Source organism: Paraeggerthella sp. (assembly GCF_048427265.1).
Classification (GTDB): Bacteria; Actinomycetota; Coriobacteriia; order Coriobacteriales; family Eggerthellaceae; genus Paraeggerthella; species Paraeggerthella hominis.
Map to the genome: position 1 here is coordinate 1 of NZ_DBFOSR010000005.1, position 57,671 is coordinate 57,671.

The 57,671-nt window shown below is 63.9% G+C and carries 52 protein-coding genes (1 of these 52 running past the window's edge); 14 read left to right on the forward strand and 38 right to left on the reverse strand.

The genetic code is table 11. The features are described from left to right. From ACMNI9_RS00355 to ACMNI9_RS00375, 5 genes are all read right to left on the reverse strand, one after another. On the reverse strand, positions 1-1,038 hold a 1,038-nt coding region (locus ACMNI9_RS00355; protein WP_418830207.1), incomplete at its 3' end, for a nicotinate phosphoribosyltransferase. A gap of 15 nt (positions 1,039-1,053) precedes the next feature. Next, positions 1,054-2,607: a PSP1 domain-containing protein gene (locus ACMNI9_RS00360; RefSeq protein ID WP_418830210.1), complete on the reverse strand. Its 1,554-nt coding sequence runs from the start codon at positions 2,605-2,607 to the stop codon at positions 1,054-1,056. A gap of 11 nt (positions 2,608-2,618) precedes the next feature. Further along, positions 2,619-3,794: a DNA polymerase III subunit delta' gene (gene holB, locus ACMNI9_RS00365; RefSeq protein WP_418830212.1), complete on the reverse strand. Its 1,176-nt coding sequence runs from the start codon at positions 3,792-3,794 to the stop codon at positions 2,619-2,621. Positions 3,795-3,797: 3 nt separating this feature from the next. Further along, on the reverse strand, positions 3,798-4,571 hold the full coding sequence (gene tmk / locus ACMNI9_RS00370; RefSeq protein ID WP_114567938.1) for a dTMP kinase: 774 nt from the start codon (positions 4,569-4,571) through the stop codon (positions 3,798-3,800). Between the two features lie 4 nt (positions 4,572-4,575). After that, positions 4,576-5,730, reverse strand: a complete 1,155-nt coding sequence (locus ACMNI9_RS00375; RefSeq protein ID WP_418830214.1) for an NAD(P)-dependent malic enzyme — start codon at positions 5,728-5,730, stop codon at positions 4,576-4,578. 273 nt (positions 5,731-6,003) lie between these two features. Here ACMNI9_RS00375 and ACMNI9_RS00380 point away from each other — a divergent pair, with 273 nt between their 5' ends. Further along, positions 6,004-6,885, forward strand: a complete 882-nt coding sequence (locus ACMNI9_RS00380; protein WP_418830216.1) for a fumarate hydratase — start codon at positions 6,004-6,006, stop codon at positions 6,883-6,885. Next, positions 6,882-7,481 carry a FumA C-terminus/TtdB family hydratase beta subunit gene (locus tag ACMNI9_RS00385; protein WP_216529809.1) on the forward strand — a complete coding sequence of 200 codons (600 nt, stop codon included), beginning with the start codon at positions 6,882-6,884 and terminating at the stop codon, positions 7,479-7,481. Before ACMNI9_RS00380 ends, ACMNI9_RS00385 begins: the two co-directional genes overlap by 4 nt. A 124-nt stretch (positions 7,482-7,605) precedes the next feature. On the opposite strand, the gene ACMNI9_RS00390 is transcribed toward ACMNI9_RS00385, so the two are convergent. Then, a complete protein-coding gene (locus ACMNI9_RS00390; protein ID WP_418830219.1) occupies positions 7,606-10,125 on the reverse strand; it encodes a DNA topoisomerase I in 2,520 nt (839 codons plus the stop codon). Between the two features lie 463 nt (positions 10,126-10,588). Here ACMNI9_RS00390 and ACMNI9_RS00395 point away from each other — a divergent pair, with 463 nt between their 5' ends. Next, positions 10,589-11,068 carry a hypothetical protein gene (locus ACMNI9_RS00395; RefSeq protein ID WP_418830222.1) on the forward strand — a complete coding sequence of 160 codons (480 nt, stop codon included), beginning with the start codon at positions 10,589-10,591 and terminating at the stop codon, positions 11,066-11,068. A gap of 88 nt (positions 11,069-11,156) precedes the next feature. Here the strand turns inward: ACMNI9_RS00395 and ACMNI9_RS00400 are convergent, their stop codons facing one another. From ACMNI9_RS00400 to ACMNI9_RS00415, 4 genes are read right to left on the reverse strand one after another with little or no spacing between them, the layout of a single operon-like run. Then, positions 11,157-11,819: an amino acid ABC transporter permease gene (locus ACMNI9_RS00400; RefSeq protein WP_418830225.1), complete on the reverse strand. Its 663-nt coding sequence runs from the start codon at positions 11,817-11,819 to the stop codon at positions 11,157-11,159. Further along, positions 11,816-12,964, reverse strand: coding sequence for an amino acid ABC transporter permease (locus tag ACMNI9_RS00405; protein ID WP_418830227.1), 1,149 nt, complete (start codon positions 12,962-12,964; stop codon positions 11,816-11,818). The genes ACMNI9_RS00400 and ACMNI9_RS00405 overlap by 4 nt, the downstream gene beginning before the upstream one ends. After that, positions 12,957-13,790 (reverse strand): transporter substrate-binding domain-containing protein, encoded by an 834-nt coding sequence (locus ACMNI9_RS00410; RefSeq protein WP_418830229.1) that lies wholly within the window; start codon positions 13,788-13,790, stop codon positions 12,957-12,959. Before ACMNI9_RS00410 ends, ACMNI9_RS00405 begins: the two co-directional genes overlap by 8 nt. 8 nt (positions 13,791-13,798) lie before the next feature. Beyond that, on the reverse strand, positions 13,799-14,530 hold the full coding sequence (locus tag ACMNI9_RS00415; protein WP_114567931.1) for an amino acid ABC transporter ATP-binding protein: 732 nt from the start codon (positions 14,528-14,530) through the stop codon (positions 13,799-13,801). Between the two features lie 321 nt (positions 14,531-14,851). Here ACMNI9_RS00415 and ACMNI9_RS00420 point away from each other — a divergent pair, with 321 nt between their 5' ends. Next, complete coding sequence (locus ACMNI9_RS00420) at positions 14,852-16,999, forward strand: diguanylate cyclase domain-containing protein (protein WP_418830231.1); 2,148 nt, start codon at positions 14,852-14,854, stop codon at positions 16,997-16,999. Positions 17,000-17,114: 115 nt separating this feature from the next. On the opposite strand, the gene ACMNI9_RS00425 is transcribed toward ACMNI9_RS00420, so the two are convergent. From ACMNI9_RS00425 to thyX, 4 genes are read right to left on the reverse strand one after another with little or no spacing between them, the layout of a single operon-like run. Continuing rightward, positions 17,115-18,290, reverse strand: coding sequence for an ABC transporter permease (locus tag ACMNI9_RS00425; RefSeq protein WP_418830233.1), 1,176 nt, complete (start codon positions 18,288-18,290; stop codon positions 17,115-17,117). Beyond that, positions 18,287-19,063 (reverse strand): ABC transporter ATP-binding protein, encoded by a 777-nt coding sequence (locus ACMNI9_RS00430; protein ID WP_114567928.1) that lies wholly within the window; start codon positions 19,061-19,063, stop codon positions 18,287-18,289. Before ACMNI9_RS00430 ends, ACMNI9_RS00425 begins: the two co-directional genes overlap by 4 nt. Before the next feature lie 42 nt (positions 19,064-19,105). Further along, complete coding sequence (locus tag ACMNI9_RS00435) at positions 19,106-20,509, reverse strand: DUF1385 domain-containing protein (protein ID WP_418830236.1); 1,404 nt, start codon at positions 20,507-20,509, stop codon at positions 19,106-19,108. A 1-nt stretch (position 20,510) separates the two neighbouring features. Beyond that, entirely contained in the window at positions 20,511-21,191 is a 681-nt protein-coding gene (thyX, locus tag ACMNI9_RS00440; RefSeq protein ID WP_216529800.1) for an FAD-dependent thymidylate synthase, read from the reverse strand. A 142-nt stretch (positions 21,192-21,333) separates the two neighbouring features. Here thyX and ACMNI9_RS00445 point away from each other — a divergent pair, with 142 nt between their 5' ends. Further along, on the forward strand, positions 21,334-22,224 hold the full coding sequence (locus ACMNI9_RS00445) for a class I SAM-dependent methyltransferase (RefSeq protein WP_216529799.1): 891 nt from the start codon (positions 21,334-21,336) through the stop codon (positions 22,222-22,224). A 70-nt stretch (positions 22,225-22,294) separates the two neighbouring features. Here the strand turns inward: ACMNI9_RS00445 and ACMNI9_RS00450 are convergent, their stop codons facing one another. Next, positions 22,295-23,647, reverse strand: a complete 1,353-nt coding sequence (locus ACMNI9_RS00450) for a Fic family protein (protein ID WP_418830240.1) — start codon at positions 23,645-23,647, stop codon at positions 22,295-22,297. A 315-nt stretch (positions 23,648-23,962) separates the two neighbouring features. Between ACMNI9_RS00450 and ACMNI9_RS00455 the strand changes: the two genes are divergently transcribed. The 3 genes from ACMNI9_RS00455 (at position 23,963) to ACMNI9_RS00465 (ending at position 28,083) form a co-directional block, all read left to right on the forward strand. Then, positions 23,963-26,665 (forward strand): molybdopterin-dependent oxidoreductase, encoded by a 2,703-nt coding sequence (locus ACMNI9_RS00455; RefSeq protein ID WP_418830243.1) that lies wholly within the window; start codon positions 23,963-23,965, stop codon positions 26,663-26,665. Positions 26,666-26,667: 2 nt separating this feature from the next. Next, complete coding sequence (locus tag ACMNI9_RS00460; protein WP_418830246.1) at positions 26,668-27,288, forward strand: 4Fe-4S dicluster domain-containing protein; 621 nt, start codon at positions 26,668-26,670, stop codon at positions 27,286-27,288. Positions 27,289-27,354: 66 nt separating this feature from the next. Next, positions 27,355-28,083, forward strand: coding sequence for a TorD/DmsD family molecular chaperone (locus ACMNI9_RS00465; protein ID WP_418830248.1), 729 nt, complete (start codon positions 27,355-27,357; stop codon positions 28,081-28,083). A 64-nt stretch (positions 28,084-28,147) separates the two neighbouring features. On the opposite strand, the gene ACMNI9_RS00470 is transcribed toward ACMNI9_RS00465, so the two are convergent. After that, positions 28,148-28,813, reverse strand: coding sequence for a flavin reductase (locus tag ACMNI9_RS00470; RefSeq protein ID WP_114567920.1), 666 nt, complete (start codon positions 28,811-28,813; stop codon positions 28,148-28,150). A gap of 91 nt (positions 28,814-28,904) precedes the next feature. Beyond that, complete coding sequence (locus ACMNI9_RS00475; protein ID WP_418830252.1) at positions 28,905-29,537, reverse strand: hypothetical protein; 633 nt, start codon at positions 29,535-29,537, stop codon at positions 28,905-28,907. Positions 29,538-29,657: 120 nt separating this feature from the next. Between ACMNI9_RS00475 and ACMNI9_RS00480 the strand changes: the two genes are divergently transcribed. The 5 genes from ACMNI9_RS00480 to ACMNI9_RS00500 all read left to right on the forward strand — a co-directional run bounded on the left by ACMNI9_RS00480 (position 29,658) and on the right by ACMNI9_RS00500 (position 35,592). Continuing rightward, on the forward strand, positions 29,658-30,518 hold the full coding sequence (locus ACMNI9_RS00480) for a Rossmann-like domain-containing protein (RefSeq protein ID WP_418830255.1): 861 nt from the start codon (positions 29,658-29,660) through the stop codon (positions 30,516-30,518). A 683-nt stretch (positions 30,519-31,201) separates the two neighbouring features. Continuing rightward, on the forward strand, positions 31,202-32,332 hold the full coding sequence (locus tag ACMNI9_RS00485; RefSeq protein ID WP_418830258.1) for a FecCD family ABC transporter permease: 1,131 nt from the start codon (positions 31,202-31,204) through the stop codon (positions 32,330-32,332). Beyond that, complete coding sequence (locus ACMNI9_RS00490; RefSeq protein ID WP_216529794.1) at positions 32,329-33,111, forward strand: ABC transporter ATP-binding protein; 783 nt, start codon at positions 32,329-32,331, stop codon at positions 33,109-33,111. The genes ACMNI9_RS00485 and ACMNI9_RS00490 overlap by 4 nt, the downstream gene beginning before the upstream one ends. A gap of 30 nt (positions 33,112-33,141) precedes the next feature. Next, complete coding sequence (locus ACMNI9_RS00495) at positions 33,142-34,278, forward strand: ABC transporter substrate-binding protein (RefSeq protein WP_418830261.1); 1,137 nt, start codon at positions 33,142-33,144, stop codon at positions 34,276-34,278. An 87-nt stretch (positions 34,279-34,365) separates the two neighbouring features. Then, on the forward strand, positions 34,366-35,592 hold the full coding sequence (locus ACMNI9_RS00500) for a molybdopterin molybdotransferase MoeA (protein ID WP_418830264.1): 1,227 nt from the start codon (positions 34,366-34,368) through the stop codon (positions 35,590-35,592). Positions 35,593-35,713: 121 nt separating this feature from the next. On the opposite strand, the gene rpmE is transcribed toward ACMNI9_RS00500, so the two are convergent. From rpmE to ACMNI9_RS00580, 16 genes are all read right to left on the reverse strand, one after another. Next, positions 35,714-36,184, reverse strand: a complete 471-nt coding sequence (gene rpmE, locus ACMNI9_RS00505; RefSeq protein WP_114567886.1) for a 50S ribosomal protein L31 — start codon at positions 36,182-36,184, stop codon at positions 35,714-35,716. 163 nt (positions 36,185-36,347) lie between these two features. Continuing rightward, on the reverse strand, positions 36,348-37,250 hold the full coding sequence (rhaD, locus tag ACMNI9_RS00510) for a rhamnulose-1-phosphate aldolase (RefSeq protein ID WP_418830267.1): 903 nt from the start codon (positions 37,248-37,250) through the stop codon (positions 36,348-36,350). A gap of 8 nt (positions 37,251-37,258) precedes the next feature. Next, positions 37,259-38,764 carry a pyruvate kinase gene (pyk, locus tag ACMNI9_RS00515; protein ID WP_418830269.1) on the reverse strand — a complete coding sequence of 502 codons (1,506 nt, stop codon included), beginning with the start codon at positions 38,762-38,764 and terminating at the stop codon, positions 37,259-37,261. 96 nt (positions 38,765-38,860) lie between these two features. Further along, a complete protein-coding gene (locus ACMNI9_RS00520) occupies positions 38,861-39,241 on the reverse strand; it encodes a desulfoferrodoxin family protein (RefSeq protein ID WP_216529791.1) in 381 nt (126 codons plus the stop codon). A gap of 160 nt (positions 39,242-39,401) precedes the next feature. After that, positions 39,402-40,235: a prolipoprotein diacylglyceryl transferase gene (gene lgt / locus ACMNI9_RS00525; protein WP_216529790.1), complete on the reverse strand. Its 834-nt coding sequence runs from the start codon at positions 40,233-40,235 to the stop codon at positions 39,402-39,404. A gap of 60 nt (positions 40,236-40,295) precedes the next feature. Beyond that, complete coding sequence (locus ACMNI9_RS00530; RefSeq protein ID WP_114567881.1) at positions 40,296-40,514, reverse strand: UDP-N-acetylmuramoylalanyl-D-glutamate--2,6-diaminopimelate ligase; 219 nt, start codon at positions 40,512-40,514, stop codon at positions 40,296-40,298. A gap of 104 nt (positions 40,515-40,618) precedes the next feature. After that, positions 40,619-41,230 carry a pyridoxal 5'-phosphate synthase glutaminase subunit PdxT gene (gene pdxT / locus ACMNI9_RS00535; RefSeq protein ID WP_114567880.1) on the reverse strand — a complete coding sequence of 204 codons (612 nt, stop codon included), beginning with the start codon at positions 41,228-41,230 and terminating at the stop codon, positions 40,619-40,621. A gap of 32 nt (positions 41,231-41,262) precedes the next feature. Beyond that, on the reverse strand, positions 41,263-42,153 hold the full coding sequence (gene pdxS / locus ACMNI9_RS00540) for a pyridoxal 5'-phosphate synthase lyase subunit PdxS (RefSeq protein WP_114567879.1): 891 nt from the start codon (positions 42,151-42,153) through the stop codon (positions 41,263-41,265). A gap of 180 nt (positions 42,154-42,333) precedes the next feature. Then, positions 42,334-42,627, reverse strand: coding sequence for a hypothetical protein (locus ACMNI9_RS00545; protein ID WP_114567878.1), 294 nt, complete (start codon positions 42,625-42,627; stop codon positions 42,334-42,336). A 33-nt stretch (positions 42,628-42,660) separates the two neighbouring features. Further along, complete coding sequence (locus tag ACMNI9_RS00550; RefSeq protein ID WP_114567877.1) at positions 42,661-42,894, reverse strand: NifU family protein; 234 nt, start codon at positions 42,892-42,894, stop codon at positions 42,661-42,663. A 115-nt stretch (positions 42,895-43,009) separates the two neighbouring features. Continuing rightward, complete coding sequence (locus tag ACMNI9_RS00555; protein WP_418830274.1) at positions 43,010-44,500, reverse strand: LCP family protein; 1,491 nt, start codon at positions 44,498-44,500, stop codon at positions 43,010-43,012. 12 nt (positions 44,501-44,512) lie between these two features. Further along, positions 44,513-45,805 carry a UDP-N-acetylglucosamine 1-carboxyvinyltransferase gene (murA, locus tag ACMNI9_RS00560; RefSeq protein WP_216529789.1) on the reverse strand — a complete coding sequence of 431 codons (1,293 nt, stop codon included), beginning with the start codon at positions 45,803-45,805 and terminating at the stop codon, positions 44,513-44,515. Positions 45,806-46,227: 422 nt separating this feature from the next. Next, on the reverse strand, positions 46,228-47,094 hold the full coding sequence (gene tsf / locus ACMNI9_RS00565) for a translation elongation factor Ts (protein WP_114567874.1): 867 nt from the start codon (positions 47,092-47,094) through the stop codon (positions 46,228-46,230). A gap of 100 nt (positions 47,095-47,194) precedes the next feature. After that, on the reverse strand, positions 47,195-47,974 hold the full coding sequence (rpsB, locus tag ACMNI9_RS00570) for a 30S ribosomal protein S2 (RefSeq protein ID WP_114567893.1): 780 nt from the start codon (positions 47,972-47,974) through the stop codon (positions 47,195-47,197). Positions 47,975-48,224: 250 nt separating this feature from the next. Next, the gene (locus tag ACMNI9_RS00575) at positions 48,225-50,306 is read right to left on the reverse strand and encodes a heavy metal translocating P-type ATPase (protein WP_418830278.1); all 2,082 of its coding nucleotides are present in this window, start codon (positions 50,304-50,306) and stop codon (positions 48,225-48,227) included. A gap of 5 nt (positions 50,307-50,311) precedes the next feature. Then, positions 50,312-50,626, reverse strand: coding sequence for a DUF6110 family protein (locus tag ACMNI9_RS00580; protein WP_418830281.1), 315 nt, complete (start codon positions 50,624-50,626; stop codon positions 50,312-50,314). A gap of 353 nt (positions 50,627-50,979) precedes the next feature. Here ACMNI9_RS00580 and yihA point away from each other — a divergent pair, with 353 nt between their 5' ends. Next, on the forward strand, positions 50,980-51,561 hold the full coding sequence (yihA, locus tag ACMNI9_RS00585; RefSeq protein WP_123191743.1) for a ribosome biogenesis GTP-binding protein YihA/YsxC: 582 nt from the start codon (positions 50,980-50,982) through the stop codon (positions 51,559-51,561). 89 nt (positions 51,562-51,650) lie between these two features. Here yihA and ACMNI9_RS00590 read toward each other — a convergent pair whose 3' ends face one another. The 5 genes from ACMNI9_RS00590 to rho form a co-directional block, all read right to left on the reverse strand. Beyond that, positions 51,651-52,775 (reverse strand): coiled-coil domain-containing protein, encoded by a 1,125-nt coding sequence (locus tag ACMNI9_RS00590; protein WP_114567871.1) that lies wholly within the window; start codon positions 52,773-52,775, stop codon positions 51,651-51,653. Positions 52,776-52,919: 144 nt separating this feature from the next. Continuing rightward, entirely contained in the window at positions 52,920-53,399 is a 480-nt protein-coding gene (rnhA, locus tag ACMNI9_RS00595; protein WP_371298129.1) for a ribonuclease HI, read from the reverse strand. A 74-nt stretch (positions 53,400-53,473) separates the two neighbouring features. Next, on the reverse strand, positions 53,474-55,501 hold the full coding sequence (locus tag ACMNI9_RS00600) for a class I tRNA ligase family protein (protein WP_418830285.1): 2,028 nt from the start codon (positions 55,499-55,501) through the stop codon (positions 53,474-53,476). Then, positions 55,482-56,564: a signal peptide peptidase SppA gene (gene sppA, locus ACMNI9_RS00605; protein WP_418830288.1), complete on the reverse strand. Its 1,083-nt coding sequence runs from the start codon at positions 56,562-56,564 to the stop codon at positions 55,482-55,484. Before sppA ends, ACMNI9_RS00600 begins: the two co-directional genes overlap by 20 nt. Before the next feature lie 137 nt (positions 56,565-56,701). Then, on the reverse strand, positions 56,702-57,671 hold the 3' portion of the coding sequence (gene rho, locus ACMNI9_RS00610) for a transcription termination factor Rho (RefSeq protein ID WP_418830290.1). It continues 791 nt past the right edge of the window; the window shows 970 of its 1,761 coding nt (coding positions 792-1,761); its start codon lies beyond the right edge, outside the window — the gene reads right to left on this strand; the stop codon is at positions 56,702-56,704.

The window sequence follows — 57,671 nt, forward strand, 5'->3', positions numbered from 1 at the left end:
CCATGCCGCGTCGCCCGGCGCGCGCGTTGCGGACAGCTTGTAGACGCCGCCCAAGGTGGGCTGGTCGTACGCGCAGGCAAGCTTCGTGCCCACGCCCCATGAGCTCACCTGAGCGCCTTCGTCGCGAATGGACTGGATGGCATATTCGTCCAAATCGTTCGACAAGACGATGCCGCAGTCGCTCAAACCCGCCTCGTCAAGCATGCGTCGAGCCATCTTCGCAAGCCACGACAAGTCGCCCGAATCGATGCGAATGCCGCTTAAACGCTCGCCGCGGTCGCGCATCTCGAGACCAACCGTAATGGCGTTTTCAATCCCCTGCTCGACATCGTAGGTATCGACCAGAAGCACGCAGTTCTTCGGAAACGCCTCGGCATAGGAGCGGAAAGCCGTGAGCTCGTCGGGAAACGACATGACCCACGAATGGGCATGCGTCCCCGAAACCGGCAGGTCGAACAGCTTGCCCGCCAGCACGTTCGACGTGGACGCGCATCCGCCCACCACGGCGGCGCGGCTAGCCCACAGGCCGCCGCCCGCGCCCTGCGCACGGCGCAAGCCGAACTCGGCCACGGGGCTTTGAGCGGCCAGGCACACGCGCGCGGCCTTCGTTGCGATAAGCGTCTGGAAGTTCACGCAGTTGAGCAGCGCGGTCTCCACCAACTGGCAATCCATGATAGGCCCGACCACGCGCACGATGGGCTCGTGGGGAAACACGATGGTTCCTTCGGGCACCGCGTCGATGTCGACGTTGAGCCTGAAGGTTCTCAGGTAGTCGAGAAACTCCGGCTTGAACAACGACCCGCCGCCCGGAGCATCGAGCGAGGCCAGATACGCGACATCGTCGTCCGTGAACTCGAACGTATCGACCAGGTCCGCCAGCTGCGCCAGGCCGCATGCCACGGCATAGCCGCCCTTGAACGGGTAATCGCGAAAATACATGTGAAAGCAAGCCTGCGTGTCGCCCTGGCCCGTTTCCCAATACCCCTGAGCCATGGTCAACTGGTACAGATCGGTCAGAAGCTCGTAATCGATCCTCATGAGATCTTGCCCCTCCTAGCTGTTGCTGGCGTTGTCCGCAGAGCCGTTCGATCCGCTCGACGAGCCGTCGCTTCCCGACCGGTGGCTGCGACGACGCGCGCGGCGATGCCCGCCTTCGCCTGCCGGTTTGCCCTGGTCGCTTGCGTTGCGATCCGGACGAGGAGCACCGCCCTGCTTCTGCGGAGACTTCTGCTGGGGCTTCTGCTGACGCAAGCCCGACGACTTCTGGCCGGGACGCGGCCCCTGCTTCTTGGCGTCGCCGGCGCGCGCCGGCTGCTTGGCCTCGCCCGAACGTGGCTGCTGCTTCTTGGCATCGGACGTGCGGGGCTGCTGCTTCTTGGAGCCGCCCTGCTTCTTCTGGCCTTGACCCGGCTGCTGCGACTTCTGCTGGCTGCCCTGGCTCTGGCGGCGCTTGGGGGCTTCGACCGCCTCGGCGGCGCCCGCTTCTCCCCCGACCTTCGTCGAACGACGACGGCGCGGCTTGCGGCCCGAAGGCGAACCGGACTCGGAAACCTTGTTCGAGCCGCCACGACCCCCGCCATTGCGCCCCTGCTGCTTGCCGTTTCCGTTCGACCCGCCGCGCGCGGGCTTCTGCCCACCGCGTCCGGTTCGACGCACGGCGGAAGGATCGGCCAGCTTGTCCGAGCCCGTCAGCTGCGAGGTTGCGAATACCGTGGACTCCCCGGCAACCCCGATAGCCGCCTGGGCCGTCGCGTTCTCCCAAGCCTCCGAGCCCACCACCTTCGGGCGCTGCACGCCTTCCTCGGGCGGATCGAAATCAGCCAGGGGCACCTTCACGGGCTTCTCGCCGTCGACCTTGAGCGTCACCACTTCGCGCGGCACGTCCAGATCGATCACCTTGGCCGTGCCGATAGGGGTTTCCACCTGAGAATTCTGCTTGGGCGCGCGGCTCTTGAAATCCTTGTAGGCATCGAATTCGTAGCGCAGGCAGCACATAAGGCGGCCGCACACGCCCGAGATCTTCTGCGGGTTGAGGGAAAGATCCTGCTCTTTCGCCATGCGGATGGACACGGGGCAGAACTCGCCGCCCAAGCGCTTGCAGCACAGCTCCTGGCCGCAATGGCCCAGCCCTCCCACCATGCGGGCTTCGTCGCGCACGCCGATCTGGCGCATGTCGATGCGCACATGGAAGTACGAGGCCAGCTTTCGCACCAGCTCGCGAAAGTCCACGCGCTCCTCCGCCTCGAAGTAGAAGATGGCTTTGTCGCCGTCGAACAGGTACTCCACCGAAACGGGGTGCATGTCGGCGCTTGCCTCGGCGGCCATCTCCTTGAACACGGGAAGAGCCTCGGCGCTCTTGCGCTCCATGGCGGCCGCTTGAGCCTCGTCCTCGGGCGAAGCGATGCGCTTCACCGGCTTGAGCGGGCTTTTCAGCTTCTTCACCTGAGCTTCGTCAGCCTCGAACACATCGCCCGAAGCCCGACCGAACTCGATTCCGCGCGCGGTGGACACCACCACGCCGTCGCCGGTGCGCACGTCGAGGTCCCCGGCGTCGAACCAGAGCGTTTTGGGATTGTAGTACAGGTTAACAGGCGCTATGCGAACCATGGCGCACCTCTCTATCTTATCCGGGTCGACGTGCCCGAAGCATGGGGCGCGCGACCGTACAGCGTGTCACGAATTTCGAACAGCATCGCGTCGATGCACGTCTCGGGAGATACATTATACGAGATAGCCTCGTCGCAGCGACGCACGCACGCCAACGCCGCGGCAGCGCGCGCCTCGTCGGTAACCGCCGCTGTTTCGGCGATGGACTCGCGCACGTCCACGTTTATGACGAGCTCCGGCGTTTCCGCGCACACGGCCACGACGTCGCGCAGCCACGAGCGCACGACGGCGGTCAGATGCCGCAGCGACTCGAAGGTCTTCGCCGTCAGCTGGCGCTTGTTGCGCGCCTCTATTTGACGGATGGCCGACTTCGCCAGGAAATCGGCGTTCTCGGCCAGCTCCTGCTCCTGTTCGGCCCGCGCCACGTCGAGCGGCGCCTTGACCAGTACCACCAGCTCGCTTGCGAACCCGATGACGTCCCAATCGTCCGCTTTGCGCAGGCAGCCGACCACTTCGAGCACGCGTCGGCGAAAGCCCAAGCGCTCGTTGGACTTGAGGAATTCCACGGCGCGCGTGATGGACCCGTTGCATGCTTCGAGCGCCATGCGGGCCTGTTCGAGCGAGGCGCCCGAATTCTGCACGATGATGCCGGCGGCTTCGCTGGCCGGGATGGTGCGAAACGGCACCACCTGACAACGCGAGAGAATGGTGGGCAGCACGCTTTCGCGCGTACGGCCGAGCAGGATGAGCACGACATCCGACGGAGGCTCTTCGAGCGTCTTGAGAAACGCGTTCGCCGCCTGCACGCCCAGAAGGTCCACGCGATCGAGGATGTATATCTTCTTCTTGGCCTGAATGGGAGCGAACGACGTGTCGGAAACGATGTCGCGAATCTGCTCCACCAAGTACCCGCTGGCACCTTCCGGCGCGAAATAGCGCACGTCAGGATGCTTTTTGCGCATGATGCGCCGACACGCGTCGCATGCGCCGCAGTTGCCGCCGCGCGGGCCTTGCGGACCCTTCGGGCACAGAACCGCCTGGGCGAACGCGTAGGCCGCAAGCGTCTTGTTCGACCCAGCCGGACCCGTGAACAGGTACGCATGGCTCACTTTGTCTTGGGATACCGTGGCGCGCAAGAACTCGCGCACCTTCGGCTGCCCCAGTATGTTCTCGAACGCGTCGGCCACGGATCAGACCCCCTGCGACGCGCCCGGCGCGCTTTCGGCGGACGATCGTAGCCCCGCGCGACCGACCTGGCTGCGCTTCACATCCAGGCGATCGAAAAACGCAGGGTCGCGCTGCTCGACGTCGGCCATCCAGGGAAACAAGTCCTTCAACTGCGAGAACACAGCCGAAGCGGTACGCGACTTGCGATCGGCCGAGGTCACTACGCGAACACGATCGGGATCGCGTCGCGCGATGTCCATGAACGCCTCGTTCACGCGCGCGTGGAACTCTTCGCCCGCGCGCTCGAGGCGATCGGCGCCGCGATGCGTCGCCCGCGCAAGACCCGTGCGCGCCGTGCCGCCCGTGGCCATGAGGATGGTCCGGTCGGGCCGCAGCCCTTGGCAGGCAAAAGCGTTCGCCCCGTCCACGAATTCGCGCGAAAGCCCGCGACCGTATGCCTGGTAGGCAACCGTGGAATCCGTGAACCGGTCGCACAGCACCACCACGCCGCGCGCAAGCGCAGGCGCGATAACCTGCTTCACCAGCTGGGCGCGCGCGGCTTCGTAGATCAGCAGCTCGGCTTCGTCGGTCATGGCGACATTGCGCGGGTCGAGCACCACGGCACGCAGTTGCTCGCCGATGTCGGTGCCGCCGGGCTCGCGCAGGCACAGCACTTCGCGACCGTGCGCGCGCAGCGCTTCTGCTAGAAAACGAATGTGGGTGGTCTTGCCGGCGCCTTCGCCCCCCTCGAACGTTATGAAGATGCCCCGCGGGGCAAGATCTTGCGTTTCGGGCATGCCGCTAATCCTCCACGCAGTCCTTGACCGCCTTCGCCACGCACTCCACTGCGCGCGGGTCGAACGGCTCGGGCATGATGAAGTCCTCGCACAGTTCCTCGTCGGACACGAGCCCGGCCAGCGCTTCGGCAGCCGCCAGCTTCATGGCCTCGGTGATGCGCGTCGCGCGTCCCTCGAGCGCGCCCTTGAAGATGCCGGGGAACGCCACCACGTTGTTGATCTGGTTCGGGAAATCGGAGCGGCCGGTGCCCACAACGCGCGCGCCGGCGGCCTTGGCCACGTCCGGGTAGATCTCAGGATCGGGATTGGCCATGGCGAACAGGATGGCGTCGTCGTTCATGGAGCGAACCATGTCGGCGCTGACCAGGTTCGGCGCGGACACGCCCACGAACACGTCGGCGCCTGCCAAGGCGTCGGCCAGCGAGCCTTCGGCGTCGGACAGGTTCGTTACTTCCAGCATGGCGCGCTGGGCCTCGTTGACGCCCTGGGACTTCGAGCAGATGATGCCGCAACGGTCGACCAGCGTCAGATGGCGGAACCCGTAGCTCAAAAGCAGCTTCGCGATGGCGATGCCCGCCGACCCCGCGCCGTTGACCACCACGCGGCAGTCCTGCTTGCGCTTGCCGGTCAAGCGCAGCGCATTGATGACGCCCGACAGCACCACGATGGCGGTGCCGTGCTGGTCGTCGTGAAACACCGGGATATCGAGCGCCTCGATCAGGCGCTGCTCGATCTCGAAGCAGCGCGGAGCTGCAATGTCTTCCAGGTTGATGCCGCCGAACGACGGGGCCAGGCGCACCACGGTCTCGACGATCTCGTCGGTGTCCTGCGTGTCCAGGCACAACGGCACCGCGTTCACGCCGCCGAACGCCTTGAACAGCGCGCACTTTCCCTCCATGACCGGCATAGCCGCCAAAGGCCCGATGTTGCCCAGACCCAAGACGGCGCTGCCATCGCTGACCACGGCGACGGTGTTCGCCTTCATCGTGTATTCGTACGCAGCCTGCGGATCCTCCGCGATCTTGCGGCACGGCTCCGCTACGCCCGGCGTGTAGGCCAGCGACAGGGCCTCGCGCGTTGCGATGTCCATCTTCGGGACGGTATCAAGCTTGCCGCGCCATTCCTTGTGCAAGCGCAGCGATTCTTCGTTCAAGTTCATGCTCTATCCTTCGGCTGATTTCGGCGATCGCGAACAATTATATACCTTCGCGCGCCGGGAGGGGCGGCCCCGCGCTGCCGGAGGCGCTTTCTTGGGCCGCGCTGATGCAAAAAACACATGCGCGCCCGAAACGAGGCCTGGCGGCATGCGGCGGCGCGGGCATGCCGGCAGCATCGACCGTCCGGGGGAAGCCGGCGCCCGAAGACGAGCGGCGCGGCCGCGCCGCGCCTCCGTGGTAGAATAGCCCGAACCCCAAGCGAAGGAGAACCGCCTATGACGCACCCGCAACGAAAGCCGGGGCCGACCGCTGAAGCGGTGGCCGACGCCGTCTACCAAAGCATCGTCGAATGCGCTGTGACGCTGCGCGAAGACGTTCGAGCCGGCATCGAGCGCGCGAGAGAAACGGAACGCGAGCCGCGCGCGCGGGCAGTGCTGGGCCAAGTGCTCGAAAACGCACGCATCGCGCAGCAGGACGGCGTGCCGATCTGCCAGGACACGGGCACGGTCTGGGTCAGCCTGGAGGTCGGCGAAGACCTCATGCTGCCCGGAAACGCGCTTTCGCTGGTAAACGACGCCGTCGCGCGAGCCTACGCGGACGCGCGCCTGCGCATGAGCGTGGTGCGCGACGCCCTGACCGACCGAACCAACACGTCCGACAACACTCCGGCGTTCACGGAAGTCAGCTTCCGTCCCGGAAAGGGCGCCACCCTGCACGTGATGCTGAAAGGCGGCGGGTCGGACAACGCCTCCCGCGTGGTCATGCTGGCTCCGGGAGCCGGAGCCGAAGGCGTGCGCCGAACGGTTCTCGAATGCGTGCGCGAGAAGGCCGCGAACGCGTGCCCCCCGCTCATCGTCGGCGTAGGCGTAGGCGGCACGTTCGACAAGGTGGCGGGCCTGGCGAAGCACGCGCTGCTCAGGCCGATCGGAAGCCCGGCGGCCACGCCCGAAACGGCTCGGTTCGAAGACGAGCTGTTGCGCGCCGTGAACGCAACCGGCATAGGGCCCGCAGCCCTTGGCGGCTCGACCACCGCCTTGGCCGTGCACGTGGAAACGGCCCCCTGCCACATCGCCGCGCTGCCCGTAGCCGTGAACATGGGCTGCTGCGCCATGCGAACCGCATCCGTCGAGCTGATTTCCTGGAGTGATGAACGATGAACGAGCTTTCACGTTGCGAATCCGACGCCCCTGCGGACCAAAGCGAGCCGAGCGCCGTCCATCTGACGTTACCCCTTGATCGCGAGCAGGTCGGCCGCCTGAAGGCCGGGCAGGAAGTGCGCCTCTCAGGACCCGTCTACACCATGCGCGACGCCGGGCATGCGCGCGCGCTCGAAGCGCTGCGCGCGGACGGGCGCCTGCCGTACGACCTAGAAGGGCAGACGCTGTTCTACGCCGGTCCCACCCCTGCCGCTGCGGGCAGGCCCCTTGGGTCGGTGGGTCCCACCACGGCGAGCCGCATGGACTTCGCCACGCCCGCGCTCATGGATGCGGGCGTGATCGCGTGCATCGGGAAGGGAAAGCGCGCAGCCGACGTCATCGACGCTTGCGTGCGCAACGGCAGCGCGTACTTTGCGGCAGTCGGCGGCATCGCCGCGCTGCTGGCCACCCACGTGGTCGCAAGCGAGACGATAGCCTGGGAAGACCTGGGGACCGAGGCGCTGCGCCGCCTGACGCTGCAAGACTTCCCCTGCTTCGTGGCGGTGGACGCCCAGGGGACCGACCTGTACCGCGCCATCGAGAACGCGCAAGCGTAGCCCGCAACGCATCGGACCGGCGCGTTGCGGCACGAGCGAGCGGAAGCCGAGCAGCCGTCATCCACGTCGAAGGGCCCCGTCATGCGGGGCCCTTCGACGTTAGGATCGGTCGTTCGCGATCACGCTATTTCTTTGCAGCCGGCTTCTTCGCCGGAGCCTTCTTGGCGCTGCTTTTCGCAGGCGCCTTCTTGGCGGGAGCCTTGCCCTTGGCGCCCTTCGCCTCGTCCTGCTCCTTGCCCGGACAATCGAAGTTCGGGCACAGCTTCCAGGGACCGCGGTTCGTGGTGACGATGACCATCGGCGCGCCGCAGTGCTCGCACACCTCGTCGGTGGCGGCAAGGGCGCCGTACTGGGGCAGCGGGTAGCCCGTGCCGCAATCGTCGTAGTTCTCGCAGCGGATGAAGCGCTTCAAGGTGCGGGGGTTCTTCTGCGCGATCAGCTTCGCGGCGATGCCCTTCTCCTTGCAGGCCGGGCACTCGCCCACCACCACGTCGGGTTCTTTGTTGGTGGAGCAATGCGGATCGATGCAGATGGTACGCGGCTTCGAGCGAAACGCCGTCACCTTCACTTGAGGCATGCCGCAGGTCGGGCACGGCTCGGGCACAGCCTCCACCTTGCCCTTCGGCAAGGGGTAGGTCACGTCGCAATCGGGCCAGCCAGCGCAGCCGATGAACATGCTGCGCGTCTTCTGCGACGCGCGCAGCTGCAGGTCCTTGCCGCATTTCGGGCACGGCCCCACGTACGCGTCGGCGGCCACGGCGTCGGCTAGGGCATCTTTAACCTCCTCCGAATGCGGCAGCAAGCTGGCCAGCTGCTCGGCCAGAAGGTTGCGGCTCGTGGTGACCACGTCGGTCTTCGTGGTGCGTCCTTCGGCGATGCGGTCCATCTCCTCTTCCAGCTCGGCCGTCATCTCGGGGTGCGTGATGTGCGGGGCGAACTTGTCGAGCGCGTCGCATACGGCCATGCCCAGCTGGCTGGGTTCGATGGGGTCGTTCTGGATGTACTTCACCGTGTACAAGCGCTCGATGATGGCGTGGCGCGTGGACTTCGTGCCCAGGCCCAGCTTCTCCATCTCCTGGATGAGCTTGCCTTGGCTGTAGCGCGCGGGCGGCTCGGTCTGCTTCTTCGTGCAGGTGGCACCGCCGAACGCGATCGCCTGCCCCTCGGAAAGGACGGGCAGCTGCTCGTCCTTCTTCAGCCCGTAGGGGTAGATCGCGCGGAACCCGGGCTTCACCAGCACGTCGCCCTTCGCAACGAACGGCTCGGCGTTCACGTCGAGCGTGACCTTCGTGCCCTCCACCACGGCAGGTTCGGACAGCGTGGCCAGGAACCGGCGCGCGATCAGGTTGTACAGCTTGTAGTCGGCGGGCGCCAGGTCGTCAGGAGTGGCTTTTGCCGTGGGGTAGATAGGCGGGTGGTCCGTCGTCTCCTTCTTGCCGCGCGTAGCCGTGAGCTGGTCTTTCGCCAACAGCTCTTTGCAATACGGCGCGTAAGCCGGATTCCCGGAAATAGCCTTCACGGTTTCCGCCAAATCGAGCGAAGACGGGTACACCGTGTTGTCGACGCGCGGATAGGAGATGTAGCCGTCCATGTACAGGCTCTCGGCGATGCGCATCGTGCGCGCAGGGCTCAGGCCTTCGGCGGACGCCGCCGCCATGAGCGACGTGGTGTTGAACGGGGCCGGCGGCTGCACCGTGCGCTTGCGCTTCTCGATCGAGGCCACCGTGGCGCTTGCCGCGCCGTCGACGTGAGCCATGACGGCGTTGGCCTCGGCTTCGCTCTTGAAGCGCGCGGTGGCATGCGGCGCCTCGAACGCGTCGGGTTCGGCCCCGAACGCGCCTCGGATCACCCAGTAGTCCTCGGGAACGAACGCAAGGCGCTCGCGCTCCTTCGCCACGATGAGCGCGAGCGTGGGCGTTTGCACGCGGCCGGACGAGCGCACGTTGCCGTACCCTGCGAATTTGACGAGCGTCAGGTAGCGCGTGAGCACCGCGCCCCAGATAAGATCGATGTCCTGGCGCGACGCGCCGGCGCTCGCCAGGTTCACGTCAAGCTCGACCAGGTTGTCGAACGCATGCGTGATCTCCTCTTTCGTGAACGCCGAATACCGCGCGCGCGACACGGGCGCAGTCGGGTTCACCTCTTGCATGCAGCTGAGGGCGTCGCTCCCGATCAGTTCGCCCTCTCGGTCGAAGTCGGTTGCGATCACGATGGAGTCGGCCTTTTTCGCCAGGTTCTTCAAGGAGCGGATGATCTCTTTTTCCTTGGGGAGCTTCTTGATGGGCGCGTACACCAAGTACGGAAGCGCATCCATCTTCCACGCCTTCAGCTCCACGCCGTCCTCGGTGAAGGGCTTCTTCTTTTTGAAAGGGGGCTTCGCAAGCGTGTCGGGCAGGTCCGCGGGAAACGTCTCCCCCTCCTCGGTGACGCCTTGCCAGCCGCCGCGCTTCTTGTACACCATGGCGGGAGTGAAATCGGGCTCCAGGATGTGGCCGCGCAGGCCGATGGTCACCCATTCCTCGCCTTCGACGTCGAATCGGTACACCGGCGTGGAGTACACCTTGTCCGCCTTCGGTTTCTTCACGCCGAGCAAATCGGCGATCTTCTGAGCCGCGTCGTTCTTCTCGGTTACCACCAGCTTCACGCGGTTCCCTCCTGTCTAACCAGCCGCCTTGGCGGCCTCGCATCGTTCACACGGTTGCCCCACCTATTTATTAACGTGTGCGGGGATGAAAACGCGCAAAAGCGCGCTTGCGACGCGCCGTCCGCGACGCAATAGACGCTAGCATACACGATTTTGAGCGAAGGGAGGAGAACTTTACCCAAGCCGAAACGAACCCGACGCCCTTCGCGCGGGCGCTGGCCCGCTGTGCGGCAGGCGTCGCACGGCGTGCGCTTCGCGGCCGAAGGGCCAGTTCCGGAAATCGAGTGGGGATTTCGTCCCCAGGCTCTGAAGATGGAGCGGACGTTTCATGAAGCGATCGATTCTCGTATAGGCTATGGTTCGGGATGGCCGCCGAACAGCCCAACAGCCGTTCTCCATCCGATCCAGAAAACGCACCACCGGCGGCGCCCTCGTAGCCCGAGCTCGAAAGGAGACACCTTCGATGAAGAAAGTTCTCGGCGTATTCCTAGGACTCATCGCCCTGCTCATAGCTGGCTCGGTCGCCCTGCTCATGGCGCCTTCCCCAAGCGGAGGCTCTGCCTCGGATCCGGTCTCATCGCTGGTCAGCGACGTGAAGAACAATGCCGCGAACGCGGCCATCGACGCATCGGGCATCAAGTCGAACGTGCAAGACGCCCTTGCCGCGAACAGCGAGGCCATCGCCAACGCAACCGGTTTGAGCACGGCGCAGGTGGAAGAAGCCGTGGCCAGCTTGAACATCGACAGCTGGAAAGCTTCCTCGTTGCCCGCAGAGGCATCGCCGACGGGTTCGTTCGGCGGCACGTACGGCGGAGTGGAAGCGTCGGTCACCACGTACGACAACCCCGGCTACGTGACCGTGGAAGCCTACGGGCAGCGCATCACGCTGACAGTTCCCGAAAGCGCCCAGCAGTACCTGCCCCTGCTAGGATCCCTGCAGTAGAAGGCCCTACGGCGCCAAAGCGACACGGCCGGAACTCGCGCCCCGGCCGTGTCGGCGTGTCTGGAACCCGCCCCGAAGCGCAAAGACGCTACGCGGTGCGAGCCTGCTTGATCTTTCGCTGGTACGCACGCACGATCTGGGACAGCGTGAAGCACACCACGAAGTACACCAGAGCCATGATGCCGAAGATGACGAAGATCTGAGCCGTGGAGTTGTAGCTGTTCATGAGGATCATGCCGCGGCCCATGAGCTCTTGCAGAGCCATGGCGCCCCACAGGTAGCTCGTATCCTTGATGGTGGTCACGAATTGGGAAAGCAGCGCCGGAACCATGTTGCGCAGCGCCTGCGGCAAGATGATCAGCACATAGGTTTGCGCCCCGGAAAAGCCCTGGCTCTTCGCGGCCTCGTACTGCCCGAACGGCACGCTCGCCAAGCCGCCGCGCACGATCTCGGCCACGCTGGCGCTGGTGAACAGCGTGAAGGCCAGGACGGCTGCGCCGATGGGCGGCAGCTGCGCCACGAAGAACGTGAACATGATCCACAGCAGAAGCGGCGTGTTCTTGAACACCTCGATGTACACGGTCGCAACGCCGCGCAGCACGCGGCTCTTCGACGTGCGCATAACCGAGATGAGGGTTCCCAGCACCACCGAGCACGCGATGGCGAGCGCAGATATGAGCAGCGTCATCCCCAAACCCTGCAGGAGAAAGCGCATGTTCACCCACGTGAACAGAGCGGCGATATCGCTCATCGGTCCTCCTCCCGTCCTTCTTCATCGGTCGCGCCCTTGCGCTCCGAACGCTCCGCCTCTTCGCGAGCGGCAGCGCGTCGCTGCTCCAAGCGGCGCAGGGCCCTCGAGCGGCCGGTCCTCGTGTGCATGGCGCGTCGTGCGCACGCTTCGTCGCCTGCGCACGACGCGACGATCTCCTGCGCGATCTCCCGGCCGATGTCGTCTGCGATCTCAGCCGCTTGCTTTCCGGTGAACGCCTGCTCAAACGGCCCACGCGCGCCTTGCATCGCCCCGTCTGCGTCTTCGCCCAGCACGTGCAGCGGATGGCGCGGCGACGGAGCCACGCGAGCAGGCGCTATATCGACCGTGCCCAGCATGGTGTCGACTCCGCCGGCCATGGCGTCGGCAGCCGCACGACCCGTGATGTCGTGCGATCCCGGCGTGACTTCGAGCACGTCCTCGGACAGCTCTTCCGTCGCGTCCCCGGTAGCCACGTGCCGATGCGCGCGCGTCCGACGCTCCAGATACAGCGCCAAGCGCGACAACGGAAAACAGATGATGAAGTACAGGATGGCGGCAACCACGTAAGCGGGACCGTAGTAGCTGGTGGATCCCGCAAACGAGTTCGCGAAGTACATAAGCTCGCCACCCGCGATCAACGCGAGCACCGACGTGTTCTTCACAAGGTTGGCGGCCTGCACCGCCAAAGGCGGCATGATGATGCGAATCGCCTGCGGCAAAATGATCACGAACATGGTCTGCCAGTACGAGAACCCCTGGCTTTTCGCCGCCTCGAACTGGCCGCGATGGATGGAACCGATGCCCGAACGCACGACCTCCGAAATGTAGCCGCCATGATAGATGCCGATGGCCAGCACGCCGATCCAGAACGCCGCAAGCGACAATCCCAGAAGCGGGAATATAGCGTAGAACACGAACACCTGCAAAAGCAGGGGCACGTTCTGCACGACCTCCACGTACACGCGCGTGATCCAGCGAAACACCGGCATGCGGGACACGGACAGCACGCCGAACACCACGCCCAGAACCAGTGCGATAAGCAGCGCGAGCACGGAAATGCCGACGGTCATGCCGAACGCGGACAAGATGTCGGGCCAACGCTGGAAAAGCGCCTCCCACTTGAACGGAGCGAAGATATCAAGCATGCGATCCGCCCCCTTGCGCAGCTGCGGCGCCGCCTGAAACCCCGTCTTCGGAAAGGCCCCAGCGCGCATACAGCTCGTCAAGCGTGCCGTCGGCCTGCATGGCGGCGATAGCGTCGTCCACCTGCGCCGCCAGCTCGACGTTCGACTTCTTCGTGGCCACGCCGTACTCCTGCGGAGCGAACTGCGTGGTAAGCAGCATGGTCGAGTCGTCCACATAGCCGTTCAGGATCGACCGGTCTACCGAAAACGCATCAACGCGCCCCGTGACCAGCGCTATCTTGATTTCGGGATAGGTGGAGTACTCCGCGAAGCGCATGTGGATACCAATCTCGTCGCCGGCCTGCGCAAGCTTTTCGCGAGTCGTGGCGGAAAGCGCCACGCCCACCGTCTTGCCGTCAAGCCCGGCAAGATCGGCGATGCCCGAGGACTTCTTCACCAGCACGCCGATATGGTCGGTGTAGTACGGACGCGAGAAATTGTAGCTTTTCTTGCGCGTCTCGGTGATGGTGAACGTAGCCAACGTGGCGTCGAGCGTGCCGTTGTCGAGCATTGCCCCGCGCGTGGTCACGTTCACGCCGGTCACCTGCAACGCGTCGGGGCTGCCCTTGATGCGACGCGCCAATTCGCGCGCAATGTCCACTTCCATGCCCTCGATGGTGCCCGTTTCAGGATTCTGGAAGCCGAACGAGGGCACGTCGATCTTGGTGCCCACGCGCAGCACGTCCGCGCCGGACGCGCACCCGGCAAGCGAGCCCGCCGCCCCGCACAGCGCGATCGACCCTACCCCCAGGGCGGATGCGCGCAAGAATGTCCGTCTTGTGATCACGATGCGCCTCACAAGATCTTGGACAAGAAGCTCTTGATGCGCTCGTTGTCCGTTTCGTCGAAGATGTACCGAGGACTGCCCTGCTCGACCACCAGGCCGTTTTCCATGAACACGACCTTGTCGGCCGCTTCGCGCGCCAAGCCCATCTCATGGGTGACCATGACGATGGTCATGTTCGTTTCCGCCAGGGACTTGATGACGTCGAGCACTTCCTGCACCATTTCGGGATCGAGCGCGCTCGTCGGCTCGTCGAGCAGCATGATCTTGGGATGCATGTTGAGAGCGCGCGCGATGGCCACGCGCTGTTGCTGGCCGCCCGACAGCTGATCGGGGTACTTGTCCACCTTGTCGATCAACCCCACGCGCTCCAAATAGGCGCGCGCCGTTTTCTCGGCCTCGGCCTTCGGCACCTTGAGCACCTTGATGGGCGCCAACGTGACGTTCTCCAGCACGGTTTTATGGGGATACAGGTTGTAGCTTTGGAACACCATGGCCACGTCGCGCGCGAGCGCCCGGCTGTTCACCTTGCGATCGCCCAGGTTCATGCCCTCGACCACGATGGTCCCCGAATCGGGAACCTCCAACCCGTTGATGCATCGGATCAGCACGCTTTTGCCCGAACCCGACGGCCCGATGACGACGACCTTCTCGCCCTCAGCCACCTCGAGCGAAACTCCTTTGAGCGCCTCGACCGCACCGAAGCTCTTCACGATGTTTTGAACTGAAATTGCGTTTTGCACGCCCCGCACCTACGCTTTCGCCCTGCGGGGGGCCGGACGCGAACGCGCCTTGCACCCTCCATCGATGATCTGAATGCTTCGATGGTATCAAAGCGACCACGCCCCTGAGAGGAGAACAGGTTACGAAACCTTGACGGCTCGCTCGAAAGGTAAACGGCCGTGCAACCCGAGGCGAAACCCCGCCCCGACCCGCACCGCTTGCCGCTGCGAGCCCGCCAGCGAAGGGAATGCGACCGAGCGATTACTTTTAATCATTACCTTTGCTATACTAATTAATCGTTTGAGGAAACGGCGCAACCGAATCGGGCGAGGAGCCGGTGCATGAAAAACATGCTTTCGCGTCTTGCAAGGACGTGGGCCGCCATCGCGACGGTCGCCATGATCGCGGCGTGCTCGCTGCCTGCAACCGCCATCGCGCACGACGGATCCGCCGACGCCGTATCCGACCACCGCATCATACGCGTAGGCTGGCCGATCCAGCCGGGATTGTCGGAATCGGACGGACACGGTTCCTATTCGGGCTACACCTACGACTACCTCGAGCAAGTGGCGCAGTACACCGGATGGAGCTATCAATTCGTCGAGGCCGAAGGAAGCATCAACGAGCAGCTCACCACCCTGTTGGCCATGATGGAAGCGGGCGAGATCGACATCATGGGAGCCATGGCGTACAACGATTCGCTGGCGCAGCAGTTCGATTACGCCACCAACTCGTACGGAGCGGCCACCTCTGCCCTGCTGGCCGCCAGCTCCAACGACAATCTGACCGAAACCAATATCTACCTGCAAGAAAAACTCCGCGTCGCGTTCAACGGACCATCCCCTAAGTCCCATTCCGGCGCCCAGATGTTTTGCGACGCAAACGGCATCCAGATGGAAGCCGTCGAGTGCGACAGCATCCAAGCGCAGATAGACGCCGTGCTGTCGGGAAAAGCCGACGTGCTTACCGGCGTGGACATATCGCCCATCGAAGGCATGCACGTCGTGGCGTCCATGGCCTCCAATCCGTTTTACTTCGCCGCCTCGAAAGGCGAGAAAGACATCGTCGCGTCCCTCAACGAGGCCATCGTTCAAATCGACAGGGCCGAGCCGATGCTGCAGCACGACCTGTACGCGAAGCACTTCGACACGCACCAGGGATCGACCGGGCTTGCCAAGGACATGCGCGCGTTCGTTGCCCAAGCCGGCACGATCCGCGTCGGGTATCTGGCGGGCGCGGCGCCCGTCCAAGACGTCGACGAAAAAACCGGGCTGCCCGTGGGTGCCTCGAAAGCGGTGCTCGACTACATCGCCGAGTACACGGGGCTCTCCCTGGAGATCGTCCCCGTTACGGGCGAACTCAACTGGGACGAAGCTATCCAGGAGTTCGACCTGGACGCCATAGCCGGCATCGTGCACGACTTCCCCTTCGCCCACCAGCACAACCTGTCGCTGAGCACCCCGTACCTCTCGTCCTACCAATGGATCGTAACTCGCAGCGGCGTCAACGCCTCCAATTTGACAGAAGGTCGCGCCGCGTTGATCCGCAGCGCGACCTGCGAAGAAGCGGACCGAGAGAACGCGCTCGTCTGCAACACGCTTGAAGACTGCGTCGAAGCCGTCGACACCGGGCGCGCCGACTACACGTACGCAGACGGCTACAGCGGGCCTTACTTCGAGAACATGGAAAGCTATCCCAACGTCACCGCCTACATGAACCCCAACGAAGAGAACAGCATCTGCTTCGCGTTCGCGTCCTCGAGCGACCATCGCCTGCTGCGCGTGTTCAACGAGGCGATCCGGCAGATGCCCGTCGGGATAGTCAACGACAGCATCTACGCCGAAGCCCTGCAGGAGAATCAGATGACCTTCGTGCAATTCGCCGAAGCGCACGTAAAAGAGATCGCGTTGATCAGCCTTGTCGTGGCAAGCGTCATCATCGCGCTGTCGATAGGCTACGCGCGAAACCGCGCGAAAGCCCTCGAGATCACCCGTGCCGAAAAAGACCGCCTGAAAGCGGTTGCCGAACGCGACGGCCTGACCGGGCTGCTCGGCGTAGGCGCGTTCAAAAACGAAGCGCAAACGCTGGTCGACCGAAACAACGTGGGCGCGTTCGTCGTAGTGGACATCGACGACTTCAAAGTTGTGAACGACACCTACGGGCACAAGGCGGGCGACGAGTCGCTGTGCCTGCTGGCCAGCATGATGAAGGAAACCTTTCGCGAAGACGACCTGGTCTGCCGCTTCGGCGGCGACGAGTTCGCCGTTTGCCTGGCCGGGATGGTCAGCGCGGATGCGCTTGAAAAACGCTGCCGAGAGCTGCTCGTGCGCGTAGCGACCGCTTCAGCCGAGGCGGGTCTTCCCTTCAGCGTGAGCATCGGAGCCGTGCGCGCACGGGGCGGCGAGAGCTACCTGGAGTTGTACGACCAGGCGGACAAGGCCATGTACGAAGCGAAGCGAGCGGGCAAAAGCGGCTTCTTCGTCCTCTAGCCTCTGCGCATCGACAGGACGCCGGAAACCCGCCGGCAAACCGAAACCGACAAGAACCGCAAGCCGGCCCCTTCCGCCAAGCCCTCGAACGGCTCTCTTTCGAACGACGAAGCGCCTAGCGCGCGAACATCAGGCGTTCGCTGTCGAACATGCGCTGCAAAACCAGAACGCCCGCCCCCGTGTACGCGAGGTTGGAAGCTACGCACAACGCCACGTTCATCGGTTGGAAATCAAACGTGAAAATGGAGATCATGCACTGCACGCTGTTGTACAGCGGTATGAGGTAGAACTGCGGCTCCGTCTGCGTTGCGCCCCCGAACATGCCCAAAGCGCCCACGAGCATCACCACGATCATGAGCGGCGTCAGGTACATGGACGCTTCCTTGGTCGTGCGCGCCAACGCCGAGACCATCGTGATGAGAACGACCACGACCAGCGTCGTGGACGCGATGACCAATGTGAGCAAGACGTAGTCGGAAACGCCGTACACGCTCATGCTCACGCTGCCCTGCATGATGCTGGGCAGCCCCGCGAATATGCCGATCGCGCTCGATGCGGCAATCAGCAAGCCGATGATCGACACGGCGAGCACCTTTCCCAATGCGATGTCGCGCCGACGAACCGGCGTCGCCAGAAGCGTTGCCATGGTGCCGCGCTCTTTTTCGCCGGCAACCGACTCAGCTGCCACGGACATGCAGCTGGTGAACAGCAAGATAAGCAACAGCATGGGCACGATCGACACCACGACGGAACCGGCCACGTCGCGCTCTTCGGCAACATCGTAGGACGCATCGCCGACGTTCACGTCGAACCGGTTCGACAGCGACGACTCGTAGGCGTCGAGCGCGGCCTTGAGCGCGGAAAACGCCTGCACCGAATCGGGATCCGTGGAATTGCGGTACAGTTCCACGCGAGGCGCCGCCGTGCCCGAAGCGGGATCGTAGGCCGCGACGGACTCGTCGAACCCTTCGGGGAACAGGGCGAACGCCTTGACGTCCCCTTGCTCGATGGCCTCGCGCATCCGATCGGCGTCGGGCAGGGAGCTCTCCTTCACGACATCGATGCCCGCCGCGTCCGCCAGCGCTTCAAGGCTGGCGGGTTCGTTCACCACGGCAACCACGGGCCGTTTGGCGGCATCGGGCTGGAACATGCTGCCCATCGCATCGCCCATCACCGTCCACACGACGAATATCAGCAGACCGGGCAAAACGATGGAAACCAGCGCGGACACGCGGTTGCTGAAGAACTTCGCAAGCTCCTTGCGTGCAATGGTGAAAGCGCCGTTGCTCATGATTCCCTCCGAACCGCCGCCGCGTACAAATCGAAGAACGCGTCTTCGAGCGAGCGCCCGTGCGTGACGTCGGGCAGCGTGCCGCATGCGGCCATGCGCCCGTCGATCACGATGCCCACGCGATCGCACACCTTCTCGACCAGGGTGAATATATGCGTGGACAGCAAGATGGTCTTGCCCTCCCCTTTCATTTCCACCAAGAAGTCCGTGACCGTCTTGGCCGTAAGGACGTCAAGGCCGTTGGTGGGCTCGTCGAACACGATGATCGACGGATCGTGCGCGACCGACACCGCAAGCGAGGTCTTCTGCTTCATGCCCGTGGACAGATCGGCCACCTTCGTTTGCGCAAAACGATCGATGCCGAAGCGCTCGAACAGGGCGCGCTTGCGTTCGTCGCGCACGGCGGGATCAACGCGATGCAGCTCGCTGAAGAAGTCGAACAGGTAATCGGGAGAGAACACGTCCTCCAACTTGAGGTCGCTCGTGAGAAACCCGATAGAGCTGCGCACGCCCACGGGGTCGGACACGACCGACCTTCCGTCGATGAGCGCATCGCCCTGATCGGGCTTGACCAAGGCCGCCAGCATGCGCAGCGTGGTGGTCTTGCCGGCTCCGTTCGGACCCAGCAACCCGAAGATCTCGCCGTGCTGCACCTCGAACGACAAGCCGTCGACAGCCGTCTTCATCCGACTGTCCGTTCGCTCGATCTTGCGCTGCTTCGCGGAAAGCCTGAACGACTTCCGAAGGTCCTGCGCCGTTATAGCCGCTCCCAAGATATGCCCTTTCGTTCGTTGACCGCGCGTGCCGAACCGGCGCTACGCCGCGGAAGGCGTGAGAGCCTCCGCTGCGGCGTTCGCCTTCGCGTCCTCTGCTTCCTCCCGCTCGAGCACGCGCTGCATGGCCGCAATAGCGCATTCGATCTGCCCGTCGTCAGGCTCGCGCGTGGTAAGGTACTGCATCTGCATGCCGGGCCACAGAACCACCTTGACGATGGGATTGTCCGGGTGGCTGCCCGCCCATTTCACGGTGATCTCGTAGGATATGCCCGCGATGACCGGCATGAGCAGGATGCGGATCAAAATGACCAGCGCCAGCTTGGGCGCGCCGTCGGCCACGCCCCATGCGTCGATGAGCGCGTTGATGGGCGTCACCGTGTACACGAAGATGGCGATGATCATGACCATGATGAGAAACGCGGTGCCGCAGCGCACGTGCAAGCGGGGGAAGCTGCGCGCGTTTTCCGGCGTAAGGGGCAGGCCGTGCTCGTAGCAGTGGATGGTCTTGTGCTCGGCGCCGTGGTAGCCGAACATGCGCTTGATGTCCTGCATGCGCCCGATCAGCCACAGGTAGAACACGAACACGAGCACGCGCAGCAAACCGTCGACCACGTTCCAGAGCACCGTATTGGAATCGTACTCGCCCACGATGAGGTTCGTGAGCGCCGCCGGCGCCACGATGAACAGCACCACGCCCAGCACCAGGCCGAGCACCATGGACACCGCCATCTCCTTCTTGCCGAATTCGACTTCCTCGTCCATGAACGACTTTTTCTCGACGTCCTTCGGCGCAGGGTCCTGGACGGGAGCGGAAAAAACAGGCTCCTCCACCACGTCAAGCGTCCTCTGGGCGCCCAGCCCGTCGATCACCGTTTCCGGTCGCCCGAAATCGTCCTTCCAGGAAAACGCCTTCTCCCCGCCCTCCCCGCCCCCGCCAGCGAGCGAGGGTCCAAGCCCCTCGAGATCGGCCGCAGGGTTCCCAGCGGACGAATCGGACGACGGAGATCCGTCGACGAGGGGGCCGGAGGGATCTGAAGCGAGTTCCGCACGAGCCGAACAGCCCTGCGGGCTGTTCGTGCGAGCAGGACTGTCCGAGCGGCAGACCCCTCCGACCCCCTCGGCAGCAGCCCCCTCTTCGTCCGATTCGTCCGCGAACGCGTGCAGCGCCGCGATCTCGAGAGCCTTGTAGCCTAGGACGAGCGACTCCACCATAGCCCGGCAGCCGCGCACGAGCGGCCAGTACATCCAGCCGTTCTTGCCCTGCCCCGACGCCAGGTCGTGCTCTTCCACGTACACGCCGCCGGAAGGTTCGCGCACGGCGACCGACCAGTTGTACCGGCCCCGCATCATAATGCCCTCGATAAGGGCCTGCCCTCCCACATGGGTCTTGACCGCGCCGTCCTCCGAGAACGCGCGCGAAAGATCGCTCTTCTGCTCGGCCACGTCAGCCCCTCTTCACGCGCGGATACGGGTTTCCGCAGGTCATCTTTCCTTCAGGGCAGTTCCCGCGGATGCAGGGCGCGCCCGCGTCCATGAACACGAACGGTGCGGTCGGACGCGCCAGCTCGAGCATGCGATGCGCCATGTCGCGGATCTCCCACTGCGCGCGGTTGCAGCAGCGCAGCGAGAAGAAGTGCAGCAGCTCGCGCACGTTCATGGTGATGACGATCTTCGTTTCGGCGGCGTTGGGCAGCAGGTAGCGGGCATCCTCCGCGGGAATGCCGGCGGCCAGCAGCTTCTCGTACGCTTCGATAGCCGCCTCGATCGCCCGGTCGAACACGGCTTCGGCCTGCGCATCGCCCGCGATGCTCTCCGGCTTGACGGTGGCCAGGCCGTCGGTGAACTTCACGTAGCGCTGGCTTTGCTGGTTGAAGCTGGCAATGCGGTGGCGCACCAGCTGGTGCGTGAGCGCGCGGGACACCCCGTCCACGGCGAAGGTGTAGCTGGCGTGTTCGAGCGTGGAGAAATGCCCGCTTGCCATGATGGTCGAAAGCACGCTTCGCACGCGCTCCTCGGGCATGGTTTCCATGAGCTCGGCAGCGCCGACGGGCGCGTAGCACAGGCGCGCGGCCGTTGCGATGGCGCGCTCGGGATCGGGCGTATGGTACAGCAGTTCAACGTGCATAGGACGAATACTCCTCTGTTAGAAATAATCCGTTTTCACGCACTCCACCCGTGCGCGATGCGGTATCGTTCTTTACCATAGTACCCGAAACCGACGGCTGCGCACCCGCTGGGCAAGCGGCCCTTCACGCGAAAGGCATGCCATGGAACCGTTCGTCCCCCTGCTTACCACGCACGATTGGAACGAAGAATGGAAGGCGCTGCAGAAGCTGCGCCGCCGCGTGGACGATGCCTCGTACTGGGACAAGCGCGCGTCCACCTTCTCCACGAAGGACGCGCCGAACCCCTACGTCGAACGATTTCTGGAACTGGCGGACGTGCAACCGGGCGAGACGGTGTTCGACATGGGATGCGGCACGGGCGCGCTCTGCATTCCACTGGGAAAGGCGGGGCACAAGGTGGTAGCCGCCGACTTCTCGCAGGGCATGCTCGACCGCATGGGGGAAGAGCTTGCGGAGCTGGGCGTGCGAACGGTGTTTCCCAAGCGCATGAGCTGGGAGGACGATTGGGCCAGCTTCGGCGTGCGTCCCGGCATGACCGACGTTGCCGTAGCTTCTCGGTCCATCGCCACCGCAGACCTGCGCGACTCGCTGCTGCGCTTGACCGACGTGGCGCGCCGACGCGTCTGCATCACGCTGTCAACCGGGGCCTCTCCGCGCACCGACGAGCGCCTGCTGGCCGACATAGGCCTTGACCAGGTAAGGGGGCACGACTACCTGTACGCCTTCAACATCCTGGCGAACGAGGGCCTCAAGCCCGAGCTGTCCTACATCGAAAGCGCCCGCGAGGACACCTTCGACTCTCGCGAAGACGCCTACGAGGCGTTCGCGCGCATGGTGAACGACGCGGCAACGGGCCTGGTCGACGACGATGTGCGCGAAAACGCGCTCGAAAAGCTGCGCGCATGGGCGAAAGACAACCTCGTGGACAACGAGCACGCCGGGCAGCCCGACAAGAAGGGCGTTGCGCAAGGACGTCTGCGCCTGCGCCAGCCGCGCACCGTCACCTGGGCGTTCCTCGCCTGGAACAAATAAGGGGCCGAAGCGTAGCCGGCAAGGCAAGGCAGGAAGCCAAGGCAGCGTCCTGCCGCCCCCGCCTTGCCGGCTACGCGATCGTTCCCTTGCTTTGCTCGATCAAGAATTCGCGCGACAGCGGCGTTTCGGGCAAAAAGGCGCCTTCTATCCGCGTGAACAGCGCGATCGCCTCGGCTGCCTCGAACACGCGGTTGCGCCCGCCGCCTCCCATCTGACGCAAAACGCCCGCCTCCACCAAATCGGAAACAGCGCGCGCGGCGGTGGAAAAGCTGCTTCCGATCAACTCGGCTGCAAAGGGGATGCTGACGACCGGGCTTCCTATCAGCTCGTTCATCAGCTTCCGCACGCACTTGCGCAACTCTATCCCGTTTCCCTTGACCTGCGCAGTCCATGAGTCGGTCAAAGCGGACGCCTCTCGACAGCACACCTTCGCGATGCGCACGGAAAGCTCGCAGGCTCGCGCGCAGTGGTACACCCATTCGTCCACGGCAAGCAGTTCGCCCGCATCCACGAAATCATGCTCGGTCAGATACGGTTCGAGCCTTCTTGTATGGCGCATGGTGGTCATGGCCGGCGTGATGGAGAACGGGGGCATGTAATGCTCGATAAGCCCCGCCTTGCGCCAGATCAGGATAGCCAGAATACGACCGATCTGGTCGGATCCCGCCATGAACGCCTTGGTCGCCTCAAGCTGGTAATGGGCGATGGCCGAGCGCGCTATAGGCGAATACGAATTGCGGTTGCAAAACTGCACGAGGTCCTTCATGAACCGAGGAAGCTGCGCCGCGGTCGGAGGCCGATACATGTCAAGATCCACGTCGGGGCTGCGCCGATGATTATAATCCCATGAACGAAGGCCGGCTTCCTTCTCCCAATACGACCCTTCGCTGATGCTGCGGTACAAAGCCTCCAGATGCGCGGCCGTTATATCGCCGTCTTGAGAAACGTCGGAAAGTATGAAGTTCACTGCGCCCTCCACCAAATGAGCGGCGTACGAAGCATCAAGTTGAGCCGACGTGCAGCCCGCATGCATGCGGGCTGCGTTCTTGACAAGCCGGGCAGAACCCGCCGGCGCATGCGTCCAGGAGCCAAGGTCCAGATAGCAGCACGCTCGGTAGCTCGGCTTCACGCCGTTAGTGCGCACCGAAGCCACGCCCTCCACGCGCGACAGCAAGCGCCGCAGCGGATAGGCCGACCCCTCGACCAGACAGTCGGACTTCGCCACCGCGATCTCCGCGCGAGCGACAACCGCAGCCGTCTCGCTGCTCAAAACGAAGTTGCGCGGGCACAGCAACTTGGGCTCGTAGGGCGCCCCCGAGCGCTTCTTTCGGTTGACCTTGTCCTTTTCCGCACGCACGGAAGCGAGGTCGGCGATGAGCCGCGCAAGGTCGTCCTGCCCGATCTGTCTGTCGAAATACTGCATGGCGGCACTCCGGCTCCAAGAGCCGAAACTCCCTCCCCTCGCGCTCCATTCTAGCATCGACGCGAGCGATGCCCCGCAAGCGGGCTCCTTATTTCCGATTTCGTTGATTTGCTAATACGACCATCCGTTTCGAGAATAATCGAAACCGCAAAACAAGCCGAATTCGGCTCGCATGCTTCCATTCCGATCCGTTCTGCAATACAGAGCCTTCGGCCATTGGCACCGCAGCACCGTCGTCTCTATGATCTTCGCGAACCCTGCAAGGGGTTGGAGCGGCCGCAGCAAGGGGGCGGCCGCACGACGATAGGAGGGAACATGGGAGCATCGACGCACGAAACGGCGGAAGCAAGATCGAGCATCACCCGTCGAAACCTGCTCAAATGGACGGGCGTCGCCGTAGCGGGAACCGCCGCGCTCGGCACGACCGGCTGCGCAGGATTCAACCAAAAGCCGGAAGGAGAAGCGGCGAAGGGGGCATCGGAAGGAACCTGGATCCCCTGCAACTGCTGGGCGGACTGCGGCAGCAAAGGCTTCAACAAGGTGTTCGTGCAGGACGGCGACTGCGTCCGCATGGGAACGGACAAAACCCACGCGGACTCCCCCGACTGCCCGCAGCTCAGGTCGTGCGCCCGCGGACGGGCTTTGCGCGGCATGGTATTCGGCGCCGATCGCATCAAGTACCCCATGAAGCGCAAAAGCTGGCAGCCCGGTGGCGGCGACAACGCCAACGGGGCGCTGCGCGGCAAGGACGACTGGGAGCGCATCAGCTGGGATGAAGCGTATCAGCTGATCGCCGGCGAGATCAAGCGCATCACCTCCGCGTACGGACACGATGCGATATTCGTGCCGGGCTACGTGGCCTCGCTGTTCGGGAACTGGGATATCGGGCGCATGCTGGCGCTGCACGGAGGGTACCTGGAGCACTGGGGCGCCTGCTCTTCGGGCGCATGGGGGTCGATGGCCAAGATATACGGCCTGGCCGAAGATACGAACGATCGCATGGACTTGCGAAAAGCCCAGATCATCGTACTGTGGGGATCGAACCCCGCCTGGAGCCGCACCGGTCTTCCCACCTACGACTACATGCAATGCAAAGCTGCGGGAACGAAGTTCATCTGCATAGACATCTTCCGTCACGCCACCGCCCAAGCCGTTGCCGACCAGTTCGTCGGCGTGCGACCGGGCACCGACACGGCGCTTGCCATCGCCATGGCCTACGTGCTGCTGACCCACGACGACCCCGCTGCAAAGCCGCTCATCGATTGGGATTTCCTGAACCGCTGCACCGTCGGATTCGACGCGGACCACATGCCCGAAGGAGCGGCGCCCGAGGACAACTTCAAAGACTATGTGCTGGGCACCTACGACAATACGCCGAAAACGCCCGAATGGGCAGCGGAGATCTGCGGCGTAAGCCCCGCCGTGATCACCGATCTGGCTTTGCAGATCGCGCAGACCGAGCGCGTATCCATCATCATGTCCCCCGCGCCGTCGCGCACCACCAACGGGACCACGTGGCCCCAGGCCATCATGACGCTTGGGGCCATGGCCGGCTGCATCGGCAAGCCGGGCTGCTGCACCGGATCCGACGCCGGCCACTCCTGGTTGCAGGGCGGCTACCTGACCTTGCTGCAGGGCGGCACCATACTCGGCGAGCCCTCATGGACTACGTCGGGAAACATCGCGCCCATCTGGAACCCCCTCGGCGGAGACTCCATCGAGTACGGCGTGCCCAACGGCATGTACAAGCTGCCCGAAGAGCCGTATTACCGCATCAACATCAACGAGGCATGGACGGGCATTCTGTCCGGCGAGTTCACCACCGGCCTGGGCAAGAAGCGCCCCTGCAACGTGCACATGATCTACGATACGCACGAGAACATCATCAACCAGGCACCGGGGACCATGCTGGCCATTGAAGCCTACCGCAAAATGGACTGCGTCGTAGCCCAGAACATCGTGATGACCACGGCTTGCCGCTACGCGGACATCGTCTTGCCCGTCACCACCCAATGGGAGCGCTACGGAGACTTCACCGCAGCGTATCGCGAGCAAGTACTGTGGACGAGCCAAGTATGCGAGCCTTTGTTCGAAGCCAAAAGCGACGTGGACATTGCCGCAGAGCTGTCAGAGCACATCGGCGTCGATCCGAAGCAAGTGCGCCCGCTCGAGCTCAAGCAGCAGGTCTTCGATTGGGTTGCCGCCGCAACCGCAACCAAAAAGGATGGAAGCGGCGTAGAGAACCTGGTCAGCGTCACGGAAGACGACCTGAAAGAACTTGGCGTGGAAGGCAAGCCCCAAGAAGGTCGCGTGCCCATCCTCGACTTCAAGCGCGACGGCATCTACACGGTGGAGCGCTCCGAAGGAGACGGTCTGGATTACGTGGTGCTGGAAGCCTTCCGCAAGGATCCCGAAGCGAATCCCATAGCCACCACGAAAACGGGCAAGCTCGAGATCTGCTCGCCGAACGCCGCCGCGCGCGTAAAGGCATGCGGATGGACCGAGATCCCGCCCATCGCCAAATACGAACCCGGCATCGAAGGATACGAGGAGACGTTTTCCGATTGGGCTGGCAAAGTGAAGGGCGAATACCCCTATCAGCTGGTCAGCCTGCACATTCCGCGCCATTCGCATTCCTCGTTCGCCGACGTCCCCAATCTGCGCGAGGCGTTCGACCACCCGCTGTACATGAATCCGCTCGATGCCGCGGACATCGGGTGCGAAACGGGCCAGACGGTTCTCATCACCTCGAAATGGGGCAAGAGCCTGCGCCCGCTGCTGGTCACCGAGATCATGATGCCCGGAGTGCTGGGCCTCGGCCAAGGCTCGTGGGTGGAGATCGACGAGGAAACCGGCATCGACATGGCCGGCAGCGTTAACGTGCTGAACGGCCCCAACTGCGTAGGATACGGCCATCAGGCATGGAACAGCTGCATCGTGAAGGTCGAGAAATGGACGGGAACGCCACTCGCCCCCGATTACGCCTGGGAACCGCGCGAAGTGTTTAAGGAGGACTAATCATGTCTCAAATGGGCTTTTACATCGACAGCGCTTCGTGCACCGGCTGCAAGGCCTGCGAACTCGCTTGCAAGGACAAGAACAACCTCGACGTGGGCGCTCGGCTTCGCCGCGTGCGGATGATGTGCGGCGGAACGTGGGAGAAAGACAAGGCACTGAACTGCTTCACCCCGCAAGGCGTGTTCTCGTACTCGGTATCGTTCTCGTGCGGGCACTGCGACTCCCCCGCTTGCTTCGCCAAATGCCCGCAAGGGGCCATCTCGAAGGACGCGGACACGGGCATCGTCACCATCGATCCCGAGAAGTGCATCGGGTGCGGCACCTGCAATGCAGCCTGCCCGTACGGCGCGTGCCAGCTGGTCGAAGCTGAAAAGAAATCGCGCAAGTGCGATCTGTGCAAAGATCTGCTCGCCCTTGGCGAAGAGCCTGCATGCGTGGGAATCTGTCCGCAGCGCGCGCTGGCAATAGGCGAGATCGAAGAGCTCCGCAGCACCTACGGCAAGGTTGCCGACGTGCAACCGCTGCCCCCTTCGTCGGAAACGCTTCCCAACGTGGCGATTACCACGCACAAAGACGCCGTGTTCGAAGAGGGCGCAGGACGGCCTCTCTCGCTTGAACAATAATCCCAACGCGCAAGGGGCTGCGGATCGCCCGAAGCCCCTTGCGTCGACGATTCGATAGGAGACGACATGGACACCGATGCCATCCGATCAAGGCTCGCAGAAGAAGAAGCCCTGCTCACGCTGCTCGGAAGACTGCTGTACGGCATGCCGGATCGCGATCTTTTCGCCCGCGTCGTCGAAGAGCGCCTGTTCGAGTCCATACCCTTCGTAGACGGCGCGCGGGCAAGGCAGCCGCAGGATCTGCTCCTTGCCTGGATGGACGCCTGCGCGACGCCCTTTTCCGACAGCGACTTCGAAGCCGTCCGCGTCGACTACACGCGCCTGTTCGTGGGCACCCAAAAGGTAGCCGCCCCCCTTTGGGAATCGGTGCACTTCAGCCGCGAGCGCATGGTGTTTCAGGAGCGAACGCTGCAAGTGCGAGCAGCGTACCGAGCATACAACCTGGAGGTAGAGGGCTTTCAGCACGAACCGGACGACCATCTTGCCTCCGAACTGCTGTTTGCGGCGCATCTGGCGCGCATCGCAAAGGAGAGCCTCGACGCCGGCAACGAAGAAGGATTCGAGCGGGCGATGTCCGATCAACATGATTTTCTGGAAGAGCACCCGAACTCCTGGGTGGAAGGTTGGCGCGACCTGATCCTGGAAAAATCGAACAGCAACCTGTACCGGGGCCTTTCGATGCTGATCACGCAAGCCTGCAAGGAATCCGCGCTGCTTGCCAAGGAGCTGAAAAGGACGGGCGACGCATGCCCTGGATGCGAGGCCCGCTGCCCCGCATCCAGTTGCAACGCGTAGGGAAAACGAGCAGGGCGGGCGAGGCGGAGCAAACCCGCCCTCGCCTCGCCCCGCATCCCTCGATCTACACGGCGACCCGTTCGAACATGTCCCGGCCCACGCCGCACACGGGACACACGTAATCTTCCGGCAGCTCGTCAAGGTACTCCATGTGGCCGCACACCGTGCATCGCCAAGCGAACTTCGGCTTCGCGTCGCCTTCACCGGGCGCAGAAGCAGGCTCCTCGCCCAGGTAACTCGATGCCTTCGGTGGCGTTTTCCCGCCCTTGACCAGGTGATAATAGGCGTACGTCATCGGATCGCCCGCGCAGGTTTTCTCCGCTTCCTCCACCTCGCCCACAAATAGGATATGCGTGCCCAGGTTGACGATCTGCACGACGCGCGCCGAAAAGCGCGAAACGCACTGTTCGGCCACGTAGGGAACGCCCGCCGCGTCTTCGGCCGTCTCGCACGAAGCGAACTTGTCCACATCGGCGCTCGAATGGAAGCCGAAGGTGCCGATAAGCTCCATCGTCGCCTCCTGGGACAAGCACGTTGCCGTGAAACGACCGGACTCGAGCACGGCTTCGGTCGTAGCGTTTTCCTTGTTCAACGTCACGCTCACCTGCATAGGGGAAGACGTCACCTGCTGAAACGTGTTCGCAACGCATCCGAAGCGCTTTCCCTCATGCTGCGCGCCAACGATGTAGAGCCCATAGCTCAAGCTATGAAAGGCCGATTTATCGATCATGATGGCACCTTCCCGCCGCGATGCGCCTGCCCGCGGTCCTGTCTCGTCTAATACCGATCGGTCGATTTTGATGATACTTGGTATCGTTTGCTCAAACAAGATCGAATGCCGAACGCAAGGTCGAACGAGCCTCGCCGTCGGGAGCGAGCATCTTCGCACCGCCCCAAACATCGCCGAACCGTTCGGCAGCAGCTTCGAGCAGCCACGCCCGCACCACCACGAGGGCGTGAGCGCTTCGGGCCGAAGGGCCCTGCGAAAGCACGTCCATGGCCGACGTCAGCCCGCCGCCGCGCAGCAGCTCCAACTGCCCCAGCTCGTCCACTACCAGCAAACCTGGGCTGTGCGGCGGATCAGCAGCTTTCAGCCTATCGAAATGAGCGTTCACCTGCGCAAGGGCATCGTCCGATATCTCCCAGGCAAGCTTCGCGCGAGCGCTCTGGCTTTCTTCGCGAAACGTTCCTTCGGCCAAAGCCAGATCGCGCCGCCGGGCAAAGGAAACCCGCTCGCCGCCCGGAAGCAAGACGTTGTCGATACCGATCTTTTCCAGAGTTTCGGCTCCCACCGCCGCAGAACAACCGGCGGCTTTTCCGGCTTCGCTCCCTCGCCAGACGCCAGGGGCCAAGACGCCCTCCACCGCAACGCCCTGGGCGACAAGCCCCTTCACCGCAGCCTCCAGCCAGCGGGTCTTCCCTATCTGCACGTCGCCTGTTAGCAGGAACAGCATGGTCGGCGCCCCTTCCTTGATTCTTCTCAACGGTGTATTATACGCCAATAGGTACAATATAAACGACGCGCTGCACGCAAAGGCGCTTCGACACGAAAACCTGCGAACAAGGAGAGCCGTATGGAACGCTCCGAGAACAGCACCTGCTCGAACGCACGCGAAGCGGAAACGGGCGATTCCTCCGGCACGCTGGAAAACCGATCCCCGTGGCAATTCTACGACTTGCTGATCGAAGGGATCCCCGAAGATCTTGCCGTGCGTGATTACTGTTTGGGAACGCACTGGTCGTACGTGGAGGCCGACTGCGGCATGGGCGTAAGCTTCACCTGCAAAGGCGGAGCGAGGCGCCAGGCCAAAAACGATTTGCGCGGATGCTCGCTTCGCGCGATGGCCCAGCTTGCGAAGTCATGGTGCTTCGAGGAAGCCACGCTTGGGGTGGCGGCTCTCAACGCCTACTACGCGCAGAAGCGCCTGCTCGATCCGCTGGGAGCCGTCTACGACGAGCCCGTCGAGCGTCCGGACGGAACCGTGCGAAGCAAAGACGCGTTCGAGCTGTACCGACCGCGCATCGCGGCGCAAGGCAACGCCAACGTCGTGGTGGTCGGGCACTTTCCCCATGTCGACCGCATTGCCGAATACGCCAATCTGACGGTGCTCGAAAGAAACTGCTCGCAGCCGCTCGACACGCCCGACCCCGCCTGCGAATACGTCGTCCCCCTGGCCGATTACGCGTTCGTAACGGGCGTGACCATCATCAACAAGACCGCGCCCCGCTTGCTGGACCTGGCGAAGAGCGCGACCACCGTCATGGTGGGCCCGAGCGTGGTCATGTCGACGCAGCTGTTCGACCGCGGCGTCGACATGCTGGCCGGCAGCGTCGTAGCCGATCCCGAGAAAGCCCGCTTCGCCGTGAAGAGCGGAGCCGGGCAGTTCTTCGGCGAAGCGCTCCAAATGACGTCGATCACGCGGGAGCTCGCGTAGCAAGATCCCACCTCGCGCGCCGTGGGGCAACTCTCAAGCACGCCGTCCGCCGCACGCGAGGGCAGCGCGGTGCGGGCTTGCCCTGGACGAGCGCGCGAGCAAGCGCTGCGCCCGTCGCGCACGAAGACGGCGCGCAAGAAAAACCGCGATCCGTGGTAGGTTTTGACGGTTTGAGGTCGTCCTGACAGGTGCTGGGCGTGCGGGTTTGCACACTTAGCTTCACGTCACCTCGCTCACCTGCGGAAACGCAATAGACCCACATACAAGCAAGATCGATCAGCCAACCCAACGACCCCAAACCGTCAAAACCTACCACGGATCGCATAATTTTCTGCTGAAGGAGAAATCGGGGCGCGAAGCGCGCCGGCAGCATCGTCCGGCCCCCCGTGCCGGTCGGCGGCCCACCCGTTTCGCCCACGCGGACCGATCGCTCGTCGGACCGCCCCCGCCCGTTTCGCCCGCTCGACCAACCACTCGGCCGCCCGCTCGCGCAACCCCCCACCCGCTCCGGGCGCAGCGCGGACCGCCCTCCCGCACGACCCGCGCCCCGCCGACCCTCCGCTACCGGCCCCAACCCGCCTCAGGCAGCCCTCGTGCCAGCTTCGGCACCATTTATATTTATTTGATTATATTCTCGTTCTAGTATATATTTAAGAAACAATATTATTCTTCATTGGGGGACTATGAAGACACGAGAGCTCAACGACCCGCCCGACGCATCGAAGGCGACCGCGCCTGGCAAAGAGGCGAACAGCAGCCGTGACCTTGATCCCGAGATGCGCGCCGCCCGCTGCGCATCCCGAAGAAACGCGCGTCGCGCCAACGCCCTCTTGCTCGCGCTCGGCATCCTGCTCATAGCAAGCGCGCTCGCTTCGCTCATGCTGGGTCGCTATCCCATCACGCCGGTAGAAGCAGTGGGAATGCTAGCCAACTTAGCCTTTCCCGTGGATCCGTTCTGGACCCCGCAGCAGGAAACGCTCTTCTTCCAAGTGCGCCTGCCGCGCATAGTGCTGGCCGTCATGGTGGGATGCAGCCTTGCCACAGCGGGCGCAGCCTACCAGGGGACGTTTCAGAACCCGCTCGTATCGCCCGACATACTAGGAGCGTCGCAAGGCGCGGCGTTCGGAGCGGCATGCGCCATTCTGCTGGGCATGGGCGCGTTCGGCGTTTCCGCCTCCGCCTTCCTGTTCTCTATCGCAGCCGTGATGCTGGTGCTGCTCATCGGCACGCGAGCCCGAGGGAATCACCTGCTCATCGTGGTGCTGGCGGGCGTGATGGTCAGCTCGCTGTTTTCAGCGGGCGTCTCGTTCACCAAGCTGATAGCCGATCCCAACAACCAGCTTGCCGCCATCACGTACTGGCTCATGGGCAGCCTGACTGGAGCCAAGTGGAGCGACATGGCCCTGGCGGCCATCCCCATGGCAGTCGGGCTGGGAGCGCTGTTCGCCCTGCGCTGGCGCATCAACGTGCTGACCATGGGCGACGACGAAGCTTCCACCATGGGCGTGAACGCGCGTCGAACACGGCTCATCGTCATTCTGGCGGCAACCCTGATCACCGCCTCCAGCGTAGCCGTATCGGGCATGATCGGATGGGTCGGCCTGGTCATCCCCCACCTTTCCCGCATGGTCATCGGCTGCGACTACCGCAAACTGCTGCCGGCGAGCATGCTCATGGGCGCCAGCTTCATGCTGATAGTGGACGACATCGCCCGGCTGGTCGCAACCGCGGAGATACCCATCGGCATACTGACCGCATTCGTAGGCGCGCCGTTCTTCTTGTACCTCATCACCCGGAAGAAGCAGAAGCTATGAGCATCGACGTCAAGAACCTGAGCTTTTCCTACGGAAGCCGCGAGGTGCTGCACAATGTCAGCTTCTCCATCCCCGACAACATGCTGGTGAACGTGCTGGGACCCAACGGCGTAGGGAAATCCACGTTGTTTCGCTGCATCCTGTGCCTGAACGCCGCCTGGACAGGCGAGATCACCGTGAATGGAAAGAACCTGCGCGACCTCCCCATTCGCGAACGGGCGCGCGAGGTGGCCTACATCCCGCAGTCGCACTCGTCCACGTACGATTACGACGTGCTCGACGTGGTGCTCATGAGCGCTGGAGGCGACGTCGGGCTGTTCGGAACGCCGAAACGCCAGCATACGGACCGCGCCTGGGAAGCGCTCGAGCGCGTGGGCGTGGCGCATTTGGGACACCGCCCCTACACGCAGATATCCGGCGGCGAGAAGCAGCTAGTCCTTATCGCGCGCGCCATCGCCCAGAATGCGCGCACCATCGTCATGGACGAGCCCACCAGCGCGCTGGACTACGGCAACACGGTGCGCGTGCTGTCCACCGTACGTCAGCTTGCTCGCGAAGGCATGAGTATCGTGCAATCAACCCATCAGCCTGACCAGGCTTTTCTCTACTCCGACCGCACCCTCGTCATCAACGAGGGCCGCGTGCACGCCTTCGGCGACCCCAAAGAGGTCATCACGAAGGAGCTGGTAAGCGCCATCTACCACGTGGACGTGGAGGTCAACTCCCTATACGGCGACAAGGTGCGCGTTTGCGTGCCGGTACGCGAGATAGAACGGTAGGCTCAAGAAGCAACGGAAAGGAAGGCTCCCATGGGAGGGACTACGAAAACGAAGAAAGCGCCCTGGACCGCGCGCTTGCTGATCGCATGCGTGCTATGTCTTGGCTTGGCGTTCGTCGCAAGCGGCTGCGCCCAGCAAGCGCCGAGCGCGGACGAAGGCGCGAAGCAGGATCAGCCCGCGCAAAACGAGACCCGCACGTTCACCGATTCGGCGGGGCGCACGGTCGAGGTGCCGGCGCAAATCGACCGCATTGCGCCGGCCGGCCACACCGCAACACAGGTACTGCTCACGATGGCCCCCGACAAGCTGGTGTCGATCTCGACCGAGCTTACCGCGGATCAGGCGAAGTATCTGGGAGCGGACTATGCGAACCTGCCCGTAACGGGAGCAGCGTTCGGCGCGAAGGGCGACCTCAACAAAGAGGCCGTCGCCGCCTCCGGGGCCCAAATCCTCATCGATACCGGCGAGCTCAAAGACGGCATCAAGGAAGACCTGGACACGTTGCAGCAGCAGCTGGGCATCCCCGTGGTGGTCATCGAAACCAAGATGAGCGACTACGGCAAAGCCTATGAAATGCTCGGCGAGCTTCTGGGCATGCAGAACCGCGGCAAGGAGCTGTCCGACTACTGCAAGGCAGCCTACGACGAAACCGTGTCCGTCATGAGCACCATCCCCGAGTCCGATCGCGTCAACGTTGCCTACCTTTTGGGTGGCAAGGGGACGAACACCATCGCGAAGAACTCCTATCAGGGACAGGTGGTCGATCTGGTTGCCAACAACGTGGCCGACCTGGGCAAGGTCTCCGGCAGCGGCGCGGGCGTCGAGATCAGCATGGAGCAGCTGGCTCTGTGGGATCCGCAGCTGATCCTGTTCGCAGGAGGAAGCATCTACGACTCCGTAGGTTCCGATGCCGCGTTTGCAGAGCTGACGGCCGTCAAGAACGGATCCTACTACGAGGTGCCCAGTACGCCGTGGAACTGGCTGAACAACCCGCCTACGGTCAACCAGGTGCTGGGCATGCAGTGGCTTCCCCGCCTGCTCTATCCTGACAAGTACGACAACGATCTGTACGAAACGGTGTCGGGCTACTTCAAGACGTTTTACGGCTACGATTTGAGCAAGGCCGAGTTCGATCAGATCGCAGCGCACGCGCAGCCTAAGGCATAGCAGCCGCGCTCGTATAGAAGAACCGCAGGAGAGCCCGGTACGCCGGGCTCTCCTGACGCACAAGGGAAACCGGACAAGGAGAGGCGCATGGGAGAAAAGATACTCGATGGATTCCCCTCGAAGGAAGAGGCTCTGGACGATTTCTTCGCCGCATGGGAGCCGGTGCGGCGCACCGAATACGTAACGCTCGACCATGCGGTAGGCCGCGTGCTGGCGCGCGACCTGACGTCCGCGAACACCCTGCCGGTGGTGCGCGCGTCCTCGTTCGACGGCATCGCGGTGAAGTCTGCCGCGTTCGCGAACGGACTGCCCGACACGAGCAGCTGGAAGCTCGGCGTCGATTACGCGCGCGCCGATACCGGCGACGATTTCCCCGACGAGTTCGACGCCGTGGTGATGATCGAGAAAGCGGCTATCCAGGAAGACGGATCGGTGATACTCGACAAGGACGCGCTCGTCGAGCCCGGCTCGGGCGTACGACCCGCAGGATCAACGCTGCGCGCAGGAGATGCGCTCATGAACGCAGGAACCATCGTCCGTCCCACCGATCTGGCCGCGCTTGCCATGGGAGGCGTTGCCATGGTGCCCGTGCGCGCCAAGCCGCGCGTCGCCTTCATTCCCACGGGCAGCGAGCTCGTGCCCGCCGGCATCAAGCCGTACCGCGGGCAGAACGTCGACGCGAACAGCCTCATGTGCAAGCACCTGCTGATCGAGTACGGAGCGGAACCCGTGCTGTTCCCTCTCGTGCACGACGATCCCGCCGACCTTGAGCGGGCGTTCGAGGAAGCGCTCTCGACTGCCGACCTGGTGGTGATCAACGGCGGTTCCGCGCTTGGCGAGGAGGACTTCAACGCCCGCCTGATCAAGCGGCGGGGACGCGTGGTGCATCACTATATCGCTGCCGTTCCGGGACGCCCGCTCATGATGGCCGTGGTGGACGAAAAGCCGGTCGTCAACCTGCCCGGGCCGACTATGGCGGCCTACTTCGGATCCGAATGGTGCCTGCAAGCCGTAATCGCGCGCATGCTGGACATCCCCCTGCATCGTCATCCCACGGTGCAGGCGCGCGCCGATGCAGCGAAGTCGAGCATCCCGAAGATGGCGAACATCGCGCGCGTGCAGGTGGAGCGCGACGGCGAGGGCTACACGGCCCGCTTTCTCAACTTCAAAGCCGGCGAGCTGGCCGCCTGCATGACGTCGAACGCGCAACGCGTATCCCCTATCGGCGAAGCAGGCTGGGAGGAAGGAGACCTCCTGGAAGTGGAGCTTCTTCGGGGCGAGGAGTTCATCGAGGCACGCCGAGCCAATCGATGAAGCAGTACGGCCCGCACGCGAACCGCATGCGGGCCGTACGGAACGCTTCTGCATGCACAAGGGCCGCATCGTTTTCGATGCGGCCCTTGCTGTGCGCGTTTCGCGTTATGCGTTCGGCACGCTATTCAGCGGCCGGCGCCTCCTCGACGAGAGCGTCGACGGCGGCAGCTTCCTCGGCGGAAGCCTCAGCCGGAGCAGCCTCGGCGGCAGCAGCCTCAGCCTCGGCGGCCTTCTTGGCCTCGGCCTCGGACTTCTTCGCGAACTCCTCGGCACGCTTAGCCTTCTCGGCGGCCTTCGCCTCGCGCTCGGCCTTCTTCTTGGCCTCGGCCTCGGCGACGGCGGCGGCACGCGCAGCCTTCCTGGCTGCCTCGCGCTCGGCCACGCTCTCCTTGGCGGCAGCGCCGAACTTGTCGGCGAAGCGCTGGACGCGTCCACCGGTGTCGACGAAGCGCTGCTGGCCGGTGTAGAACGGATGGCAGACGTTGCAGATGTCGACCTTCAGCTCAGACTTCGTGGAGCGCGTCGTGAACGTGTTGCCGCAGCTGCACTTGACGGTGCACTCCCCGTACTCCGGATGAATTCCCTGTTTCATGGTTCTGGTTCTCCTTTACTGACCTTGGTTTCCGACCAAGGTGAAGACAAGCCTTTGCACTATAGCACACCAGCAGTCCGAATACCACTTCTTTGCGGAATAACTTCACGATACGGCAGCCCGCCGAAACGCGAAACGCGTCGAAAACAGCCGGCGCCGATCCTTACAGGTACGCTTCGTTGACGGGCAGGCCGTAAGCTGCGGCAATGCCGCGCAGGCCCTCGTCGGGAATCGTATTGAGAAACCGGTCGCCGCCCCCGTTCATCGCACGCGCCTGCGCGTACACCCCGGCAGCCTTCTCCACGGTCTGCACCACGCCGAACGCAGCATCGAAGCCGGGAGCCGCGCAGAATAGCCCGTGATGCGCCCATACGCACACGCCGTGATCGCGCATTGCGGCGGCGGTCGCGTCCGCGATCTCCGGGCCGCCCGGAACCATCCACGGCACCACGCCGACGCCGGCCGGGAACGCCACCATGCTTTCGAGCATGGCCTTCCACAACGTGCGCGTGAACGTGCGCGCGTCAAGCGGCAACACGTTCGTCAAGGCTATGACCTGGGTCGGATGGGCGTGGTAGAGCACGCGGTCCACCCCTGAGGAAGCATCCTTGCGCACCGAATGAACGGCGCAGTGGCTGGCGAACTCGCTGGTGGGGCGGCCGCCGTCCTTGAACCCCCATACGATGCGCCACGCGTCGCCCGCAGGAGCAATCTCCACGATGCCGGCGTTGCCGTCTGCATCGAGCGCGACGTTGCGCATGACGCGGCCCGCGCCCGTGACCATGAAGAACTCGCCGCTCAAATTCTCCGCGCGAAGGCCGAGCGGCACCCATGAGCTGGGGTTGTCGTAGAAAAACGATCGGCAAGAAGCCACCTCTTCGGGCTTCATGCGATACGACAGGTTGCCGCCGTTGCTTTCGTGCCACCCCTGCGCCCACCCGTCGGCGCACAGGCGCACGAACGATTTCGCGAACTGCTGCTGCTCCACGGCGACGCCGGAAACGGCGCCCTTCGCAGCCGAGACGCCCCGATCGAGCATCTCTTGAGCATCATCGAAAAAACCCATAGCCTCTCCTATCGTTCATGCGCCGGCGACGGCGCGCCAACGCCCGGCTGCTCTTCGTCATTGCGAATCCGCACGACGTACATCACGTTGGTGGCGGCTACCGTTTCGGCTCCCTGCGCGTCCGTACCCGCCGCCGGGCTGGTCAAAGGATCGCCTGCCGTGAACACGGCCAACTGCCCTGGGTTCACCAAACCGCGCTGCAGCACAGTGGCGTGCGCATGGTCGATAACGCAGCGCATATCGCCCTGCACGTCGCCGATCATAGGAACGACGCCCCAGTTCAACTGCTGCTGACGCATGACGCGCGAAAACGGCGTAACCGCGTAGATGGGCACGCGCGGACGCAGGTTCGACACCAGGCGCGCCGTGCGCCCCGACATGGTGGGGGCGACGATGCACGAGGCGCCCACGTTCTCAGCCGTCTGCACGGCCGCCATGCCCACCGCCAACGCGACGCGCGCATGGACGCGCCGCCGGTCGGGGGCGCGCTCTTCGAACAGGTACGGTTCGCTAGCTTCGGCGATGCGCGCCATCATGCGCACCGCAGCCACCGGATAGCTTCCCGACGCCGTTTCGCCCGACAACATGACCGCGTCGGTGCCGTCGTAGATGGCGTTCGCCACATCCCCAACCTCGGCGCGCGTGGGACGCGGGTTGCGAATCATGGAATCCAGCATCTGCGTGGCCGTGATAGCCGGCTTCGACGCACGGTTGCATGCGCGGATGATTTCCTTCTGGATATGCGGCACGCGGTACGCGGGAACCTCCACGCCCAAGTCTCCGCGCGCGATCATGATCCCGTCGGCGGCTTCGAGTATTTCCTCGATGTTCTCCACGGCCTCCGAGCACTCGATCTTCGCGATCAGCATGATGCCCGCTCCGCCGTGCTGGTCCAGGAAGTCGCGAATCTCGCGCACCCCGCGCGCGTCCCTCACGAAGGAGGCCGCGACGAAATCGACTTCCTGGCGAACGCCGAACAGCAAATCATCGCGATCTTGATCGGTCATAACCGGAAGCGGAACCGAAGTGCCCGGAAGGTTCACGGACTTGCGCTCTCCCAGCATGCCCGCGTTAAGAACCGTGCACAGAATGTCGGAACCCTCCGTTGCATCCACGCGCAACTCGATAAGCCCGTCGTCGATCAGCACGGAAGTACCCGGCGCAACCACGTCCGCCAAACCCGGACACGTATGAGAAACCCGCTGCGCCGTGCCCTCTATCTGGGCTTCAGTCAGCACGATCCGGTTCCCCGAGGCAAGCTGCACCGGCGCGCCGCCCGCCAAGCGGCCCGTACGAATCTCGGGTCCTCGCGTGTCCAGCAGCACCGCGCACGGGGAGTCAACCTCGTGGCATACCGCGCGCAAGCGCTCCATGCGCGCGGCGTGCTCGACGTGCGATCCATGCGAGAAATTGAAGCGCGCCACGTCCATGCCCGCCGCAATGAGGTCGCGCAGCGCGCCCTCGTCGTCGACCGCCGGCCCCAACGTGCACACGATTTTCGTTCGCCTAGCCATAGCCTCCCCGTCGTACGCCGTTTTCCTTCATGATAGCGCAAAGCGCCCGCTCCGCTTGCACGGAACGGGCGCTCTCGAAACGATTGCAAAACGTCTTTACACCTCGGCGACCCACAGGCCGTGCAGGTTGCAGTACTCGTACACCTTGAGCGCTTCGTCGCCCTCGGCCACGGCGAAATCGGCAACGGGAGCATCCTCGGGGGTGAGCTCGCGCATCTGGTAGCCGTTCTTCGTAACCAGGCAGATGAAGGTGATGTAGTGCTCCGGCGTCATGGGGTGCAGCGTGCTGCCCACCTCGACGTGGACGTTCGCGCCGTCGACGCTCACGACGGGAACGTGCTTCTCGAGCGCGGCGTCGGTGGTGTTGGCGGTAAGCTCGGTCATCTTCTCGCCGCAGCAAACCAGCGGAACGCCGGCGTCGAACGGCTTCACAGCGATGTTGCCGCAGTGCATGCACTTGTAAAACTTGAGATCCATATTCGGGCCCCCTTTAGCTTCGCGTACAGGTCTACCTGCTTCTTCCCAATGATAGCGCAGGGCCGATGCGCGGCGAGCGCACCGCGATGCTTGGAGCCGAACCGTAACGTCGTCGAAACGCCTCGCTTGCCAAGCACCGTACCCTTTGCTTCCTTAAATGTTACTCACTCTGTTGCATTTCAGGAAGACCCTGCTGAGGCTTTTTCACGACAATCGCATAAACCAACACGCCCACGCCTACCAGGATCAACGGAACGCTCAAAAGCTGCCCCATGGTAAGCCACCCGCCCCACAAGTAGCCCAGCTGCACGTCCGGTTCGCGCACGAACTCAACCAGAAAGCGGAAGCATCCGTACATGATCAGGAACAAGCCCAGGAAGGTGCCGCGCGGGCGAGCCGGACGCATCCGCGAGAGCAGGTAGAGCACGGCGAAGATAACGATTCCCTCCAGAAACGCCTCGTACAGCTGAGAGGGATGGCGCGGCATCGTTCCAGCGGCCCCACCGAACACCACGCCCCACGCGACGTCGGTGGGCGCACCCCACAGCTCGCCGTTCACGAAGTTCGCGCAGCGACCGAACAGCAGGCCAAGCGGAGCACCGATGCAGCCCAGATCGGCCAGCGTCAAATACGGGATGTTCGTCAGCTTGGCCGCCACGATACCCGAAAGAAGCGCCCCGATCAGGCCGCCGTGAAAGCTCATGCCGCCACGGTTGAACGCAAGGATCTCGGCAGGATGAGCCAGGTAGTAGCCATCGCCGTAAAACAAGACGTAGCCCAAGCGCCCTCCAAGGATCACGCCGACGATCACGCAGAACATGATGGTAAGCAAAGAATCCACGTCCACGCGCACGCGCCATCGGCGCGCTACGCGCCATACCACAAGCGCCGCGCACACGAACCCGAGCACGTAGGCGATGCCGTACCAGCGCACCGCGAACGGCCCGATAGCGAACGCAACCGGGTCAAGGCTTTGGTAGATGTTGTTGAGCATGAAGTTCCTTTCGCAAAAATCCGAGGCGAAGCGATCGCCTTCGGAAGCGAGGTACAGGGCCTACTCCTGGCCCATGCCAGCCCCCACCTCGATGGCGGCGAAGCGAACCTCGTCGCGCAGCTGAGGCGGAATGGGGTGCACGATGGAAACCGAGGCGTCGCAGTGCGGGCAGCGCAGCGTGAACAAAGCCAGGTCCGTCCGCAGGACCATCATGGCATCGTAGCGACATACGTCCAGATCGTTCGCGCCGCATGCAGGGCAGATTGCGCTTCGACTCATCGGTTCACGCTCCTTCGCTCGTTCGCCCGCCTTCTTTTGTCCTCATTGTAGCAGAAGCCCGCCAACGCGAACGCCGAACGACGTCCACGCCGACGGGCTTCACATCAGCACGAGGCGCGCCCCTCGCCCACTACGCGGTCGAGGAAGAACGCATGCACGCGCGCATCGTCGGTCAACTCGGGATGAAACGCCACGGCGAGCGCGCGCCCTTCGCGCACAGCAAGCGGCTCGCCGTCCTCGGCGGCACTGAGGACCTCCACGTTCGGCCCCCAATCGGCGAACCTCGGCGCGCGGATGAACACGCCCTTCACGGGGCCGCCCTCGATCCCGGCCCACGGCACCGCCGTCTCGAACGAGTCGATCTGCCGGCCGTAGGCGTTGCGCCGGATCCGCACGTTCATAAGAGCGAGCGGTTCCTGATCGGGCCGCGCGCCTTCGATGTCGCGCGCCATGAGGATAGCGCCGGCGCACGTGCCGAACACGGCCATCCCCTTCGCGAACGCATCGCGCAGCGGCTGGTACATGCCGTGGATGGCCAAGAGCTTCGCGATGGCCGTCGACTCGCCGCCCGGCAGCACCAAGCCGTCCAAGCCGTCGAGCTCGTGCGGCCAGCGCACGAGGCGCGTGGCCGCTCCCAGCCCGTCGAGCATGGCTCGATGCTCGCGGAACGCGCCCTGAAGCGCCAGGACGCCGATGGTTTTATTCATAGGTTGCATGGCCAGACCTCATAGGTTCACGCGGCGCGTCTCTACCAGCCGCGCTGGGCCATCAGCTCGTTGTCGGGGATATCGGAGATCTCGATGCCCACCATGGCCTCGCCCAGGTTGCGCGAAACGCGCGCGACAGTGTCAGGATCGTCGTAGTTCGTCGTGGCCTCCACGATGGCGCGAGCGCGCTTGGCCGGGTCGCCCGACTTGAAAATGCCGCTGCCCACGAATACGCCGTCGCAGCCCAACTGCATCATGAGCGCCGCGTCAGCGGGCGTGGCGATGCCGCCGGCCGAGAAGTTCACCACGGGAAGGCACCCGTGCTCGGCCACCCACTTCACCAGCTCGTAGGGAGCTTGCAGCTCCTTTGCAGCCGTGAACAACTGCTCGTCGCGCAAGCCTTTGATACGGGCGATGTCGGTCGTCACGGTGCGCATATGGCGCACGGCCTCCACCACGTTGCCCGTGCCCGGCTCGCCTTTCGTGCGGATCATGGCCGCGCCTTCGGCGATACGGCGCAAAGCCTCGCCCAGGTTGCGCGCGCCGCACACGAACGGCACGTCGAAGTCCCACTTGTTCACATGGTACTCGTCGTCGGCCGGCGTGAGCACCTCGCTCTCGTCGATGAAGTCCACGCCCAGGCTCTGCAGCACCTGCGCCTCCACGAAATGCCCAATGCGGCACTTCGCCATGACGGGGATGGACACGGCCTCCACGATTCCCTCGATCATGGTGGGGTCGCTCATGCGCGCCACGCCGCCGTGCGCGCGGATGTCGGCAGGGACGCGCTCGAGGGCCATAACGGCCACAGCGCCCGCATCCTCGGCGATCTTCGCCTGCTCGGGGTTGACGACGTCCATGATGACGCCGCCCTTCATCATCTCGGCGAAGCCGGTCTTCACTTTGAGCGTGCCATGCGCCTGTTCGGTCATCGAGCCGTCCTTTCATCGCGATCGTTCGAATAGCTGCCCGCAACGCGCCGACAGCATGCAGAGCGCGGCCGCACGAATGGCCGTGCGGCCGCGCTCGAATCCAAGCATGTACGATACCCGTTCCTGCGCCTCGACGCGAGCACGTTAACGCAACCGTAACGCGCGAAGCGAAGAACGGGGCTAGAGCAGAAACCGGTTCGGGTTGCCCTGTCGGGCCACGCAGCCTTCTTTGCGATCGGCCATGTGCGGCCCGTGCGTTAAAAAGTGCGTGCAGAAGCGGCATATCTCCTTGATGGCCGCATCGTAATCGCGCTCCGGGTTCAACAATACGTTGAAGTCCTGGCACACTTCATGCGTAGACCGCACGCAGGCTGCAAAGCGGCAGTCGGCAGGACAAGGCTCTCCGGGTATGTTGTGCGGGCAACGCGACATCATCTCCTCGTCGCATCCGCGCAGTTCCCAGCAGTTCGCCATATCCGCCTTCCCTTCAATCCCGAACGCTCACGGCTATTCAGCCGCGGGCACGACCTTCGTCACGCCGGGGACGCGCTCTTTCAGGATGCGCTCCACGCCGTTGGCGAGCGTCATCTGAGACATCGGGCAGCCCTTGCACGCGCCCTGCAGCTCGACCGTGACCACGCCGTCCTCGGCAACGTCGACGAGCTTCACGTCGCCGCCGTCAGCCTGCAGGCTGGGGCGAATGAGCTCGAGCACAGCCGCCACGTCGTTCTTATCCACCATAGGAATCGCTCCTTCGTCTGAATGGGTGTTATCAGGTGCCGATTCTACCACAGAGCCTTGGCGCGCACGGCCGAAGCCGGGAAATGCGGAGGAAACATCGACGAGGCGCATGGCGCTACGAAGAAGGCTTCCAATCCTTCCCCAGAACCAGCAGCACGTCCGTGTCGAACGTATAGAACCCCGCGTCGGCAACCGTACGGCCAAGGCCCAACGCGGAGACCACGGTTTGCGCGGCCGGCTCGAACGCGCCGTCCTTGTAGATGACCAGCGTTTCGGCGTAAGCGGCAGTGTCGGTATTGCCGGTTTCCTCGACCTTGAACCCCATGCCTGCAAGCGTTTGCGATATCTGGGCCGCCGCGCCGGTAATGCCTCCGCCGTTGCGGACGGTCAGGGTGAAGCTGGCCGGATCGACCGAGGCGATCTTCTTCTCGACCACCGGGTCTTGCCCCTGCTTCACCAATTCCATCATGGACGACCATGCGTCGGTTGAAGCCACGTAATAGGAGACGTTATCGCGCGTTGTCTCGTAACCGGGAACGAGGGCGCCCTTCACCGTAGACGCGTCCATGCCCCGCAGCGCATCGGCCAAGCCCAGCGCGTCTTTCGCTCCCATGTCGGTGCCGAAAGAACCCCCCACCTTGTCCAGCGTGGACAAGAAGGAAAGCGACCCCTCGTCAAGCAGGCGAAGAGACAGCGCCGCAAGCAACTCGCGCTGGTTGGCCGCCTGCACCTGCAAGCCTCCCGAAAAGTTCGACGCACGCAAAAACATAAGGGCAGCCTTGCCGTCGAGCGTCTGCTCCCCCGGAGATAGGTAGACGTCGCCCGCCGCCGGGTCGTCCACCTCTTCGGCTACGTTTACCTGCACGCCGCCAAGTCCATCGACCAGGCTCGCCACGCCGCCGGCATCGATCTTGACCAGATGCGACACGTTCACCCCGGCGAAGTTCGACACGGCTTTGATCAGGGACGCATCGCCTTCCTGCACAGCGGCGTCTCGAAGCTGATGGGGCTTTCCGTCTTTAAGCTGAACCTGCAAGGTGGCGGGTACGGACACGATGACCGCCGACCGCGCAGCTCGGTCCACCCGCACCAGGGCAAGCGCATCAGGCCCGGCTTGGGCGTTCGCCGCCCCCACCGGGTCCAAATCTGCAGCGACCAACGTGTAGAAGGCGTCGGCTGCCTCTTTCGGAGCGACAAGCGCCGACGAGGCGTCCGAGTTCTTGAGGCCTATCTTGGAATCGAGCGAACCGAAGAACGCGAACGTCCCCACGCCCGCCGCAACGACCGCCACCAAAACGACGCACGCGACCACCGCAACGAGACGCCGCATGCGCGCGCGGCGCTGGATGCCATGGGAGAACTCGCGCCTGCTCACGCGACGAGAGAACTGGGAAGCGCTCTCCCCGGACGACGTGTTCGGCAAAATGGTTTCCACGTAGCCGCGCGCCGCGCGCTTCTGCTTGCGCGCGCTCGAAAACCCGACGGAATCGGCGTTCATGCGCCCGCGCGAACGCCGCGGCACGTGCGTGCCCAGCGTAGCGGTGCGCAAACGGCGCGAGGTGATTTTGGACTGCGTTGCCGAAAAGCCCTTACGGCGCTTGACCATGTGCGGCCTCCGCTAACCGCGGATATCCGGCATACCGTCGACGGGCGCGCGGCGAACGCACGCCCCCAGATCGCCCAGCTTGCCAACGTAGTCTTCGTAGCCGCGGTCGATATGGCCGATGTTGTGCACCCGCGTCTGCCCCTCGGCAGACACTCCCGCAAGAACAAGCGCCGCGCCCGCACGCAGGTCGGTGGAGGACACGTCGGCGCCCTGCAGGCCCGCAACGCCCCTGACCAGCGCATGATGATCCTCGATAGTGATATCGGCTCCCATGCGGATAAGCTCGCTTGCAAACATGAAGCGGTTCTCGAACACGTTCTCGGTGATGACCGACACGCCCTCCGCGCGCGCGGCCAGCAGCATGAACTGCGCCTGCAGGTCGGTCGGGAAGCCCGGATGCGGCAGGGTCTGAATATCGATGGGAACAAGGGGGCGCGTACGGCTGACGGTGACCCAGTCGGCTCCGGTTTGCACCTCGCAGCCCATGGCGGCAAGCTTCATGAGGGCAACGCGCAGATACGACGGATCAATGCCGCGCACCGTAACGGGGCCTCCCGTGAGCGCGCCGCCCACCAAGAAGGTGCCCGCCTCGATGCGATCGCCCACCGTCGTGTGGTCGCAAGGATGCAGCGAGGAAAGCGGAACGCCCTCCACCTCGATGATCGAGGAACCGGCCCCGGCCACCTTCGCTCCCATGGACACCAGCATGTTCGCCAAGTCCACGATCTCGGGTTCGCGCGCGGCGTTCTCGAGCACCGTCGTGCCTTTCGCCGTCACGGCCGCCATAAGCAAGTTCTCGGTTGCGCCGACGCTGGGGAAGTCCAAAACGACGTCCGCTCCAACCAAGCCGTTCGGCGTGCGCGCCTCCAGGAATCCGTGGTCGATGGTGAACTCCACGCCCAGCGCTTCGAGCCCCACGAGGTGCATGTCGATTTTGCGCGCGCCGATCTGGCACCCGCCGGGCATGGCCACGCGCGCCCGCCCGAACCGACCGACCAGCGGACCCAGGACCGAAATGCTCGCGCGCATCTTGGATACCAGGTCGTACGGCGTTTCGAACTGCTCGACGTCGGTCGTGTCCACGATCAGCGTATGGCCGTCGCGTTCCACGGTTGCGCCCAAGCGGCGCAGCACCTCCGACATGATGCTGATGTCGGAGATGAGCGGCACGTTGCGCACGAGCGTTTTGCCCTGGCCCAGCAAGGCGGCGGCAATGAGCTTGAGCGCGGAATTCTTGGCGCCCGACACGGCCACTTCGCCCGCGAGCACGCCGTTGCCTTCGACAATGATGATCTCTTCTGCCATGGGTGTTCCTTAACGCCGAGGTGCGCGCCCTCGGCTTGACTCGTCTATGGATGCGCGCCGTGAGACGGCGCGTTCGGTTCGCAATGCGTCCATTATAGAAAGTGAAGGCCCGCATAATGCGGCCCTTCACAACGAAAGCAGAACGGCATGGGGGAATGTTGGTCGCGGTCGAATCGCGCGTCCCCCTTCCCCAGCAAGCCAGGGCGACGGCATCGAAACACGAGCGGCATCCGGATGCATTGTCGATCCAACAACACGTTTTTGGACGAAAAAACGTGTTTTTGGATCGACAATGACGGCGGCTGAGATGGTTTGGTGGACCCCCCATCGGATTTCACGCGAGAGCACGTCTTTTCCGACGCACAAAAAAGACCCGAAGCCGAAGCTTCGGGTCCCAGCTTTACCGGTAAGGAAAAGAGGGTTTACGCCTCTTCGCCCAGGACGAAGCGCTTGAAGTCGACGACCTTGATCTCGCCGCCCAGGTTCTTCGCGACCTCGGCCGTGTACTCGGCAACGGTCTGATCCGGGTTCTTGACGAAGGCCTGCTCCGTGAGCGTGCTCTCCTTGAAGAACTTCTCCAGACGGCCGACGGCCATCTTCTCCTGGATGGCCTCGGGCTTGCCGGACTCGGCAGCCTGAGCCATGTAGATGGCCTTCTCATGCTCGACGATGGCCGGGTCGACGGAGTCGCGGTTCGCGGCAACGGGAGACGCAGCGGCAACCTGCATGGCAACGTCGCGGCCGTACGCCTTGAACTCGGCGGACGCGGGATCGACGCCCTCGACCTCGAACTGCACGAGCACGCCGATCTTGCCGCCGCCGTGGATGTAGGACGACACGGCGCCGCCCTGCTCCACCGCAAAGCGGGAGAGCTGGATGTTCTCGCCCAGCGTGTGGATGGCGTCGGTCACGACAGCCTCCACCGTCTCGCCCTCGGCGTCGGCGGCCTTGAGGGCCTCCATGTCGGCGGGGTTGGCGGCCAGCGCAGCCTTGGCGATCTTCTCGGCGTACGCCTTGAATTTGTCGTTCATGCCCACGAAGTCGGTCTCGCAGTTCAGCTCGACAACGGCGCCAGCCTTGCCGTCCTCGGACACGAGCGCCATGACGGTGCCCTCGTTGGTGGCACGGCCGGCCTTCTTGGCAACAGCGGCCAGACCGCGGGTGCGCAGGACGTCGACAGCGGCGTCCAGGTTGCCGTCGGCCTCGACGAGCGCCTTCTTGCACTCCATCATGCCGGCGCCGGTCATCTCGCGGAGTTCCTTGACCATGGAAGCGGTAACAGCAGCCACGTTGTTCCTTTCTCTATGCGCCGCGCGCAAGCGCGGCCCTGGTCTGTCAAACGCCGCCGGTTTCGAAACCGGCGGCGCATTCGTTCATCTGAAAAGCAGGTTATTCGGCAGCGGGAGCAGCGGCCTCGGCCGGAGCCTCAACCTCTGCCGGAGCAGCCTCGGCCTCAGCCGGAGCGGCCATCTCGGCAACCGTCACAGGCGCGCCCACGCCGGCGATAACGGCATCGGCGATGAAGTCGGCCAGCAGGCGAACCGAGCGGATGGCGTCGTCGTTGGCGGGAATGCCGAAATCGACGTCGTCCGGATCGCAGTTCGTGTCGAGCGTGCCCACCACGGGGATGTCGAGACGACGGGACTCATGGATGGCGATGGCCTCGCGGTTCGTGTCGATCACGAACACGGCGTCGGGCACGCGCTTCATGTTGCGGATACCGTTGAGGTTGGTCTGCAGCTTGGACAGCTCCTTGCGCAGCAGGATCTGCTCCTTCTTGGGCAGCATCGCCATGCGGCCGTCGGCCTCCATGGCCTCCAGCTCCTCCATGCGGGTCACGCGGGAGCGGATGGTGACGAAGTTGGTCAGCATGCCGCCGAGCCAGCGAGCGTTCACGTAGGGCATGCCGCACTTGTTGGCAGCATCGGCGACGGCTTCCTGAGCCTGCTTCTTCGTGCCGACGAACAGCACGGTGCCGCCCTTGCGAGCGATCTCGGACACGAAGGTGTACGCCTGGTCCAGGCCCACGAGCGTCTGCTTGAGGTCGAGGATGTAGATGTCCCCACGGCTGCCGAAGATGTACGGCTTCATCTTGGGGTTCCAGCGACGGGTCTGATGCCCGAAGTGTGCGCCTGCGTCGAGCAGCGACTTAATGCCGACTTTCGTCATGACTTTCTCCATTCGTTAGTCCTCTGCCTGCGGTCATCCCCGAATCCGCAGCCTTTTTCGGTTGGCCACTGGCGGATCAGGTCGCGCAAGCATGTGTAATTAGAAACCGTTGAATCTTACCACAGAGAAAATGAAATGCAAGCACTTCTCGAAGATCGCATACATGAACGTCCTTTCGCGAGAAGCGGTTGACGCTCGCGGCTGTCGAGCCGGCCGGTCGGACGCCGGTTCGACAGCCGTACGCATGCGGTCACGAGCGGTACGCGCCTGCGCTGCGCAAGCTGAGCGCCACCGTGGACGCGTTGTGCAGAAGCGACGACGCCTGCGGGGTCAGAACCCCGCCGATGCCCGCCGCGAGCAAGGCCGAGTTGACCAGCATGACCTCTCTGAAGGATGCATCCAGACGCTGCGTCAGACCCTTGCTCAAGCGACTCAGCTCCACGATAGCCCCCAAATCTCCTCCCGCAAGCGTGATGTCGGCGACCTCTTTGGCCACGGCGGTCCCCTGCCCCATGGCGATCCCCACATCGGCTGCGGAAAGCGCGGGCGCGTCGTTCACGCCGTCGCCCACCATGACCACGCGTCGTCCCTCGGCCTTGAGCCGTTCGACGAACGCATGCTTGTCCTCGGGCAGCAGGTTGGCCCGGTACTCGGTCACGCCCGCTTCCCGCGCGATGCGCGCCGCCGTGCGGTCCCCGTCGCCCGTCAGCATCACCACGCGGCGAAATCCCAGCGCCTTCAGATTGGCCACCGCCTGCGCCACGCCTTCCTTGAGCGGATCGTAGACGCCGATGACGCCCACCAGCTCGCCGTCGACCGCCAGGTACAGCGGCGTGAGCCCTTCGGTTTCGGAAGCGATCCTCGCGCGCTGGTCCTCCGACACGGCAACGCCTTCGTCGCCCATCACGAAATGCTCCGACCCGATGACCACGCGCTTGCCGCCCAACGACGAGGCTATTCCGTGCGCCACGATGTACTCCACCTCGGCATGGCGCTCGCGGTGCTTGAGGTTCTTCTGCGCCGCCGCGCGCACCACGGCGCGCGCCACGGGATGCGGAAAGTGCTCCTCCAGGCATGCCGACAACCGCAGCACCTCGCGCCGGTTCCAGCCGTCAAGAGCCAAAACGCACGCCACCTCCGGCGTAGCCTCGGTCAAGGTTCCGGTTTTGTCGAACACGATCACATCGGCAGCGGCCATGGCCTCGAAGTGCTTCGCGCCCTTGACGGCGAAACCCGCTTTCGCGCTCTGGCTCATGGCCGAAAGCACGGCGATCGAGCTGGTCAGCTTAAGTGCGCACGAGTAGTCCACCATGAGCGCAGCCGACGCCTTCGTCAAACTGCCCGTGACCAGGGCAACCCCCGCCGCCAGCAGGAAGTTCCACACAACGATGCCGTCGGCGAGACGCTCCATCCGAGACTGGGCCTGCGCCTTGTTCGCCTCGGACTGCTCGACCAGCGACACGATGGAGCGCAGCTTCGTTTCGGCAGCCTTCGCGCGAACCTGCACGACGATCTGGCCGTCCTCCACGGCGGTGCCGGCGAACACGTCGTCGCCCTCGGCGCGCTCGACGGCAAGGGGCTCTCCGGTAAGCGAGGCCTGGTTCACCATCGCAACGCCGTGCACCACGCGTCCGTCGACGCATACGGGCATGCCCGTGCGCACGACAACCAAATCCCCCGGCTCGAGATCGGACGCGCGCACCTGCACCTCTTGGTCGTCGCGAAGCAGCTGGGCGGTCTCGGGCAGATCGAGCAACGCGCTGACAAGGGCACCTTCCGAGCGCGTGCGCGTGTACTCTTCCAGCGTTTCGCCCACATCGAGCAAGAACATGGTCTGCCCGGCCGTCCGAGGATCGCGCTTGAGAAACGACGTCCCGATAGCAGCGGCGTCCAGCACCGCAACGTCAAGGCGCGAGCGCCCGAGCGAGCGCAGACCCGCCCCCAGGAAGCGCCGGTAACGCCACGCCGCCGCAACGGCGACAAGCGGCCGGGGCACGAACCAGCGCCGCAAAACGTACAGGCCCGCAAGGCGCGCCAGGTCCATGAGAAGCGACTGGGAGCGCGGGGCAAGGTCAAGGCCGAAACCGGATCGAGCCTCGTCGATGCATTTCGCATCGATGGCGGACAGGCGCTCCAAAACCAGGTCCCGCGCTCCCTCGAGCGGGCGGTACGTCAAAGCGATGCTGCCGATGCGCGGATAGACCGACGCCTTCTCCACCGTTGGGATAGCCGCAAGCACCCGATACAGCGCGTCGAGGTCGGCGGAGGGAACCGGGCCGGCAAGCTTGACGCGCACGCGGCCCGGGAGTTCGTTCGCAATGGCGTACTGCATCGCGGCTACTTCTTTGATGCCTGAGCTGAATCCGCCTTGGACTTCGCCGGTTCGACCGCAGACGGCTCGTCGGCGGCAGCGGACGGCTCGTCAGCGAGCGATGCCTGCACGTTGATATAGGAAGCCTGGGCCACGATGTCGTCGACTTCGGCCTTGGCCTGCTCGACGATGCCCTCGTAGGCGGCCTTCGCTTGCAGCCCCTTCGCAACGCCCTGCACGTAGCACTTCTTAGCCGTTGGACCCGTCAGGGCCTTCGCCCCCACCGCCCCCAGCAACACGCCCGCCCCGATCAGCCAGCCGCTCTTCTTCGGGAAGTCCATGCATGCCCCTTTCTTGCGCTCGCGCGCATCGTTCGCAACATCCTTTACAGTTGCTTAAAGTTAACTTTTCTAGCATAATGAGAGCTCCGGTAAAAGTCAATTAAAGCTAACTAATATGAATCGATCGTTGAAAGGAGCCTCATGAAGAAGCATACGTTCTGGGCCTGGGCCGCCATAGCTTGCATGGCCATGGCCATGTACACGGGCAGGAAGCGCTCCTAGCGAAGCGACGTCAAGGAGAGCTTGGGGTTTTCCGCGCGCGATGGGCGCAGTTCCGCTACCATGAACGCAACAACATCCGCACCCTCCCCTTGCGCAGGCAACGCGAGGGACGGAACCGCAAGGAGCCCAGCATGAACATCAACAACGTCGCGTTCGAGAAATCGTTCGGCACCTCGCTGCAACTGCCGACGTCCACGTTGCCCGAAATCGCATTCGCCGGCCGGTCCAACGTGGGCAAGTCGTCTTTGCTGAACAAGCTGTTCAATCGCAAAAGCCTGGCGAAAGTGTCGCAAACGCCGGGCAAGACGGCCACCATCAACTTCTTCTCGTGCGACGGCGTGCGGTTCGTGGACCTGCCGGGCTACGGCTACGCCAAGGTGGCGAAATCCGAGAAGGGACGCTGGTCGGAGCTGATCGAAGGGTACTTCAACCAAGATCGCAACCTGGCGCTCGTGGTGTCGCTGGTGGACATCCGCCACCCCGCTTCAAGCCTGGATGAAAACATGATCGAGTTCTTGCAGGAGGCGGAACTTCCCTTCGCCGTGGTGCTGACGAAAGCCGACAAGCTATCCCGACAGCAGCAAATGAAGCAGAAGGCAGCCCTGAAAAAGCAGCTGAAGCTGCATGCCGACGTGCCTTTGGTGGTGTGCTCTTCCGAAAAGGGAACGGGCATCGACGAGCTGCGCACCGTCATCAAGAACGCCGCTCGCTAGGCTCTTCTCCGGATAAACCGCGAGGCGGGGAGACCGAAGGGCGCGTCAGCGCCTCCGGGTTCCCCGCCTCGTCGACAATGAACGATCGTTTACCAGGGTCGCACGATGATCATGCCGGGCTGCACGGGACCCTGCACCACGCCCACGCCGTACGTGGCCGCGTGGATCATCTGGCCGCCGCCGATGTAGATGCCGCAATGCCCGGCGTTCACGGCCACGTCGCCCGGCTGAGGATCGCTTACCTGGGGCCAGTTCATGAACGTGAGCGTGCTTCCCATGCGGCTGTAGCTGCCGCTCAGGCAAAACGACACGAAGCCCGAGCAGTCGTACGACGACGGACCTGCGCCGTAACTGGGATCGGTGTAGCCGTACGGCTTGCCAAGCTGGCTGTACGCGCGGCCCACCACCGAGCCCGCGATAGGCTCGTCGTAGTCGGGAGCAGGCGGGTTGACGCTGCCTCCGCCAGAGGATTCGCCGCCGTTGTTGCCGCCGTTGCCGTTATTGGAGCCCTGCTGCGCCTGATCGGCGGACGCGTCTACCGTGGCCTGGGCCTGCGCCTCGTAGGCCGCCAACTGCGCCGCGCGCTCCTGCTCGACGAGCGCCGCAGCTTCGGCGCTCAAGTTATCGTAGGTCGACTGCATGGCCGCCATGGTGGAAGCGGTTTCGTCTTTCGTGCGCAGAGCCTCGCTCGCCTTCTGCGCAGCTATGCGCTCCTGCTCGGCAAGCACGGCTTCCTGCTCCTGAACCTCGGCACGCAGATCCTTCGTCTGCTGCACCAGCTCGGCATCGCTTTCGTTGATGGAATTGAGCAGGTCCCAGTTGGTCGCGAAGGACCTGAACGACGTGGCCCCCAAAAGCAGGTCGAGCGCCGAGCTGCCGCCCGAACGATACATGCTGCGAGCGCGCGATCCCAAGCGATCCTGCAAATCGGCGATCTGAGCCGAAGCCTCGTCGATGCGAGCCTGCGCGTCATCGCGCTTCGCCTCGGCGTCCTTTTGAGCGGCCAGCGCGTCGTCGTACGCGTCCGCCGCCTTGCTGAGCTTTTCCTGCATGGAATTGAGCGAAGCCAGAGCCGCCTGAGCCTCCGCCTGCTTCTCGGCTGCGGAAGGATCTGCCAGGGCGATGCCCGGAACCATGAGGGATACGGCAAGCACCGTTGCCATGAATCCGACGAGCGCGCCCCTCGCGCGACCGCCCCGTGCTTTCTGCTGCATGTGGGTACCTCCACCTGCCATACGAAAACGTGCATGCAATGCGAACCAGTGTAGCAAATCGAACGCATGACGGCCGGGCGTTCGATCGATCGTTACAGAAAGGCCACAGCACGCACCATGCTGCGGCCGCCCGTCAATCCCGGCCTATCCCGTAAAGCCCGTGTCGGCGATGCGCCCCGCCCCGTCGGCGGCCGCCGTGGCAAGCTGGTCGCACCGCTCGTTTTCCGCGTGCCCCGCATGCCCCTTGACCCACACGAACTCCACGCGATGCGGCTCCTTCGCCTTCAGCAGGCGCTGCCACAAGTCCACGTTTTTCACCGGCTCTTTCTTGGCGTTCTTCCAACCGCGCTTGAGCCAGCCGTCAACCCAGTGCTGGTTGAACGCGTTGGCAACGTACTGCGAATCGGTGTAGAGCGTGACCTCGCAGGGACTTTTAAGCGTCTCGAGCGCCACGATAGCGCCCAGAAGCTCCATGCGGTTGTTCGTGGTGCGCTCGTAACCTTGCGAGAGCTCCTTTTCGTGCGTGCGCCCGTTGCGATCCACGAACCGCAGCACGGCGCCGTAGCCGCCCGGCCCCGGATTCCCGCGCGCGGACCCGTCGGTAAATGCATCGACCTTCAACAAGAAACATCCTTTCAAACGGAGGGACTCGGCAAAGAAACGTTCCGCCGGTTCGAGGACCGGCGGAACATGGCGCGCTACTTGTACTGGGACGGATGCTTCTCGAAGAAGTCGAAGCGCGGAGGCAGCTCGCGGATGCGGTGGCGGCCTTCGGTGATCTCGCCAGCGCTGCACAGCTCGTCGAAGCTCTCGAAATCGTAGTTCCAGCTAAAGAAGTCGTCGAACTCGAAGCTCAGGTAGTCGCAGATCTTCTCGGCCCCTGCCGGCACCACGGGATGCATGAGCAGCGTGGCGACGCGCAGCAAGAAGAACGAGTCCACGAGCACCTGGCGGCGCATCGCGTCGTCGCCGCCCTTCTCGACCGCGCGGATTCCGTCGGACCAGTACTTGTTCGCCCAGCGAATGAACTCGTCCATGATCGACATGATGGTATGCAGCTCGACGCGATGCATGGTGGCATCGTAGACGCGCAGCACCTCGTTCACCTTGTCCAGCACGGCCGGCGACACGGCGCCGAGCGGCAGATAGCCTTCGAAGTTCTTCTGAGCTTCGTAGAAGCAGCTGCGGGCAAGGCGGTTGAACACGTTGGTCAGAAGCGCGCCTTCTTTGAGCACGGGGTCCGCCACGCGCGAATCGGCCAGCTCCTCTTCCGTGGCCAGGTACGGCTTCGGCTTGAAGCCGACCGACTTCTGGTCAAGGCCGAGCGCCAGGAAATGCGCGCGCAGCTGCTCGACGGTGTAGTGCTCGAGCAGCGCATCGGCGGTAGGCGGCTTGACCGCGCCCGACGACGAGGCCTTCTTGTCGCCGAACAGGATATGGTAGTTGGCCACGAGGTTCGTCTGGCGAATGGGATGGTCGGTCTCGCCCGGCGCCAAGATGTCACCGGGACGCAGCGCCTCGATGAGCGCCGGCTGAGCAACGCCGTAGAAGTACAGGTTGTCCTGCCCGATGAACTGGTAAACCTCGGAATCCTCCGAGCACCACCAATCGCGCCAGCTGCCCCTGGGCAAGCCTATCTGGTCGTTCACGGCCATGGTGAACGACATGGGAGCCCACAGGCTCTCGGGCCAGCACCACACGGTCAAGCCTTCCAAACCTTCGATGACCGGGGCCTTGACCCCCCATTCGATATTGCCCGTGATGCGGAACGGCACCAAGGTCTTGCCCGTGCGGAAGCGGATTCCCGCGCGCGTCAAGACTTCGCGCGCCGCATCGCGCGCTTCGATGTCGGCGAACTCGATCTCGAAGCTCTGCTTTCCCTTTTCGGGTTCGCGCAGCTCGTGTGCGGGAAGATCGCTCGCGATCTGCTCGTACGCCGCGCGCTCGTCGTTCTTGATGTAGACCACGGGCGGAACCAGGAACTCCTTGATGGTTTTCGGCACGATGGCGCGCACCTCGGAGTCGGCCTCGAGGCGAGCCACGTGGTCGCGAAGGAAGCCGCCGAACGCGGGCAGGTCGAAGTACCAGTTTTCCACCGGCCGCATTTCGGGCGTGGTTCCCGTCAACGACGATTTCGGCGCGATCAGGTCCTCGGGCGCGTAGCTGTGCCCCAGGTCGCATTCGTCGGCGTAGCCGTGCTCGGACTTGCAGCCTTGCACGGGGCAACGGCCCACCACCTGGCGCCCGTTCAGGAACGTGCCGGCTTCCGCATCGTAGAACTGCAGCGTGGCGCGTTTGCGAAGATGGCCGTTCTCGTGCAGCTTCTCGATGAACTTCTCGCTGATCAGCTGATGCACGCACTTCGCGTAGCCCAGCCCCGACCCCTCGTAGATGGAAAGGCTGACGTTGTAGGAATCGAGCGTTGCCTTCTGCGCCTCGTGGTTCTTGCGAACGTACTCCTCGATGGTGCCGTCGAACTCCCCGGCTTCCACCAACTTGCGGTAACCCTCGTTGATGGGAGAGCCGAAGCAGTCCGTTCCGCTGATGAAGCGGACGTTGGCGGCGCCGATGCGATCGCGCAGGAAGCGGGCGAACGCGTCGGCCGGGACGAACACGCCCGCGATGTGGCCGAAGTGCAGCGGCTTGTTGCCGTACGGCATGCCGGCCGTGACGACGGCCCTCTTCGGCCAAGAGGGACGCTCGATGTTACTGGGCGATGTTGCCATCGTTCTCAAACTCCTTCAAAGCGGCGGCAAAGTCGCCGGCGGACAGGCTCTTGCTTTCGGTCATAAGGTCGAGCAAGCTCGACAGGGTGCTCTTCGTCGTTTTCAGTTCAACCGTGGAGTAGCGCGAGACGCCGGCCAGCTCGGCCGCCTTCGCCACCGCGTCCTCCTTGGTGCCGATTTCGTCGGCCAGCCCGTTCTCCACGGCGTCCATGCCGGTGAACGTCATGCCGGTGGCCAGCGCACGCACGTCGCTTTCGCTCATGCCGCGGCCCTCGGCAACGGTCTGGACGAACGTTTCGTTGATGCGCTCGACCATGTTCTGGTAGTAAGCGCGCTCCTCTTCGGAAAGCGGGCGCGTGCCGTAGCTGGAATCCTTGCTTTCAGACGACGTGATGTTGTCCACGTTGATGCCCAGCTTCTCCAGCAGCCCCGAAAGGTCGGTCACCTGCAGCGCCGTGCCGATGGCGCCGATGGCCGTGGTCTTGGCCGTGAAGATGTAGTCGGCCTGGCTGGAAATCTCGTAGGCCGCGCTCGCGTTCACGGAAGCGCTCGACACCACCACGGGCTTGCCGGTATCTTCCGAGAACTTCTTGACGTACGCCGCCATCTCCTCGCCGGCAGTAGCCGTGCCGCCGCCGGAGTTCACGCGCAGCACGACCGCCTTGATGTAGGTGTTCTGCGCAGCGCGATCGAGCTGGGCCTTCAACCCTTCGGGCGACGAGGTGGTGCCGTCGTACTGGATGGTACCGTCGATGTCGATGACCCCCACCGCATCCGAGGTCAGGAAGTCAACCTCGGACATTGAGGTTTCGCCGAGCGACCCGACGGCTCCAAGCGAGCCCATGGACGACGACATGATGGACGTGCACGACCACATGCTCATGGCTATGAGCACGAAAACGAGCACGACGGCGACGAGCGCCACGATCCATCCGCGTTTCTTGGGCTGCGGCTGCGGCGCGTAAGGCTGCGGCGCATAGCCGCCGGCAGGCTGCGGGGACGGCTGAGGCGCAGCAGGCTGCTGCCACACCTGCTGCTGCCAGTTGTTGTTTTCCTGGGACATGGGCCCTCCTGGTACGAATTGCAGGGTCGATCAAGCGAAAGCGTCACGGAACCGCGCCCAAGGGACGCGGTTCCTCATCATGCGCTCATTATAGAACGGCGAAGCTTCGCTTCGGTAGCGAACGCATGACAACTCGCTTAGAACTCCACCGTGCCGTCGGCCTTGGTATGCTGCGCCTTCTTGGCGGTGCGAACCAAGAACTCCTGGTTGGTTTCGGTCTGCTTGAGCGACTTGATGAGCATGTCCATGGCGCGCTCGGTGCTGTTCGTGTTGGCCAGGATGCGGCGAACGGCCCAGATGAGCGGCGCCTCCTGCGGATCGAGCAGCAGGTCTTCCTTGCGCGTGCCCGACGCCACCGGATCGATGGCCGGGAAGATGCGGCGATCGGCCAGATTGCGGTCAAGCTTGAGCTCCATGTTGCCCGTGCCCTTGAATTCCTCGAAGATGACCTCGTCCATCTTCGAGCCCGTGTCCACCAAGGCCGACGCCAGGATGGTCAGGCTTCCGCCGTGCTCGATGTTGCGCGCGGCGCCCAGGAAGCGCTTGGGCGGATAGAGCGCCGTCGAGTCCACGCCGCCGGACAGGATGCGGCCCGACGCCGGCTGCGCCAGGTTGTAGGCGCGCGCCAGACGCGTGAGCGAGTCCAGCAGCACGACGACGTCCTTGCCGCATTCCACCAGGCGCTTCGCGCGCTCGATGACCAGCTCGGACACGGCGATGTGGTTTTCGGTGGGCATGTCGAAGGTCGAGGAGATGACCTCGCCCTTGATGGAGCGCTCCATGTCGGTGACTTCTTCGGGGCGTTCGTCCACCAGCAGGCACATGAGGTGCACTTCGGGGTTGTTCGCGCTGATGGCCGCCGCGATGTCTTTGAGGATGGTGGTCTTGCCCGCCTTCGGGGGGCTGACGATCAGGCCGCGCTGACCCTTGCCGATGGGGCTAACCAGGTCGATGACGCGCGCTGTGACGGTGTTCTTGCCGTGCTCCATGCTGAGGCACTCGTCCGGGTAGACCGGCGTGAGGTCGCCGAAGCGCACGCGGTTGCCCAGCTCTTCGATGGGCGTGCCGTTGACGGACGTGACCTTCTGGATGGCCGCGTACTTCTCG

Coding starts and splice junctions, on each gene's coding strand:
- ACMNI9_RS00360 (WP_418830210.1), bottom strand. CDS start 2,607: ATGGTTCGCATAGCGCCTGTTAACCTGTACTACAATCCCAAAACGCTC.
- tmk (WP_114567938.1), bottom strand. CDS start 4,571: ATGCCCGAAACGCAAGATCTTGCCCCGCGGGGCATCTTCATAACGTTC.
- ACMNI9_RS00375 (WP_418830214.1), bottom strand. CDS start 5,730: ATGAACTTGAACGAAGAATCGCTGCGCTTGCACAAGGAATGGCGCGGC.
- ACMNI9_RS00380 (WP_418830216.1), top strand. CDS start 6,004: ATGACGCACCCGCAACGAAAGCCGGGGCCGACCGCTGAAGCGGTGGCC.
- ACMNI9_RS00385 (WP_216529809.1), top strand. CDS start 6,882: ATGAACGAGCTTTCACGTTGCGAATCCGACGCCCCTGCGGACCAAAGC.
- ACMNI9_RS00395 (WP_418830222.1), top strand. CDS start 10,589: ATGAAGAAAGTTCTCGGCGTATTCCTAGGACTCATCGCCCTGCTCATA.
- ACMNI9_RS00400 (WP_418830225.1), bottom strand. CDS start 11,819: ATGAGCGATATCGCCGCTCTGTTCACGTGGGTGAACATGCGCTTTCTC.
- ACMNI9_RS00405 (WP_418830227.1), bottom strand. CDS start 12,964: ATGCTTGATATCTTCGCTCCGTTCAAGTGGGAGGCGCTTTTCCAGCGT.
- ACMNI9_RS00420 (WP_418830231.1), top strand. CDS start 14,852: ATGAAAAACATGCTTTCGCGTCTTGCAAGGACGTGGGCCGCCATCGCG.
- ACMNI9_RS00425 (WP_418830233.1), bottom strand. CDS start 18,290: ATGAGCAACGGCGCTTTCACCATTGCACGCAAGGAGCTTGCGAAGTTC.
- thyX (WP_216529800.1), bottom strand. CDS start 21,191: ATGCACGTTGAACTGCTGTACCATACGCCCGATCCCGAGCGCGCCATC.
- ACMNI9_RS00445 (WP_216529799.1), top strand. CDS start 21,334: ATGGAACCGTTCGTCCCCCTGCTTACCACGCACGATTGGAACGAAGAA.
- ACMNI9_RS00450 (WP_418830240.1), bottom strand. CDS start 23,647: ATGCAGTATTTCGACAGACAGATCGGGCAGGACGACCTTGCGCGGCTC.
- ACMNI9_RS00455 (WP_418830243.1), top strand. CDS start 23,963: ATGGGAGCATCGACGCACGAAACGGCGGAAGCAAGATCGAGCATCACC.
- ACMNI9_RS00460 (WP_418830246.1), top strand. CDS start 26,668: ATGTCTCAAATGGGCTTTTACATCGACAGCGCTTCGTGCACCGGCTGC.
- ACMNI9_RS00465 (WP_418830248.1), top strand. CDS start 27,355: ATGGACACCGATGCCATCCGATCAAGGCTCGCAGAAGAAGAAGCCCTG.
- ACMNI9_RS00470 (WP_114567920.1), bottom strand. CDS start 28,813: ATGATCGATAAATCGGCCTTTCATAGCTTGAGCTATGGGCTCTACATC.
- ACMNI9_RS00475 (WP_418830252.1), bottom strand. CDS start 29,537: ATGCTGTTCCTGCTAACAGGCGACGTGCAGATAGGGAAGACCCGCTGG.
- ACMNI9_RS00480 (WP_418830255.1), top strand. CDS start 29,658: ATGGAACGCTCCGAGAACAGCACCTGCTCGAACGCACGCGAAGCGGAA.
- ACMNI9_RS00485 (WP_418830258.1), top strand. CDS start 31,202: ATGAAGACACGAGAGCTCAACGACCCGCCCGACGCATCGAAGGCGACC.
- ACMNI9_RS00490 (WP_216529794.1), top strand. CDS start 32,329: ATGAGCATCGACGTCAAGAACCTGAGCTTTTCCTACGGAAGCCGCGAG.
- ACMNI9_RS00495 (WP_418830261.1), top strand. CDS start 33,142: ATGGGAGGGACTACGAAAACGAAGAAAGCGCCCTGGACCGCGCGCTTG.
- ACMNI9_RS00500 (WP_418830264.1), top strand. CDS start 34,366: ATGGGAGAAAAGATACTCGATGGATTCCCCTCGAAGGAAGAGGCTCTG.
- rpmE (WP_114567886.1), bottom strand. CDS start 36,184: ATGAAACAGGGAATTCATCCGGAGTACGGGGAGTGCACCGTCAAGTGC.
- rhaD (WP_418830267.1), bottom strand. CDS start 37,250: ATGGGTTTTTTCGATGATGCTCAAGAGATGCTCGATCGGGGCGTCTCG.
- pyk (WP_418830269.1), bottom strand. CDS start 38,764: ATGGCTAGGCGAACGAAAATCGTGTGCACGTTGGGGCCGGCGGTCGAC.
- ACMNI9_RS00520 (WP_216529791.1), bottom strand. CDS start 39,241: ATGGATCTCAAGTTTTACAAGTGCATGCACTGCGGCAACATCGCTGTG.
- lgt (WP_216529790.1), bottom strand. CDS start 40,235: ATGCTCAACAACATCTACCAAAGCCTTGACCCGGTTGCGTTCGCTATC.
- ACMNI9_RS00530 (WP_114567881.1), bottom strand. CDS start 40,514: ATGAGTCGAAGCGCAATCTGCCCTGCATGCGGCGCGAACGATCTGGAC.
- pdxT (WP_114567880.1), bottom strand. CDS start 41,230: ATGCAACCTATGAATAAAACCATCGGCGTCCTGGCGCTTCAGGGCGCG.
- pdxS (WP_114567879.1), bottom strand. CDS start 42,153: ATGACCGAACAGGCGCATGGCACGCTCAAAGTGAAGACCGGCTTCGCC.
- ACMNI9_RS00545 (WP_114567878.1), bottom strand. CDS start 42,627: ATGGCGAACTGCTGGGAACTGCGCGGATGCGACGAGGAGATGATGTCG.
- ACMNI9_RS00550 (WP_114567877.1), bottom strand. CDS start 42,894: ATGGTGGATAAGAACGACGTGGCGGCTGTGCTCGAGCTCATTCGCCCC.
- ACMNI9_RS00555 (WP_418830274.1), bottom strand. CDS start 44,500: ATGGTCAAGCGCCGTAAGGGCTTTTCGGCAACGCAGTCCAAAATCACC.
- murA (WP_216529789.1), bottom strand. CDS start 45,805: ATGGCAGAAGAGATCATCATTGTCGAAGGCAACGGCGTGCTCGCGGGC.
- rpsB (WP_114567893.1), bottom strand. CDS start 47,974: ATGACGAAAGTCGGCATTAAGTCGCTGCTCGACGCAGGCGCACACTTC.
- ACMNI9_RS00575 (WP_418830278.1), bottom strand. CDS start 50,306: ATGCAGTACGCCATTGCGAACGAACTCCCGGGCCGCGTGCGCGTCAAG.
- ACMNI9_RS00580 (WP_418830281.1), bottom strand. CDS start 50,626: ATGGACTTCCCGAAGAAGAGCGGCTGGCTGATCGGGGCGGGCGTGTTG.
- yihA (WP_123191743.1), top strand. CDS start 50,980: ATGAACATCAACAACGTCGCGTTCGAGAAATCGTTCGGCACCTCGCTG.
- ACMNI9_RS00590 (WP_114567871.1), bottom strand. CDS start 52,775: ATGCAGCAGAAAGCACGGGGCGGTCGCGCGAGGGGCGCGCTCGTCGGA.
- ACMNI9_RS00600 (WP_418830285.1), bottom strand. CDS start 55,501: ATGGCAACATCGCCCAGTAACATCGAGCGTCCCTCTTGGCCGAAGAGG.
- sppA (WP_418830288.1), bottom strand. CDS start 56,564: ATGTCCCAGGAAAACAACAACTGGCAGCAGCAGGTGTGGCAGCAGCCT.